The sequence below is a fragment of the Mucilaginibacter kameinonensis genome (genome assembly GCF_003675385.1).
GTDB classification, from domain to species: Bacteria; Bacteroidota; Bacteroidia; order Sphingobacteriales; family Sphingobacteriaceae; genus Mucilaginibacter; species Mucilaginibacter kameinonensis.
Genome location: NZ_RCWZ01000001.1, coordinates 1,324,850 through 1,382,520, shown reverse-complemented (window position 1 = coordinate 1,382,520; position 57,671 = coordinate 1,324,850). Strand labels below are relative to the sequence as shown.

General features: G+C 42.6%; 51 protein-coding genes (2 of these 51 running past the window's edge). 28 read left to right on the top strand and 23 right to left on the bottom strand.

The genetic code is table 11. The annotated features are described in order from the left end of the window. The 8 genes from purN to rodA all read left to right on the top strand — a co-directional run. Window positions 1-333, top strand: the 3' portion of a protein-coding gene (gene purN, locus EAH55_RS06290) for a phosphoribosylglycinamide formyltransferase (protein WP_112575850.1). The gene continues 246 nt to the left of window position 1, outside the view; the window shows 333 of its 579 coding nt (coding positions 247-579); its start codon lies beyond the left edge, outside the window; it ends in the stop codon at window positions 331-333. An 85-nt stretch (window positions 334-418) separates the two neighbouring features. Next, window positions 419-784 (top strand): four helix bundle protein, encoded by a 366-nt coding sequence (locus EAH55_RS06285; RefSeq protein WP_121808868.1) that lies wholly within the window; start codon window positions 419-421, stop codon window positions 782-784. Window positions 785-934: 150 nt separating this feature from the next. Next, entirely contained in the window at window positions 935-2,461 is a 1,527-nt protein-coding gene (gene purH, locus EAH55_RS06280) for a bifunctional phosphoribosylaminoimidazolecarboxamide formyltransferase/IMP cyclohydrolase (protein ID WP_121808867.1), read from the top strand. Between the two features lie 273 nt (window positions 2,462-2,734). Next, window positions 2,735-3,757, top strand: a complete 1,023-nt coding sequence (locus EAH55_RS06275; protein ID WP_090528947.1) for a rod shape-determining protein — start codon at window positions 2,735-2,737, stop codon at window positions 3,755-3,757. 126 nt (window positions 3,758-3,883) lie between these two features. Next, window positions 3,884-4,717 (top strand): rod shape-determining protein MreC, encoded by an 834-nt coding sequence (gene mreC / locus EAH55_RS06270; protein ID WP_121808866.1) that lies wholly within the window; start codon window positions 3,884-3,886, stop codon window positions 4,715-4,717. Continuing rightward, window positions 4,710-5,228, top strand: a complete 519-nt coding sequence (locus EAH55_RS06265) for a rod shape-determining protein MreD (protein WP_112575846.1) — start codon at window positions 4,710-4,712, stop codon at window positions 5,226-5,228. Before mreC ends, EAH55_RS06265 begins: the two co-directional genes overlap by 8 nt. Then, entirely contained in the window at window positions 5,225-7,258 is a 2,034-nt protein-coding gene (gene mrdA / locus EAH55_RS06260; protein ID WP_121808865.1) for a penicillin-binding protein 2, read from the top strand. Before EAH55_RS06265 ends, mrdA begins: the two co-directional genes overlap by 4 nt. Further along, the gene (rodA, locus tag EAH55_RS06255) at window positions 7,255-8,520 is read left to right on the top strand and encodes a rod shape-determining protein RodA (RefSeq protein WP_112575844.1); all 1,266 of its coding nucleotides are present in this window, start codon (window positions 7,255-7,257) and stop codon (window positions 8,518-8,520) included. Before mrdA ends, rodA begins: the two co-directional genes overlap by 4 nt. 133 nt (window positions 8,521-8,653) lie before the next feature. Here rodA and EAH55_RS06250 read toward each other — a convergent pair whose 3' ends face one another. Further along, entirely contained in the window at window positions 8,654-9,718 is a 1,065-nt protein-coding gene (locus tag EAH55_RS06250; RefSeq protein WP_121808864.1) for a hypothetical protein, read from the bottom strand. A gap of 73 nt (window positions 9,719-9,791) precedes the next feature. Between EAH55_RS06250 and EAH55_RS06245 the strand changes: the two genes are divergently transcribed. Together EAH55_RS06245 and EAH55_RS06240 are read left to right on the top strand one after the other, a co-directional pair. After that, a complete protein-coding gene (locus EAH55_RS06245) occupies window positions 9,792-10,373 on the top strand; it encodes a thymidine kinase (RefSeq protein WP_112575842.1) in 582 nt (193 codons plus the stop codon). A gap of 127 nt (window positions 10,374-10,500) precedes the next feature. Further along, window positions 10,501-10,872, top strand: a complete 372-nt coding sequence (locus EAH55_RS06240; RefSeq protein WP_121808863.1) for a response regulator — start codon at window positions 10,501-10,503, stop codon at window positions 10,870-10,872. 143 nt (window positions 10,873-11,015) lie between these two features. Here the strand turns inward: EAH55_RS06240 and EAH55_RS06235 are convergent, their stop codons facing one another. After that, window positions 11,016-13,199: a TonB-dependent receptor family protein gene (locus tag EAH55_RS06235; RefSeq protein WP_121808862.1), complete on the bottom strand. Its 2,184-nt coding sequence runs from the start codon at window positions 13,197-13,199 to the stop codon at window positions 11,016-11,018. A 136-nt stretch (window positions 13,200-13,335) separates the two neighbouring features. Further along, window positions 13,336-13,830: a hypothetical protein gene (locus EAH55_RS06230; protein WP_121808861.1), complete on the bottom strand. Its 495-nt coding sequence runs from the start codon at window positions 13,828-13,830 to the stop codon at window positions 13,336-13,338. 715 nt (window positions 13,831-14,545) lie between these two features. Here EAH55_RS06230 and EAH55_RS06225 point away from each other — a divergent pair. Continuing rightward, window positions 14,546-15,073 (top strand): DUF892 family protein, encoded by a 528-nt coding sequence (locus tag EAH55_RS06225; protein WP_162996760.1) that lies wholly within the window; start codon window positions 14,546-14,548, stop codon window positions 15,071-15,073. On the opposite strand, the gene EAH55_RS06220 is transcribed toward EAH55_RS06225, so the two are convergent. After that, window positions 15,063-17,600, bottom strand: coding sequence for an NACHT domain-containing protein (locus EAH55_RS06220; protein ID WP_121808859.1), 2,538 nt, complete (start codon window positions 17,598-17,600; stop codon window positions 15,063-15,065). The genes EAH55_RS06225 and EAH55_RS06220 overlap by 11 nt on opposite strands. Window positions 17,601-18,006: 406 nt before the next feature. Here EAH55_RS06220 and EAH55_RS06215 point away from each other — a divergent pair, with 406 nt between their 5' ends. From EAH55_RS06215 to EAH55_RS06200, 4 genes are all read left to right on the top strand, one after another. After that, complete coding sequence (locus tag EAH55_RS06215) at window positions 18,007-18,930, top strand: DUF6607 family protein (protein ID WP_121808858.1); 924 nt, start codon at window positions 18,007-18,009, stop codon at window positions 18,928-18,930. 90 nt (window positions 18,931-19,020) lie between these two features. Then, a complete protein-coding gene (locus EAH55_RS06210; protein ID WP_114940068.1) occupies window positions 19,021-19,347 on the top strand; it encodes a DUF6686 family protein in 327 nt (108 codons plus the stop codon). Between the two features lie 107 nt (window positions 19,348-19,454). After that, window positions 19,455-20,306, top strand: a complete 852-nt coding sequence (locus tag EAH55_RS06205) for a helix-turn-helix domain-containing protein (protein WP_121808857.1) — start codon at window positions 19,455-19,457, stop codon at window positions 20,304-20,306. Window positions 20,307-20,383: 77 nt separating this feature from the next. Next, a complete protein-coding gene (locus EAH55_RS06200) occupies window positions 20,384-21,097 on the top strand; it encodes an SIP domain-containing protein (RefSeq protein ID WP_121808856.1) in 714 nt (237 codons plus the stop codon). Window positions 21,098-21,385: 288 nt separating this feature from the next. On the opposite strand, the gene EAH55_RS06195 is transcribed toward EAH55_RS06200, so the two are convergent. Beyond that, complete coding sequence (locus EAH55_RS06195; RefSeq protein ID WP_121808855.1) at window positions 21,386-21,862, bottom strand: T6SS immunity protein Tdi1 domain-containing protein; 477 nt, start codon at window positions 21,860-21,862, stop codon at window positions 21,386-21,388. Window positions 21,863-21,888: 26 nt separating this feature from the next. After that, window positions 21,889-23,460, bottom strand: coding sequence for a hypothetical protein (locus tag EAH55_RS06190; protein WP_121808854.1), 1,572 nt, complete (start codon window positions 23,458-23,460; stop codon window positions 21,889-21,891). Between the two features lie 466 nt (window positions 23,461-23,926). Here EAH55_RS06190 and EAH55_RS06185 point away from each other — a divergent pair, with 466 nt between their 5' ends. The 8 genes from EAH55_RS06185 to EAH55_RS06150 all read left to right on the top strand — a co-directional run bounded on the left by EAH55_RS06185 (window position 23,927) and on the right by EAH55_RS06150 (window position 31,745). Then, window positions 23,927-24,133, top strand: a complete 207-nt coding sequence (locus EAH55_RS06185) for a hypervirulence associated TUDOR domain-containing protein (RefSeq protein ID WP_121808853.1) — start codon at window positions 23,927-23,929, stop codon at window positions 24,131-24,133. Between the two features lie 339 nt (window positions 24,134-24,472). Beyond that, window positions 24,473-25,237, top strand: coding sequence for an ABC transporter ATP-binding protein (locus EAH55_RS06180; protein WP_112575829.1), 765 nt, complete (start codon window positions 24,473-24,475; stop codon window positions 25,235-25,237). Between the two features lie 146 nt (window positions 25,238-25,383). Further along, on the top strand, window positions 25,384-26,508 hold the full coding sequence (locus EAH55_RS06175) for an ABC transporter permease (RefSeq protein WP_121808852.1): 1,125 nt from the start codon (window positions 25,384-25,386) through the stop codon (window positions 26,506-26,508). 122 nt (window positions 26,509-26,630) lie between these two features. After that, on the top strand, window positions 26,631-27,368 hold the full coding sequence (locus tag EAH55_RS06170) for a DUF2490 domain-containing protein (RefSeq protein WP_121808851.1): 738 nt from the start codon (window positions 26,631-26,633) through the stop codon (window positions 27,366-27,368). Between the two features lie 363 nt (window positions 27,369-27,731). Continuing rightward, window positions 27,732-29,027, top strand: coding sequence for a phosphopyruvate hydratase (gene eno / locus EAH55_RS06165; protein ID WP_112575826.1), 1,296 nt, complete (start codon window positions 27,732-27,734; stop codon window positions 29,025-29,027). A 192-nt stretch (window positions 29,028-29,219) separates the two neighbouring features. After that, entirely contained in the window at window positions 29,220-29,756 is a 537-nt protein-coding gene (lspA, locus tag EAH55_RS06160; protein WP_121808850.1) for a signal peptidase II, read from the top strand. Window positions 29,757-29,911: 155 nt separating this feature from the next. After that, window positions 29,912-31,276 carry a DEAD/DEAH box helicase gene (locus EAH55_RS06155; RefSeq protein WP_121808849.1) on the top strand — a complete coding sequence of 455 codons (1,365 nt, stop codon included), beginning with the start codon at window positions 29,912-29,914 and terminating at the stop codon, window positions 31,274-31,276. Window positions 31,277-31,421: 145 nt separating this feature from the next. Beyond that, window positions 31,422-31,745, top strand: coding sequence for an FtsB family cell division protein (locus tag EAH55_RS06150; protein WP_223818086.1), 324 nt, complete (start codon window positions 31,422-31,424; stop codon window positions 31,743-31,745). An 80-nt stretch (window positions 31,746-31,825) separates the two neighbouring features. Here EAH55_RS06150 and EAH55_RS06145 read toward each other — a convergent pair whose 3' ends face one another. From EAH55_RS06145 to EAH55_RS06120, 5 genes are all read right to left on the bottom strand, one after another. Beyond that, window positions 31,826-32,248, bottom strand: a complete 423-nt coding sequence (locus tag EAH55_RS06145; protein WP_121808848.1) for an endonuclease domain-containing protein — start codon at window positions 32,246-32,248, stop codon at window positions 31,826-31,828. A gap of 312 nt (window positions 32,249-32,560) precedes the next feature. Continuing rightward, on the bottom strand, window positions 32,561-34,642 hold the full coding sequence (locus EAH55_RS06140) for a vWA domain-containing protein (protein WP_121808847.1): 2,082 nt from the start codon (window positions 34,640-34,642) through the stop codon (window positions 32,561-32,563). A 259-nt stretch (window positions 34,643-34,901) separates the two neighbouring features. Then, window positions 34,902-35,645, bottom strand: a complete 744-nt coding sequence (fabG, locus tag EAH55_RS06135; protein ID WP_121808846.1) for a 3-oxoacyl-[acyl-carrier-protein] reductase — start codon at window positions 35,643-35,645, stop codon at window positions 34,902-34,904. Between the two features lie 199 nt (window positions 35,646-35,844). Continuing rightward, the gene (locus EAH55_RS06130; protein WP_121808845.1) at window positions 35,845-36,372 is read right to left on the bottom strand and encodes a hypothetical protein; all 528 of its coding nucleotides are present in this window, start codon (window positions 36,370-36,372) and stop codon (window positions 35,845-35,847) included. 339 nt (window positions 36,373-36,711) lie between these two features. Then, window positions 36,712-39,069 carry a TonB-dependent receptor gene (locus EAH55_RS06120; RefSeq protein ID WP_162996759.1) on the bottom strand — a complete coding sequence of 786 codons (2,358 nt, stop codon included), beginning with the start codon at window positions 39,067-39,069 and terminating at the stop codon, window positions 36,712-36,714. Between the two features lie 539 nt (window positions 39,070-39,608). Here EAH55_RS06120 and sucD point away from each other — a divergent pair. Further along, entirely contained in the window at window positions 39,609-40,487 is an 879-nt protein-coding gene (gene sucD, locus EAH55_RS06115; protein ID WP_091218750.1) for a succinate--CoA ligase subunit alpha, read from the top strand. Between the two features lie 233 nt (window positions 40,488-40,720). Here the strand turns inward: sucD and EAH55_RS06110 are convergent, their stop codons facing one another. Beyond that, the gene (locus EAH55_RS06110) at window positions 40,721-41,902 is read right to left on the bottom strand and encodes an asparagine synthetase B (RefSeq protein WP_121809047.1); all 1,182 of its coding nucleotides are present in this window, start codon (window positions 41,900-41,902) and stop codon (window positions 40,721-40,723) included. Window positions 41,903-42,175: 273 nt separating this feature from the next. Between EAH55_RS06110 and EAH55_RS06105 the strand changes: the two genes are divergently transcribed. The 3 genes from EAH55_RS06105 to EAH55_RS06095 all read left to right on the top strand — a co-directional run bounded on the left by EAH55_RS06105 (window position 42,176) and on the right by EAH55_RS06095 (window position 44,105). Then, a complete protein-coding gene (locus EAH55_RS06105) occupies window positions 42,176-42,679 on the top strand; it encodes a hypothetical protein (protein WP_121808842.1) in 504 nt (167 codons plus the stop codon). A 401-nt stretch (window positions 42,680-43,080) separates the two neighbouring features. Continuing rightward, a complete protein-coding gene (locus EAH55_RS06100; RefSeq protein ID WP_112575798.1) occupies window positions 43,081-43,518 on the top strand; it encodes a peptidylprolyl isomerase in 438 nt (145 codons plus the stop codon). Between the two features lie 80 nt (window positions 43,519-43,598). Then, the gene (locus tag EAH55_RS06095) at window positions 43,599-44,105 is read left to right on the top strand and encodes a DUF5606 family protein (RefSeq protein ID WP_121808841.1); all 507 of its coding nucleotides are present in this window, start codon (window positions 43,599-43,601) and stop codon (window positions 44,103-44,105) included. 33 nt (window positions 44,106-44,138) lie between these two features. On the opposite strand, the gene EAH55_RS06090 is transcribed toward EAH55_RS06095, so the two are convergent. The 7 genes from EAH55_RS06090 to rlmH form a co-directional block, all read right to left on the bottom strand. Continuing rightward, the gene (locus EAH55_RS06090) at window positions 44,139-44,858 is read right to left on the bottom strand and encodes a hypothetical protein (RefSeq protein ID WP_121808840.1); all 720 of its coding nucleotides are present in this window, start codon (window positions 44,856-44,858) and stop codon (window positions 44,139-44,141) included. Window positions 44,859-44,946: 88 nt separating this feature from the next. Continuing rightward, window positions 44,947-45,210 (bottom strand): hypothetical protein, encoded by a 264-nt coding sequence (locus EAH55_RS06085; RefSeq protein ID WP_208644798.1) that lies wholly within the window; start codon window positions 45,208-45,210, stop codon window positions 44,947-44,949. Beyond that, window positions 45,203-45,610 (bottom strand): Dabb family protein, encoded by a 408-nt coding sequence (locus EAH55_RS06080; protein ID WP_121808839.1) that lies wholly within the window; start codon window positions 45,608-45,610, stop codon window positions 45,203-45,205. The genes EAH55_RS06085 and EAH55_RS06080 overlap by 8 nt, the downstream gene beginning before the upstream one ends. 89 nt (window positions 45,611-45,699) lie before the next feature. Then, window positions 45,700-46,131, bottom strand: a complete 432-nt coding sequence (locus tag EAH55_RS06075; RefSeq protein ID WP_121808838.1) for a DUF1801 domain-containing protein — start codon at window positions 46,129-46,131, stop codon at window positions 45,700-45,702. A 57-nt stretch (window positions 46,132-46,188) separates the two neighbouring features. Continuing rightward, window positions 46,189-46,470 (bottom strand): hypothetical protein, encoded by a 282-nt coding sequence (locus EAH55_RS06070; protein WP_121808837.1) that lies wholly within the window; start codon window positions 46,468-46,470, stop codon window positions 46,189-46,191. A gap of 224 nt (window positions 46,471-46,694) precedes the next feature. Then, window positions 46,695-47,639 carry a cation diffusion facilitator family transporter gene (locus tag EAH55_RS06065; RefSeq protein ID WP_121808836.1) on the bottom strand — a complete coding sequence of 315 codons (945 nt, stop codon included), beginning with the start codon at window positions 47,637-47,639 and terminating at the stop codon, window positions 46,695-46,697. A 165-nt stretch (window positions 47,640-47,804) separates the two neighbouring features. Continuing rightward, window positions 47,805-48,278 carry a 23S rRNA (pseudouridine(1915)-N(3))-methyltransferase RlmH gene (gene rlmH / locus EAH55_RS06060; RefSeq protein ID WP_110585913.1) on the bottom strand — a complete coding sequence of 158 codons (474 nt, stop codon included), beginning with the start codon at window positions 48,276-48,278 and terminating at the stop codon, window positions 47,805-47,807. 63 nt (window positions 48,279-48,341) lie between these two features. Between rlmH and EAH55_RS06055 the strand changes: the two genes are divergently transcribed. Continuing rightward, complete coding sequence (locus EAH55_RS06055) at window positions 48,342-50,150, top strand: MutS-related protein (RefSeq protein ID WP_121808835.1); 1,809 nt, start codon at window positions 48,342-48,344, stop codon at window positions 50,148-50,150. Between the two features lie 198 nt (window positions 50,151-50,348). Here EAH55_RS06055 and EAH55_RS06050 read toward each other — a convergent pair whose 3' ends face one another. The 4 genes from EAH55_RS06050 to EAH55_RS06035 all read right to left on the bottom strand — a co-directional run. Continuing rightward, window positions 50,349-52,895 carry an outer membrane beta-barrel family protein gene (locus tag EAH55_RS06050; protein ID WP_121808834.1) on the bottom strand — a complete coding sequence of 849 codons (2,547 nt, stop codon included), beginning with the start codon at window positions 52,893-52,895 and terminating at the stop codon, window positions 50,349-50,351. A 331-nt stretch (window positions 52,896-53,226) separates the two neighbouring features. Next, window positions 53,227-54,039 carry a DUF4249 family protein gene (locus EAH55_RS06045; protein WP_121808833.1) on the bottom strand — a complete coding sequence of 271 codons (813 nt, stop codon included), beginning with the start codon at window positions 54,037-54,039 and terminating at the stop codon, window positions 53,227-53,229. Continuing rightward, the gene (locus tag EAH55_RS06040) at window positions 54,030-56,834 is read right to left on the bottom strand and encodes a TonB-dependent receptor (RefSeq protein WP_121808832.1); all 2,805 of its coding nucleotides are present in this window, start codon (window positions 56,832-56,834) and stop codon (window positions 54,030-54,032) included. The genes EAH55_RS06045 and EAH55_RS06040 overlap by 10 nt, the downstream gene beginning before the upstream one ends. 563 nt (window positions 56,835-57,397) lie before the next feature. Continuing rightward, window positions 57,398-57,671: the final stretch of a LytR/AlgR family response regulator transcription factor gene (locus EAH55_RS06035; RefSeq protein ID WP_121808831.1), read on the bottom strand. Its footprint extends 431 nt past the window's final position; only the last 274 of its 705 coding nucleotides appear in the window; its start codon lies off the right edge, out of view; it ends in the stop codon at window positions 57,398-57,400.

The window sequence follows — 57,671 nt, the reverse complement described above, 5'->3', positions numbered from 1 at the left end:
GCTGGTTTTTTATGGCTCGTACCACAATCGTTACTAAAAGCATTCCCAAATAAAATCATCAACCTGCACCCTGCCCTACTTCCCAAATACGGCGGCAAAGGCATGTATGGCGATAATGTTCACCGCAAAGTTTTAGAAGATAAAGAAGAAGAAAGTGGTATCACCATCCACTTCGTAAACGAAAACTTTGACGAAGGAGAGATCATTCATCAATCAAAATTTAAGATAGAACCCGGCGACACCCTTGAAATAGTAAAATTTAAAGGACAGCAGCTTGAACACAACCATTTCCCTAAAGTTGTAGAAGCGCTATTGAAAAAAATGAAGAGCTGATTGTTTAGTGATTAGAGATTTGAGGTCAGAGATTAGGTTTTTATTCAGTTGATTACAGGCCTTCTTTTATACATTTAACACATAGATGGGAGCTTTTACTGATTTAGAGGTTTGGAAAAAGGCCCGTTTGCTACGAAATAATATTACAGAATTAGTTAAAGCGTTCCCCACCGAGGAAAAATATCGCTTAACTGATCAAATTATCCGCTCATCTCGTTCTATCGGTAACAATATAGCCGAAGGCCATGGCAGATTTCATTATTTAGATGCCTCAAAATTTTTAGTAAATGCACGTGGCTCTGCCGCCGAAACCATCGATCATTTAATCATCGCCTTTGATAATAACCTGATAGGTCAGCAAACAATGGATAATCTCAGGCAAGATTGCGAGGAATGTATGCGAATGATCAATGGCTATATTTCTTATCTAAAGAAGCAAGTAGAGAATTAAGACTACTTAAATTCGCACTTTTTAAGTAGTGTATTTCCAAAACTCTAACCTCCAATAGCTTCCAAAAACATTGATTAAAAAAAACTAATCTCTAACCTCAAATCTCTAATCACTAATCACTACCTTTGCGGCTCAAAAAACAGCGTGTACATGAGCCAGTCAGTTCAAATAAAAAATGCTTTAATTTCTGTTTATTACAAAGACAATTTAGAGCCCATCATTCATGAATTAAACCGCCTTGGTGTAAATATCTATTCAACCGGTGGTACCGAAACTTTTATCCGCGATTTAGGTGTAAACGTGATCCCGGTTGAGGACCTTACTTCATATCCTTCAATCCTGGGTGGTCGTGTTAAAACCCTGCACCCTAAGGTTTTCGGTGGTATTTTAACCCGCAGAGATTTTGATGGCGATAAACAGCAAATAGCACAATACGAAATTCCTGAAATTGATTTGGTGATTGTTGATCTGTACCCGTTTGAAGAAACCGTAGCATCAGGTGCCAGCGCCGAAGATATTATCGAAAAGATCGATATCGGTGGTATCTCATTGATTCGTGCAGCCGCGAAAAACTTTAAAGATGTAGTGATCGTAGCTTCAAAAGATGACTACGCCGGCCTGGAAAATATCCTGAAAACGCAGGATGGCGCTACCACAATTGACCAGCGCCGTTCATTTGCTCAAAAAGCATTCAACATATCGTCAAACTACGATACGCATATTTTCAACTATTTTAACGAAGCCGAGCCGCTTCCGGTATTTAAACAAAGTATCCAAACAAGCCAGGTTTTACGTTACGGTGAAAACCCTCACCAAAAAGGCACTTTTTACGGTAACCTTGATGCCATGTTCAACAAACTGAACGGTAAAGAGCTTTCATACAACAACCTGGTTGACGTTGACGCTGCCGTTGCTATCATTGACGAGTTTACCGAGCCTACTGTAGCCATCCTTAAGCATACTAACGCCTGCGGCGTAGCTTCACGTTCATCTATCAAACAAGCATGGGTTGATGCTTTGGCCTGCGATCCAGTATCTGCTTTTGGTGGTGTGATCATTGCCAATGCCGAGATCGACGCGGAAACCGCTACCGAGATCGACAAATTATTTTACGAGGTACTGATCGCACCGGCTTTCTCTGACGAGGCTGTACAGATCCTTTCAGGTAAAAAGAACCGGATCCTATTAGTTCGCCAGCCGGTTGAGCTTCCTGTTAAACACTTCAAAACTTTATTGAATGGTGTAATTGAGCAGGATAAAGACGCGGTTATTGAAGGCCCGGCCCAAATGACCACCGTTACCGAAAAAGCACCAACCGAAGCTGAGCTGAAAGACTTGTACTTCGCTAACAAAATTGTAAAGCATACCAAGTCAAACACCATTGTGTTTGCTAAAAATAACCAGCTAATGGCAAGCGGCGTGGGTCAAACCTCAAGGGTTGACGCGCTTAAACAAGCCGTGATCAAAGCACAAAGCTTTGGCTTCGACCTGAACGGCGCGGTAATGGCATCTGATGCTTTCTTCCCGTTCCCGGATTGTGCCGAATTAGCTGCCGAAGCAGGTATCACTGCCATTTTACAACCAGGCGGATCAATTAATGACAAGCTTTCGGTTGCGATGTGTAATGAAAAAGGCCTGGCTATGGTTACTACCGGTGTCCGTCACTTTAAACACTAAAATTAATGGTTGATTGGGTTGATTAGGTGAGTAGTTTATTAGGTTAAAAACGTTTGATTTAAGAGTAGGGATTGATTTGGTGAAAAGGAAAAATGTTTTTAACCTGTTTTAACTTAATTTACCTGTAAATCCAGTCAACCATTTAATAAATAAGCTCTATCAACCCAACCCCAACACAATAAATGTGATTTTTTAACGCTTAAGTTTGCAAAATGCTAAACTATTTAAGCGTATTTTTATAAACTTTGCATAACATACTGAAAGAAATACCAGATGGGTTTATTTAACTTTTTTACACAAGAAATTGCTATCGATTTAGGTACAGCAAATACCCTCATTATACATAACGATAAAGTTGTTGTTGACGAACCCTCAATCGTGGCGTTCGACAGAACAACCAACAAAGTGATTGCCATCGGCAGGCAGGCCATGCAGATGGAAGGTAAAACGCACGATAATATCCGTACCGTACGCCCGCTTAAAGACGGTGTAATTGCCGACTTTAACGCTGCCGAGCACATGATTCGCGGGATGATCAAAATGATTAACCAGGGCAAGGGATGGTTTTTCCCATCACTGCGTATGGTGATCTGTATCCCCTCAGGTATTACCGAGGTAGAGAAACGTGCCGTGCGCGACTCGGCCGAGATTGCCGGCGCCAAAGAGGTTTATCTTATCCACGAGCCAATGGCTGCGGCTGTAGGTATCGGCATCGACGTGGAAGAGCCTATGGGTAACATGATCATCGATATTGGTGGTGGTACTACCGAGATTGCCGTTATTGCTTTATCGGGTATCGTGTGCGACCAGTCGATCCGTGTTGCAGGTGATAATTTTGATTCGGACATTGTTCAATATATCCGTCGTCAGCATAACATCATGATTGGTGACCGTACTGCCGAAAAAATTAAAATTGAGGTTGGAGCCGCCCTTCCTGAATTGAGCGAGCCGCCGGGCGACTTCGCCGTACAGGGCCGCGACCTGATGACTGGTGTGCCAAAACAGATCATGGTATCATACACCGAGATTGCGCATTGTTTAGATAAATCAATCTCAAAGATTGAGGAAGCGATATTAAAAGCATTGGAGATCACTCCACCCGAGCTTTCGGCCGATATTTACCAAACCGGAATTTACTTAACCGGTGGTGGCGCGTTATTGCGTGGCCTGGATAAACGTGTGGCTGCCAAAACCAAACTTCCGGTTCACGTTGCCGAAGATCCTCTTCGCGCCGTAGTACGCGGAACCGGCACTGCCCTTAAAAACATTGGCAATTTTAAATTTTTAATGCAGTAACTGAGTTAGTGATTAGAGGTTAGGGATTAGAGATTAGTTTTTATTACAATACTTATCTCCGATTCCTAATTTCTAATTTTGCTATAGACAACTAATCTCTGATCTCCAATTAACTAATCTCCAACAATGCGTAACCTTTGGATATTTATAACTAAGTATAACGCGTTTTTTTTATTCCTGATTTTTGAGATTAGCTCGCTGCTTATTTATATCAAATACAACTCGTTTCAGAAAGCATCTTTTATTAATTCAACCAGCCAGGTAACCGGTACGCTGTACGGCCAGGTTGATGCATTAAAAGGATACCTGTCGTTAAAAGAAACCAATGATAGCCTTGCCCGCGAAAACGCAAAACTTCGCGGCCAGCTTAAAGCTTCCTTTTATGTTGATAGTGTTGATAAGCGTAAGGTTAATGACACCGTTTACAAGCAACAGTATAGCTATATTGTTGCCAAGGTTATCAACAACTCGTTCAACAAGCGGAGCAACTACATTACTATCGACAGGGGCAGCAGGGATGGGATACAAAAAGATATGGGTGTAATAACCGGTGCGGGCGTAGTGGGCCAGGTTATCCAGGTAACGGATCATTTGGCTATCATTCAATCAGTTTTGCATAAAAACACACGGTTTAGCGCTATGCTTGCCGGCACTAAAGATATAGGCTCATTTGTATGGGGAAATGACCTTGACCCACACAAAGGTTTACTGATTGATATCCAAAATAACGCGCAACCTAAAGTAGGCGACTCGGTTGTAACATCCGGCTATTCGCTTTTCCCTACAGGTATACCGTTTGGTAAAATTACTAACCTGCATGCAAAAGGCGGTGGTTTACTTATTAACGTTGAGGTAGCCTTAGCTGTCGATTTTACAAAGCTTCAATACGTTTACGTGGTAAATAACAAGTTTGCCGGTGAACAAACGGGACTGGAGGCCGTACAAAACAAAAATGAGTAGGACTATCCTTATTAACCTCCTTAGGTTTATCGTATTGGTTTTTATACAGGTTTTCCTGTTAAAAAACATTACGTTCTATAATCTCGCGACTCCGTATTTCTATATACTATTCATTTTGTTGCTTCCCTTTGAAGTACCTAATGTACTGCTGTTTGTGCTATCATTTGTTTTAGGCCTCACTATTGATGCTTTTTACGATACGCCGGGGCTGCACGCTTCGGCCTGTGTAGTACTCGCTTTAGTGCGCGTGCTGTTCATCAGCATAACAGTACAAAAGGATGGTTTTGATAACGAACCTGAACCTACATTGAGTATCATGGGCTTCAGGTGGTTTTTTACCTACGCTTTGATACTCACTTTATTCCACCACTTTTTCCTGCTTAATTTAGAGGTTTTTAGTTTTTCTGAAATACAATACACACTAAGCCGTGTTGTTTTAAGTTCATTGTTTACAGTATTTTTAATACTAATTTCGGGCCTGCTATTTTTCAGAAGGAAAGAACGTAAATGAATAAGTTTTTTGAACGCCGCTACGTTGTTACCGGTATCTTTATAGCTATTATTTTAGCCCTTTTAGGGAGGCTTTATTATATCCAGATAGTTGATGACCGCTATACCATATACGCCAACAGCAATGTAAGGCGCACCACTATCCTTTATCCGGCACGCGGCCCCATACTTGATCGTAACGGCAAGATCCTGGTACAAAACGAACCTATTTACGATGTAATGGTTAACCCCAAAGAGGTTAAACCTTTTGATACCCTTCTGCTTTGCAAAATGATCGGTATCGATAAAGAAGGCTTTGATAAGCGCTTTACCAAAGCGCAAAGGCAGTCACCCACCAAAGCATCAATATTCGAAAAACAATTATCTGTAGAGTTATATGCTGCCCTGCAGGAAAAGCTATTTGAGTTTCCGGGCTTTTCTATTGTGCCCCGTACTATACGTACTTATCCTGATTCTGTAGCGGCCCAGTTTTTGGGCTTCATCGGCGAGGTTACCGACAGGGACATCAAACGCTCTAATGGGTACTATCGCCTCGGTGATTATATTGGCGTTACCGGTGTTGAAAAAGCTTATGAAAATGTTCTTCGCGGTCAGCGCGGTGTACAGATCCAAATGGTTGACTCACATGGTGTATTTAAGGGTTCATTTGCCAATGGCGCACTTGATACCGTGCCCCGTTCGGGCGAGCGCCTTACCTCGTCTCTGGATATCGACCTGCAACGCCTTGGCGAAAAGCTGATGCAGAATAAGCTGGGCAGTATTGTAGCTATTGAACCTTCATCGGGCGAGATATTATGCTATGTAAGTAGCCCTACTTATGATCCCAACCTGATGGTTGGTCGTGAGCGTGGTAATAACCTCGCTAAAATGTATAATAACCCGTATAAGCCGTTTTTCATCAGGCCCATACAGGCGCAATATCCTCCGGGATCGTCATTTAAACCATTAAGCGCGCTTATCGCTTTACAGGAAGGTATCATCAGTCCGAGCGAAACTTTTTACTGTACCGGTAATTACAGGGTGGGAAACCGTATTGTACACTGTAACCACGGCGAAGCACACGGAACGGTAAATATGGCTAAAGCGGTAGCCGAGTCATGTAACGGCTATTTCACGATGGTATTTCAGCGCATTGTTGACCGGTACGGCGTAAAAAATACAACGGCCAATTTTACCGCATGGCGAAATAATGTAATGAAATTTGGCCTTGGCGCCAGGCTTGATCTGGATATGCCGGCAGAAAGCCGTGGCAACGTACCAACGCCGTTGCACTATGATAACACTTACCATAAAGGCGCCTGGCGTTCAAGCACCATTGCCGCTTTAGCTATAGGCCAGGGCGAGTTATTAGCTACCCCCTTACAGTTAGCTAACCTGGAGTGTACCATCGCCAACCGTGGTTTCTTTTATAAACCGCATCTCGTTAAAGCTATCGGCACCCAAAACGTGATCAAGAAAGAGTACATACAAAAAAACTACGTTGGCATTGATTCGGGATATTTTGAACCGGTAATTAATGGGATGGAGGCCGTAGTTGAAAGTGGTACAGCCCGCAGGTCTAAAATTCCGGATATTATCATGTGCGGCAAAACCGGTACGGCACAAAACCCCCATGGCGAAGATCACTCGGTATTTGTTGCCTTTGCTCCGCGCGATAATCCTAAAATAGCGATAGCCGTTGTAGTCGAGAACTCGGGCGAAGGAGCGCATTGGGCTGCCCCTATTGCCAGCTTTATAGTTGAAAAATATTTAAAAGGCAAAATTACCCCACGCGAATCAGGGTTTACGGTTGACTACTTTGCAAATGCCAACCGCCTGCCTGATCTTAGCCTTTATGCCCAGGATTTGCAAAAAGAACGCAGGCGCGACAGTATCAGGGCAGCAAAAGTTGATTCGATAAAAAGGTTTAAAGCTGACTCCATTAAAAAATTCAAAGCCGATTCGATAAAAAAGGAACGACAAGAAGCAGCTTATAACAATAAGCCGGCAAACTGGATTAAATCATTAACAGGCGGAAGGAGCAAGTCATGAGTACTCAGCAACGTAGTTTCTTCTTTAACGTAGATTGGCTTACAGTTTTCCTGTACCTGATATTGTGTACAATTGGCTGGTTTAATATCCACGCTGCGGTTTATGATCCCAATCACCAAAGTATTGTTGACGTTTCAACTAATTACGGGAAGCAATTCATCTTTATTTGTGTATCTGCAGTTGTAGGTATCGTTATCCTGCTGCTCGAAAGCCGGTTTATTGCGGCGCTTGCCCCCGCGTTTTACGTGGTCATAGTCTTACTGCTGATCCTTGTGCTCATTATAGGGCGAAACGTAGGTGGTAACCAGGCCTGGATAAACCTGGGCGGCGGTTTCAGGTTGCAACCCTCGGAGTTTGCCAAGTTTGCCACTTGTTTGCTGCTGGCGCGATATTTAAGCGGCACAAACATCCGCGTTACCGAACCCAAATCGTTTTTAATGGCCGCAGCCATTATCGGGTTCCCGATGCTGTTAATTATGCTGCAGCCAGATACCGGCTCAACACTGGTATTTTGCTCACTGATATTCGTACTATATCGCGAAGGCTTATCGCCTTATTTCCTGATCATAGCGGGTTTGTTTATTACGTTGTTTGTTACATCATTGCTATACAATCCGCTTTATATTATCCTGATACTGGTTGCAATAACCGCGTTCATCATCTTTTTATTTAAACGGAACAGGCAATTGATCAAAACCATGTTGATTGGCCTGGCCATTTGCATCGCTTTTATATTCAGCGTAAAGTTTATCTATACCCACGTTTTAAAGAAACACCAAACCGAGCGTATCAACATTTTACTGGGTATCACTACCGATTTAAGGGGAAAGGGCTACAACGTAAACCAATCAAAAATTGCAATTGGTTCCGGTAAGCTTTGGGGTAAAGGCTATTTGCACGGCACCCAAACGCAGTACTCATTTGTACCCGAACAAAGTACCGACTTTATATTTTGTACCGTTGGCGAAGAGTGGGGATTTGCAGGGTCATTAACCGTGATAAGCCTGTTTATGTTCCTGATACTACGCGTTATTCTGATAGCAGAGCGGCAACGATCTCCCTTTACACGTGTTTACGGTTACGGCGTAGCTTCAGTATTGTTTTTCCACGTAGTTATCAATATCGGCATGACCATCGGTGTAGTGCCGGTAATTGGCATTCCGCTACCGTTTATCAGCTATGGTGGATCTTCATTGATAAGCTTTACCATGCTCCTGTTCACGCTCATTAAGCTTGACTCAAACAGGAAATCGAACGTTTAGCTTTTTGTCCGCAAGTCGGGAAAGTCCGTAAGTCAGAAAGAGGGAATGCCTGCAACCAAACAACTGCGGCTATGAACTATGAACCATCAACTATGAACCATCAACTATGAACCATCAACTATGAACTCAATTGCTACGCAGTTGGGTACCTTCTTCTCAGCAAGGCATAAAACTTATCGGCTGTTGAAGCTTTACTTTCCCAGTTGTTTTTAACCACGTAGTTGGTTTTCAGGAAGCGTTCGGCCTCTTCAAAAGTATTGAAGCGGTTTACAATCTCGATAGCTTCGCTGTAGGCCAGGCTGTAACCGTTAAACAGATCTTTTATATAAAGCAGCTTATCATTCAGGTTAATGGCCGATTTCAGGTCCGTAACAGGCAATTCAGTTGTGGTGCTTGTCGCCGCGGCGTTGGCTTTCTCGGCTTTTTGGGCCATGATCCTTTGATTAAAGGTTAACACCTGCTGACTGTTATCGGGTGCCGTAGCAGTAACAGGTTCGGCGGCGGGCGTCACAGGCTCAACTACGGGCAAAGGTTTTGGTTGTTCGGCAATGGGCGCAATTTCAACAGGCTTTTCAGGAAGCTGACTAATTAACTCTTCCTGTTCAAAGCGGTCGGCTTCATCATCCCAGGTATCAGCCTCGTTTAAATTAAGTTCGAAGCTGCTTCCTTCCGAAATCTCCTGCTGAAACGAGTAGCTGTCGGTATCCTTTTCCGCGGCTATATCTATCTGTGGTTCGGGAGCTTCTTTTGTTTCCGGTTCCGGTGTAATCACTTCTATTTTTACCGGGTTATTAAACGGCGCCGTGGCAATCGGTTCAACATTATTGGTAAGTTCAATTTTATCAATGGGAACAGGGATATGCTGCTGAACAACCGGCTCAAAAAAGCGCTGCTCATACAATGCATCCTGTTTTGCAGGTGGTGTTACAGGGGCTGGGGACGGAGGAGCTACCGGGGTTATGGGTTTAGACTGCTCTGCTACCGGCTGAGATTTTTCTGCTGATGGTACAGGAGCTGCCGCGCGCTCGTTAATACGGCGCAAAATTTCGGCATGGTCTTTTAAAAAATGGGCGTTGGCTACAAAAAGCTCTAATTCAAGTTCGTTTAGTTCGCTGGGATCAGCAGAAAGGTAGTCGTATTGATCATTAAGCTCTTTTAAAATCCCACCTATCTTTTTAAATACATCCATTTGCTTCATGGCCTCAATGTTAGGAAAATGCTTATCAAAAGTAGGATTAAATTCTGATATTTGCCGACTATTAAAGTCATAAATGGTATATCACGAAGAGGTTTTTAGGCGTAAAAGCGAGTTAGGCGGCAGTATTGAGGTTATCTGCGGATCAATGTTTTCGGGCAAAACCGAAGAGCTGATCAGGAGGTTGAACCGTGCCCGCATAGCCAAGCTTAAGGTCGAGATCTTTAGCCCTAAAGCCGATACCCGTTACGACGAAGAGGCCATTGTTTCGCACAATGCCAGCAAAATTACCTCTACCCCAGTTGATAGCGCATCTGCTATTTTACTACTGGCCAGCGATGCCCACGTGATAGGCGTTGATGAAGCGCAGTTTTTCGACGATGAACTTCCCGAAGTATGTACCATACTGGCCAATCGTGGTGTACGTGTGATTGTGGCCGGTCTTGATATGGATTTTAAAGGCCGTCCGTTTGGCTCTATGCCAACCATCATGGCTATTGCCGAATCGGTAACCAAGCTACAGGCCGTTTGCGTTAGGTGCGGTAACCCTGCCCAATACTCGTACCGTTTGGTGCACGATAATTCAAAAATATTATTGGGCGAAAAAGAAAGCTACGAACCACGTTGCCGCGCCTGTTATAATACAGTTGCCGGTTAACATTTCATTAAATAATATATTTTTTATTTAATACTACAACTAAAACAAATTCAGGGTATTTGTTTGTTATATAATTAAACAAAACTGGTTCAAATACCGGTATTTTAATTAAATAGCAATCAAACTTATGGCCAAAAAGGTTTTAGTTATAGAGGACGATAAAGATATCCGCGATACTGTAGTATATGTATTGGAGGAAGAAGGTTACGAAGTAATACACTCTGATAATGCCCGTATCCTGCGGACCCTCGCCTCTATCAACCCCGACCTGATACTGCTTGATAACTGGCTCACCGACTGGACCAGCGATGCCAATGGCCAACAACTAAGCAAAGGAATTAAAGAAGATCCTGCCACCAGCCATATCCCTGTGGTCATCATTTCGGCAGTGAGTAATATTAAGGAAATCGCCAAAGCCGGGAATGCCGATGGCTACCTTGCCAAACCCTTCGACCTTACAGCACTTTCAGAGATCGTAAAAAAACACATCACAAAGTAAGCAACCCTTATCAGTATAAATAAAACGGCCCTTCATGAATTTGAAGGGCCGTTTTGTTAAGACCTCACCTAAATCCTCTCCAAAGGAGAGGACTTGAATAACCATATTAAGCCCCTCTCCTTTGGAGAGGGGTTGGGGAGAGGTCAAATCTTCACACCAAAACCAATATTGAATGTGCGTCCATCGGCAGGTAAAATGCCAGGGCCGGGGTACATGTTAATACGGCGGGTAAAGTACTTAGCGTTAAAAATATTGTTCACGTTAGCTGTAAGGTGATAGTTTTTCAGGAAACTATAATTGAAAGCCCAGTCAAACAAATGGTACGACGGCACAATACCGGTAGCACCGGTTGCGTTGAATGTAGTGTTATTGGCATCGCTAAAACTTTTGCCTACATAGCTGTATTGCAGGGTGCTGCTTACATGGCCACTTAAAAAGGTTAAACCTGCACGGTCAATCCAATCAGGAGTACCTTCAAGATGGTTACCAACCAGGCTTACGTTTTTACCATTTTGGCTGATAGAGCCACTGGTGTAACGGCCGTGGGTATAGGACAATGAGTTAAACAAACGAAGATCGCTGCCCGCCGATTGATCAAACGAGCGGATTAGTGAAACCTCTGTAAATGCCTCGACGCCTTTAGCTACGCCATTACCAATATTGGTCATGTAAAGATGCGTTACATTATTGGCATCGGTTTGCGTTAAGGTACCTGCCCTTTTGCCATAGTAAACATAAAACGCGTCTACGTCAAAACTAAATACAGCGCTGATATGGCCGCGGTATCCCAGATCGGCATCGTAACCTTTGCTGTCTTTAATATTAGGATCGATAATGGTCAGCTGATCTGCCGGGGTAACGGCTGCATAAATATACGGGCGGTAAGCCTGCGAAATGTTACCATAAAACTGACTTCCGTTATTCAACTGATATTGTAGCCCCGTTCCAAACAGCGGGAAGTTACGTTTATCCTTATAGCTAACCGGTACGGTGCGGTTTACAATAACCCCTGTGTTTGTGGTATTGATCTGTTCAAACCGAACGCCAGGTGTAACTGTAAATGCCTTGGTAACCTGGAACATATTTTCGGCAAAAGCAGCGTAATTTAAAGTATGCAGCCGTAAGTCTATGCCGTAGTCCTTAACCAGGCTCAGATCAAAATCAGAACCGACAGTACCTGTTCCTTTTTGTTTACGCTTGGTGGTTTCCTCAAAATACCTCACCCCTGCCGTAAATGAACTTTTAAGATCGCCCAACTTGTAGTTATGCAGTAAACGGGCCTCTGTAGTAAAACCCGCGTAATAGTCACGATCAACCTGGCGCGGGTTAAATGTTTTTAGGCTCGTATTAACGGTGTCCGGAATGTTGGCGGTATTAATAAACTGCACGCTGTTACGCTGGCCAAACAATACATGCGAGGTAACTTCCAGCCGGGTATCTTTATCAAACTGGTAATTGAACAGTAATGCAGGAATGTTAATTTCCGGGTTAAAAAAGTTACGGGCACGGGTTGACTGGCGATTATTGGCATCAAACTGCGCGTCGGTTAAGCCCCCTGCTATCTGCTGCCTGTAATCTGACCGTGAAAACTGGAAAGCGATGCTTCCTTTATCGTTAAACTGGTATTTGATGTTGGCATAGTAAGCGCGCGAATTAAAAGCGGCATCAGGTCGCCAGCCATCACCGGTGCGTGCACTGTAAAAAGCATAATAGCTCACTTTGCCCACCTTGCCGCCAATGGCATTGTAGGAGTTAAAAAACCGGTTTGAGCCGGCCGATTGCTCGCTTTCAAAGCCAAACACTTTGGTGCTGTCGCCTTCCTTAAGTTTAAAGTTAACCATACCACCAAATTGACTGCCAAATTGTAAAGCGGCCGAACCACGGACGATCTGAATTTCACTCACAGCCTGAAACGGCACATTGTAATGATTTTCGGGATAGCCAAACATATCCGAGTTGGTGTTATAGCCATTTTGCCTGATATTGGTTTCTATCGACCTGTGGGTGTCAGTACCACGGGTACCTATATTGAGCTGTAAGCCTGCACCATCCATTTCCCAAACGTTAACACCCGGCACTTTCGCAAAAGTCATTCGGGCATTGTTATTGGCTAAATTGGCTTTTCCGGCATCAAGAAAAACATCAAAAGTTCTTTTTCCGGCAAAAATATTGGTGCCGGATACGTTAGGTAAATGTTTGGGCCTGCTTTCTTTAATGATAACACTATCCAGTTGCAGGGTATCTTTAACACTTTTATTTTGTGCATGAGCAAGGCCTGCGCAACCTATGAATAGCGCGGCTAATGAAATTTTATAAAGGGTATTCATTTATTCAAATTGAAAAATATTAGGGGTATACTGTCCGGGTACAACAATGAGGGCTACGCATACGCATAGCAAATTGTATGGAATATCGGGCCATTCATTAAGGTTGAACAGAACAGATTAATTATCAGCTATAAATTTAGGCAAGTGCCATTTCCGGGGGCTGGCCGCCAACTGATACAAAGGCATCGGGAATGCTGATATAAACAAATGTGCCGGGGGCCTGAACAGGTTCGGCAGGTTTTATAAAAGAATACGAAATTTCGGGACAATTATATTTTGCATCACTGCCAAGTTTCTTTTCTGACGATTCGTGATTACGCTTGCTGATAGGTGTAGTATCAAGCTTTTTAGCGCAGATCACATTCTCATTCAACAACTTTGTTGTTTCATAATTAGGAATACACTGTACATAAACTGTATCACGGGTAACCCTAAGTTTTACGTAATTGTATGCAACACCATCTAACTGGAGCTGGCCGGCAATGTTTACATAATCTTCCCAGTCGTGTATAAAAGGCAAATTCTGTTTGATCTTAATTTCAATCAGGTCGCGTTTATTGTATTTGCCTTTAGCGATTTGCCTGGCTATTATGCCGTTTGATTTATTGGCAAAATATTGATTGAGTGCCATATACCCAACTAAGTTGAGCATATGAGTAATTAGCATTACTATGGCGAAGGTCTTTTTCAATCAATAATCGTTCTAAACAATAGCAATGCTACACAAAATTTTATCGATAAAATAATTTATATGTTAAAAATATTAAACCCGGATAATTAATTTTGGATAAATTCTGGATAAATAGATTATTGAGGGAACTAAACTGTGTCAATATAACATTCTCGCTCATTTTCACCACACTTTGTACACAATCGTGTATACAAGGATATGTTGATGAGACATGTATGCTATAGTTTTATAACTGTAGCGAAAATGACTTTCAAAAACGCATAAAAATTTACAAAAGAAGGTAACTTATATATTACAATTACAATTTTTACGTAGATGTAACAAAATCGGTATGCGTTTTGAATTGCGTATTGTAGATTTATTTAATAATGCCCAGATGATAAAATGAGATAAACAACTGGTTATTTCAGGAGTCACATTATAGAATGAATATTGTATAAACTTGTTATTTAACCATAACAAGAAATAACTTTAGCACAATTAGCAATTGCTCAAATTACCCTAAAAGCCGGATGACCGGTCAGTTATTTCCTATCAATATCCATTCCTCTGTTTTATCGGTCATACAACCCTATAAACAAAACCTGCAACGCGGCAGTGGCATTATTATTTAACTATGACTGATAGACAATTAATGAATAAAAAAACACCCCGTATGGTACCCCCTTACCCAGCACAATGGGCGTCTGATAAATTAACAGTTTTTTTTACAGAACACCTGAACAGGATTTATTGTGCCAAAGCACACCTGGCCGAACGACTTTTGGAAATTGCAGATACCGATAGCTTTAAGGATCTTGATACTCCGATAAAAGAAACCCTCGGCGAAACCGAAAAACAAATTGCGCGTATAGATGGCGTTTACGCGCAGCTTCAAAAACGTTATTCATTTGAAAATTGCAGTGGTCTCATCTCTTTGCTCGAAGATGAATTTACAGCTATACACCAGCATAACGACGATGAAGTATTGCGCGACATGTGCATTCTTTCGTACCTGGAATATGTTTCAGGTGTCGAAAAAAACTCAATGCAGGTATTGCAATTAACAGCCGTTGAAAAAAACAACGAGCCAATGATCCGTTTTTTGGATGTGCACTTAAACAACTCAAAAACCAGGCATAAGCTGTATGATTTTTTATTGGCAAAATATGATAATAACCAGCAGGCGGCTATCAGCTTGTAAAGCTGTTTTGCTTTAAAAATATATCGGCGCGTAAACCACTTTCGCTCATTGTTTTTAAGAACATATAGTTGATATGTTTATAAACCCGTTCGGGCGGATGTTTGATAAGGTGCTGGTTTCTTAGCAAAAAAGCAAACATATATACCCTTGATAGCTTATACTCCATTTCGTTAATAATGAGGTTTACCCATTCTTCCAGCGTATCATCGGTTAATGAAAGTTGCCTGTAATTAAAATCAACTATAATTTTAAGGCAATTGAACGATGTGATCATAAGCGGGGTAAAAGCACCATCGGCATGTCTGTAAACATCGTCCAGTTCAAAATACAGCTCCATGGCTTTTTTTGTCTGCCCAAGAGCAAGGTATTCTTCCGTTTTTATTCGTTTCAAAAAAAAGCAATACACACACATGGTATTGCTAACAGGCCGGTAATATTTTTCAAGCATTGCAATAAAACGCAATGTTTTTAAGGGCTTATTGCAAATCCTCAAAGTATGTGTTGCTAACAAAAGCACCAGATCATTTGAGCCCGATTGTTCCAGGTGTAATGGCGGCTGAAAATAAAATCTCGTAAGCTCCTTAAAAAACTCCTTGTTAACAATGCCATATTTAAGAAACTGATATATGGTATTGATACATTTTAAAGGGTTAACCGAAAACTCATAATAGCTCACGGCGCCAAAGCCGCTCATGATCTTTAGGTACTCCTCCAGTTTATTCATTTCAAGCCCTATTACACTTATGGTAGCAAGGCCGGTATAAACCAGGATTTTCTTTTTATCCGAAAGCTCAAACTTAAGCAGCGTGTGTAGGGTTTTGGCATAATCGTTATGAATAAACTCCAGGCCAAATAAATAGTCAAACAGCTCATCGCTGCAATCCTGCTTAAAATATTGTACAAGATTTTCGGTATTTTTTAAAGTACTTAACTCTTTTTCCAATAAATCGCCCAGGAAAATGATCAGGTCTGATTTTTCACTGGTAGTAAGGCGGGTTTGGGATAACAGTTGAAAGCTTTCCTGCTGCCCGCTTTTAATGGCATAAATGACGCTCCATTTTAGTATGGATAACTTACGTTCGCCCGTGAAATATTTATTAATAATATTTATCAGGTCGATATTAAAAAGGTTATCATTATTATGCAGGAGATACCTGCTTATCGAAAACTCAAAAAAATGATCGTTGCTAAACTCTATAGAAGCACGGTACTCAAAATCGCTGCTGGTATTTAGCTCACGGATAAAACCAATACTTAACAATTCAAGATAGGCATGGTTGTATTGCTTTATAACATTGATAAGCCCAAGTTTACTGGCCTCAAATACACCATTTTCAAAATCCATCTGCTCAACTATAGCCTGGATCAGGTAAATTTTATCGGCCGAATACTGGCCCATGTAAACCTTGTTTAAAACAAAATTTGATATAAGCTCATATACGCTTACATGATCAACATCATTGAGCGAAAAGTTTTTCTTGTGCTGTTTATAGTAAAACTGAAAATATAGCGGGTGATTAAAATTCTCGACTACATTTATCGCGATGAAGTTCTTTATAGTTGGATTAATTTTAAGACAAAGCTCCTTTATTTCCTGGATGCTGAACAACGGCACGTTTGACGGCTGATTGTGCGAACTGAAAAAACCTTCAAACCAGGGGCTCTGCCCCATTTCAATCAAATGCTTATAGTTCATCCATGTTGATGATCGCATGGTTAAAACCAGCTTAAACCATTCATGCGATTGGTAAAAGGAAAAAATATCAACCAACTGGTTTATAACCAGTTGAAACTGATCGTTCTTAAACATGTGCTCATCAACCCCGTCAACAATCAGGAAAAATCGTCCCTCCTTGCGTTGCTTTACATCAAGCAGCGCCACAATATCTTCTTCGGTTGAATAGCCAAGCAGGCCCAGCATCCAATCGTTCAAATCGCGACCGCTTAAAAAAACATTCATTAAAGCGCTGCTGCTAAAAAACAGTATAATGTCGTTACCTATTTGGTGAACCTTTTCATCAACCCAGTGACAAAGCGCTACAGTTTTACCATACCCGGCAGGAGCCGCAATCACGGTTGCAGTATAATTTCCTTGCAAAAAAGCGGCAAAATGGTCATCAATAAATTGCCTCCTGATAGTTTGCGGATAAGGGATCCCTGTTTTATTTTTAATTGCTTGCAGGGTAAACGAAGTTATTTTACCCGCGTTGGCTTTTAACAAGTCCCAATCAACAGTAGTACCACTTTGTTTTATGGATTCGGCTTCCTGCTTTCTGCAAAAATCATCCCAACCCTCATAATCGCAATAGCGCGATAAGGTGTTGAGTGTAAACATAGAAGGGTTGAATTTACTATACGCAAAACCATAGATGCGCTTTAACGTTGTTTCGCTAACCCGCTGTTTGGTTTTTTCGAGAATTAAAGCTTCCAGCATCTTACAATCGGCCGGAGCTATATTTGACAACCCCGCAATAGCAAGAACAGAATTTTTTAAGTTCTCTGAATAATGTTTTGAAAAACTCGTCATAATTGGCGTTTCAACTCAGCAAAACTTATTATCGTTAAGGGGGTACACCAATAATACGCTGAATAATATTTATTGTTTTATATACTTTACCTATACAGGCTTGCTTATAATTAACAAAATAATTATGCTTAAATATAGTTATTGGCAGGCCAAACTACCAAGATGAATGAAATGAATAAAATATTAAGGGTTGATGTTGAATAGAAAACCCTTGCAAACGTCTGCCTTACAATCGTTTTAATATGTTGGCATTAGGGTATATAGTTTTATAGTAAGTGCGCTCACAGCAAATTGTTTTAATTAAATTGATTGAATAAGCAAGATGCTTTTTTTATTTTTATTTGGATTTATTCTAAATAAGACATTCCTTTGTTGCTGTTAATACATCACAGCAATCTGTTAGTTCATGAAAAAAGTCCTTTACCTGTTAATATTGCTAAGTGCGGTTCAGATCAGTGTTAAAGCACAATCAAAATTAGACCAGGACCGCGCGGCCATCCGTTCACTTGGTGGTTTTTATAAAGTTACTTTTGATTATGCCGAAACCTTTTCTCCTGATACCGCTTATCGCAATCATCCGCAATACCACTCATGGGGCTTCGAATGGGCTGCCGTTGAAGAAGATTCTCCCAAAAAAATAGTTATACAGCATTTATTGGTGGTTGGTGATTCTACAGTAATAAAGCACTGGCGCGAAGACTGGGTGTATGAAGAGCCAACCCTGCTTAACTTCGATCAAAGCAACACCTGGAAAAAAGGCACGCTAAAGCCTGCCGAAGCAAAAGGCCGCTGGGTACAAAAGGTTTTCCAGGTTGATGATAGTCCGCGGTATGAAAGCATAGGCACCTGGATACATACTGATGGAAAACATTCCTGGCAAAGCGAATGCGATTCGCCCCTGCCCCGCCGTGAATTTACCAAGCGCAGCAATTATAATGTATTAAGGCGCGGCAACCGCATCTACTTAACTCTAAACGGATGGATGTTTGAGCAGGATAACCAAAAAATAATCCGCTCGGCCGGTAACGATAAACTTCTTGTGCGCGAAAAAGGCTATGAAGAATTTACCAAAACAGATGAAGCCAGATTTGCCTTTGCAAAAGGCTGGTGGCAAAAACAACAACCATACTGGACAGCGGTACGCCAGGTATGGGACGAGTTTTATGCGCAAAACACCACTGTTAAACTAAAAGGAAAAGTAGAGGGCAAACTGCTTTACGAACGCCTGTTTGACCTTGCCGATCAATCGGTAAAAGAGAAATGGGATGCGCAAAAAAGTAAAACAGAAGCCCGCAAGCTTATCAACAACTATTTGGTTACTAATGCTTAAAATATAAAGTCCTGTTCTGCATTTAAGTAGTTTTCATCAAACACTTAACCGGCAGAGCAGGCACCAATTCAAATTAAATTACCGGAATTTATGTGCGATGCTAAAATACTCAGTCAAAAGGGAACATCGGTAGTAAGCCGTTGCTCCGAATGCCAATGCATATTTATATGGCACCATAACCTGATCCTTAGCTTTAACCCGGAGCAATTCATTCAGTTTAAAAACTTTACTATCGATCTTGAATTCAGCGACCATTCCTTCCCTTTTCCTGATGGACAAGAGCGAGTAGTAATGCGTACGCCGGTTAATGATATACAGCTTACTTTTACCGTTGATGAATGGGAAGATTTTCATGCCTCAATGGATGAAGCCATTTATATGCAGGAAATTTACGCGATGGTAGAAGGCGGCAAGTAAGCGCTGCAATTACAGCAATCTAAAATTAAGATCATTAGCCATAACATAAATGTATCCTCTGGCTAAAGATTACGTTAACATAATTAATACAACAGCTACCCGGCAAAATGAAAGATATACCTGTACACCAGTTGCATGAACGAACAAACTCGGGGTTTGAGATCAAGCACTTTGAAAGTGGCGAAGAAGATTTGAAAAAGCCGCCAATGGGTGCACATCGTGATGATCATTACCTGTTTTTCCTGGTTGAAAACGGCGCAGCGTCATTAATGATTGATTTTAACGAGATCCATTTTTGCGAAAACACCCTTTACTATATTTTGCCGGGGCAAGTACATCACAGGATAAATAACGAAATTGCCAGCGGCTGGTATGTAGCTATCGACACTCAACACATTCCATCCGACTTCCGTAATATTTTCGAGAACCAGCTTTTTCTGCAGCAGCCTTATCAACTTAATGATAATGAATTGAAGCAATACCTGCAGATCCTTTGTCTGTTGCGCGAAAAAAATGCCGAGGATAGCGACAACGCTTTCTTTTTGCCGGTTTTACAATCGCTCATACAATCCTTTACCGGTATGGCGGCTGCTACTTTTAGTAACGTGTATACGCCCGAAAAGCAACTATCCCGTCCCGCGCAAATTTCGCATCAGTTTAAAAAGCTTTTGCTTAGAAACGTTCGTACTGTTAAAGGCCCATCGGCTTATGCAGGCATGCTCAACGTTTCGGAATCATACCTTAACGAGGTTTTAAAGAAAACTACCGGTTTCCCGGTAAGTTACTGGATAACCCAGGAAGTAATGCTGGAAGCTAAAAGGCTTTTGTATTACAGCGGGCTCAACGTAAAGGAAATTGCGCATACACTGGGTTATGATGATCATACCTATTTTTCAAGGCTGTTTAAAAAATCGGCATGTATCACACCGCTTGAGTTTAGAGATAAACACCGCAAATAATCCAACCTTTACCCCGAAATTACTATTTCATCAGGCCTATTTTCCATGTTTCTTTGTATTATCAAAATACAATACACATGGAAACATCCACTCTACATAAATTAAAAAGAAGGGCAGGCAGCCTGTTTGAGAACCAGCTTTTACAAAGCGGACGGGTGCTTGAAGTAAGGCACTGGGAACCGTCGACCATGATTGAGATCGACCTGCATTTGCCCCTGGCCGATATGCAAAACTGGCACGAGGTACCTTATATAAAAGTAAAAGTTGGCGACTTTACTTACCGCGATTATACCCCCGCCGGCTGGGATGTCGAAACCAGTACCTGCACCCTTTATATTGATGCGGCTCATAATGGCCCCGGCAGTAAATGGGCTAAGCAATTACAATGCGGCGATACCATTCATTATTTCAAAATCCGCTCAACGAGGCATGCGCCCGCAAGCACCCCAGCTATAATAGGCCTTGGCGACGAAAGTAGCATGGGGCACCTGCTGGCCTTACAGCAAATGGTATTACCCGCAACCCGCTTTTCGGGAGCTATAGTTATGGCCGACGAAAATCACAGGGGCCTGTTCGGTGAATATTTCAAATCGCCGTTAAAACCTATTGAACGCAATGATGTGTACGGGCATCACAGCCTTATTCAATGGGTAATGGAACAGCAATACAACCTTGAACATTCGGTATTTTATCTTGCCGGTAACCATACCATGCTAGGCGAGCTGCGTAAACTACTAAAGCTACAGGGATATCCTTCAAGCCAGATCAGGGCACAGGGATTTTGGTCATAAAATACAGTTTGATAGTGTCGATCATGCATTCACCGACATTTTGTGCCGTTTCACCTAAAATATCTGTTTAATAAAAAGCCGGGGGCACATATTTGCGGCAAATAACATTATCATGAAAACATTTTACAATCCGCTTATAGCTGTTATAGTCATCTTGCAGGAGCACAGCACTATGGTTACCCAGGCATTGGTTAACCTGGTTAATTGATATATCAGCTACCTATGAAAACACAAAGCCGCTTTATTAACTGTAAAGCGGCTTTTGTGTTTTTTAATATATTTATAACATCATTCGGTTACTTTAAGTTTAACCTTTGTGCCAGCAGGTAAATCCTTAATTTGTTCGCCAATAATGCCGGCTAATTCGAAATGAGTTTTAATATCAACGGGGTTAATATTGTCAATTGTGTATTCACCTCCTAAAACTGGCATTTTCTTGTAACTGTAAACCTGGTACGGATCCAAATAAACACCCTCTTGTTCAAGTTCCTTTAATAATTGAGGCATAAACCAGTTTTCTATTAATTCGTTATCTTTTAATAATCTATAGAATTCAGGTTTGCTATCTGCAACTTTTGTCAAGTTACACATATCTGTCGCAAGCCAATAAACGGCACCATCCTTAGCCCAAAAGAAAAGATCACCAAATTTAGAGATTAACAGTAATTGGGTTAAGTCTTTAACTAACCAATCCCAACAACTTAAAATATCTTTTATATCAAGTTGTTTCAAGTTAATTGTAAGACCATCAAGATAAAACTCCATATTACAAATGTACGATAGCTATTTTATTACGGCTGCAGCCAAACCAATTTAACGCCTTTATTTCCGTGTTGGTTCTCAAGCTTTAGTGTTACGTAGACATTGTTTTTCCGATCATAATCAGATACGGAGAATAATGCGAGATCATGATCACGCTTACCTGCGGGATTGCCAAACACGTAATCACGTTTTAAAATAGGGTCGGCGCCTTTAAGCGGGTAGTAAAAGCCATCGCAATTGCTAACTCCTTTAACAGTCACCAGGCTACCTTTTTCCAGGGCATCGTTATTTCTTTCGGTATCATTAAACAAAACAAAACTTTTAGGCCCTGCACTCAAAAATGCAAATGGTTTAAATTGATTTCCATCTCCCAATACCTGTAATGTCCCCTCACGCTCCCACTGATAAAAAGGATTTAGATACCAATTTGGCAACTCTTGATCCTTGCGTATAAGGTAGTCATTGATAAACTCACCCGTTTTGCTGTAATTTACTATGGCCAAATCGCCCAAAGTTGTTTTAGCATACCTGCCTTGTAACAGCGTCTTCATTTCTTCAGATACAATACTAAATGTGCCGTCATCATTTAAATACAGGTTTTGCGGCAAGCCACTGAATCCTTTCTTTGAATACTGATTGAGCCGGTCGGAAGGCGAAACTACATTAACCCTGTTTATTTTTTTTGCATAAGGGTCAACAAAAGCCATAATGGGGATATAACCGTTGTCTCTGCTTTTCTCTTTTACCAGTGTTAACAAGATTAATGATTTCATGACCGGGTTATAGCGAACAATTCCCTGGTAAACTATAAGATCTTTTGAAAAATCGAGCTCAGTAAAGCTTACAGATTTTTCTCCCTTATCTAAATTTGCCAAAATAAGCGACCTATCTTTAGCTGTAGCCCCCCGGGTATTGTAACCATAAATTAACAGGCTCACTTTCTCGGTGCCAATAACAGCCATGTCCACACAGCGCAGGTATTTATATTTTTCTTCCGGAGATGAATAAAAAGCCCGGTTAATCTCTTTGTTATCACTGCCGTAAGCAATAATCTCAATCCGTTTACTTTGTTCGGATTCAAACCGGTTAAATATTACAACAGCATAATTGTCGCTGTTGGGGTCTTTCTGTACATAAAAGTCAGGAGCCGTCAAACCACCATATATAACATCAGATTCGCCGAAAAAAACACCTCTTTTACTTACCTCTGCTATTTTTTTGTCGTCCTTTACATTGCCGGTTTTACCATCAATGACAATACGGTACAACATAGGTGTACGGGAATCAATTACATTGATCATCATAACAACATCACCTGCCAGTTCAAAAACCGCAATAACGCCTGCATTAATACTGCCGAATGATGCATCAACATGAGTTATGGCTGTTTCCTGATGTACTGCATTATATATCCGGATGTTCATTCCTTTTTTATGATCAATAAGAATAAACATGGTATTGCCATTTTTGAGCTGAAGTATTTTGGCTCTCCCGGCTTCTGGCTCTTCGAAGGCCGGGCTTTCGGCAAGAAATTTAAATTGTGCTTTTACAATGATGCCGCACAATAGCATTAACACGACCAACAAGGCAGTCTTTTTCATTTAGTGATAATTAATTAGGTGATAATTGTGTACTTATTTAGAATAAAAGTAACAAAATCATTGATCTATAAAATGGGCATCAGGCAAAATATTTCAACCCAATTGCCAACATAGCCCTTTTTCATTCTGGGAAGTTTTACCGACAGCAGCAATTTTTTACCGGCATTTCTCCGATGTTTTACCCCTGTTTACCGATAAGCGCGCTTGCTTCGCCTAATAAACCTAACGGCAGGGTGCCTTTTGTGCGCAATTTTGGGTCACTAAACAACAACAAATAAATGCCATGAAAACTCTACTTGCAATTCAATTGATCCATTTAGTTATGAAAGCCGCGGAACATGCCGTAGCTATCGCCCACTCAATCGGTCATTTAATAAAATAATGTCCCGGCACCCCGAGGGAGCGTTATTTCATCTTTATTAAATCAATAACAAAACCTATACGTTAATCAGAAAAGGTAAAGCGTATGAAAAAGGGAGATGAAGTAACCTGGAAATGGGGAAAATCAGAGGCTGAAGGCCATATCGTCAAGAAGCACGACAAGCCGGTAAGCAAAAATATAAAAGGCGCGAAAGTTAAACGCAACGCCAGCAAAGAGGAGCCCGCTTATGAAATAGAACAGAAAAACGGCAGCAGAGTGCTGAAATCTGAAAGTGAATTAAAGGCCACTTAATTCCCCAAAGGGGAATATTTACGGAGAGTATTTTTTAGCCCGAATGATAAGCATCCGGGCTTTTTCATTTTCTTTACTAAGGGGCTGTCTGAATAATTAAAAATAAGTATCTCTCCATCGTCATTGCGAGGAACGAAGCAATCCCAAACTATACAGGGTGAACTTAAATAGCCTCTCTATAAGCCGGGGATTGCTTCGTTCCTCGCAATGACGTGTTGTAGAGCGTACAATTGGCTTACAGCAATGACGCCCCTTTAAAACTCAGCCTTTCACCGTAAAAATTATGTGGTTCACCGAAAAACTCATGGTTATTTCATGAATCTGATGCATTTTTACCCTATGACAAAACAACCTATCATCACTGTAAACAACCTGGTAAAAAACTATGGCGATTTTGCAGCCGTTAAAGGCATTAGTTTTGAAGTTTATGAAGGCGAGATCTTCGGCCTGCTTGGTCCCAACGGCGCAGGTAAAACCACTACCCTCGAAATTATTGAAACCCTTCGTGATAAAACATCTGGCAGTATAGTAGTTGATGGTTTCGACATCGAAACCGATGCCGATAGTATCAAAAAGCGTATAGGCGTACAGTTACAAGCCGCCGGTTATTATCCCAATCTTAATCTTTCGGAACTCATCGTACTATTTTCGGGCTTATATGGCATCGATAAAACCCCGATGGAGATGCTGGAAAAAGTAGCGCTTACCGATAAAGCCAAAGCAAAATATAAAGATCTGTCAGGCGGACAAAAACAGCGTTTTTCTATCGCCACCACGCTGATCAATAACCCGAGGATCATATTTTTAGATGAGCCCACAACCGGCCTCGATCCGCAGGCCCGCCGCAACCTTTGGGATTTGATCCGCGAGATCCGCGACCAGGGAACTACCGTGGTGATCACTACCCACTATATGGATGAAGCCGAAGTATTGTGCGACCGTGTTGCCTTTGTTGACGGCGGTCACATCATCGGCATTGACACACCCGATCACTTTATCGACGAGCTGGTAGCTTCAGGCTTCGAGCGCAAAAAACAAGTAAAGCTCGCCAACCTGGAGGATGTATTTATTAACCTTACCGGGAAGGAATGGCGGGAAGGGTAATTCCAGTTGGCAGTTCTGAGTTTGCAGTTAGCAGGCCAAAATGCTCAATGACCTAATGACGCCCCAGGCAAAATGATATAGTGACGCCGACAGGCAAAAATGACTAAATGACCTAATGACGCCGGCAGGCAAAATGATATAAATTAATGAACAAACAGTACAGCAATACAAAAGCAACCCTGGCTATTGCCCGGGCAAGTTTCCGGTCGATATTACGCAGCCCTTCGGCGGTGGTGTTTACACTGGCTTTCCCGTTAATATTTATCATTGTTTTTGCCAATATTGGCGGCGGTGGCATGTCGATAGACGTAGGCTTAACTAAAGGTAGCGATACTTCAGCGAACAACCCGGTTTATATGGCGCTGAAAAAAAACAAGATCATGCACCTCATCACCGATCAGTCGGCCGATGAGATGAGCAAAAACCTGGCAAAGGGTAATATCGATGCCATTCTTGACCTGAAACCCTTTGCCCCACCTGCAGCTATGACCGTTCATGTGCAATACAGCCAGGCATCGGGTGATAAAGGCAGTGTATTGAAATCGGCGCTGAATAACATTTTTTACCGTATTCAATCAGAAGAATTGAAGCGGATTCAATCATACACAACAGTTAAAGTTCCCAACCTGATCGATTTAAAAGAAGAAACTATCAGCGGTCGCCCGTATAAATATATCGACTTTATTTTACCGGGGCAGTTGGGCTTTTCATTATTAAGCAGCGGCGTTTTTGGTACGGCTTTCGTGTTCCTGAGCTTACGTTTAACTTTGGTTATCAAGCGTTTTTTTGCTACACCGGTTAAGCGCTACAGCATTGTTTTGGGCGAGGCTATTGCAAGGCTTGCTTTTTCATTATTAGGCTCATTGTTTATCATATTAGTCGGACATTACATGTTTGGTTTTACACTAATCCATGGTGTTACCACTGTACTTAATATGCTGGTGCTTTCGGCCATTGGATTGATCATTTTCATGGGATTTGGCTTTACGGTATCAGGCATTGCCAAAAACGAAAGCTCAGTCCCCCCACTTTCTAATATCATTACGCTGCCCCAGTTTTTACTTTCGGGCACATTTTTTTCTATTACTGCTTTCCCCTCCTGGCTGCAATACATTAGTAAAGTATTGCCACTTACCCATTTAAATGATGCCATGCGTAAAGTAGCTTTCGAGGGCGCGGGCTTAGGTGATGTTACCCACCAATTGTTGATATTGTTGGCATGGTTTGTTGGCATTTACGCGGTAGCCGTGAAAACATTTAAATGGGAATAGTATTTTAAAGTTATCAAGGCTAAGAATGAGCTTAAAAAACTTAACATTAATTTAATATTAACACCGTCAATATTAACATTGAGATAACATTTAGGAAATACTTTTGTAAAAAAGATTCCTAAATGACAGCGAGATATCCCATTTTAATAACTATTGTATTTTTTTTATTAACCATACATTCAGTTAATGTTAAGGCCCAGGACTCCAAAGTTGGCACCTGGGGAATAGCTACTGTAGTACTTCCTGGTGACAGTACGCATAAATGGGGTGGTTATACCGAGTTTCAAACCCGCACAAACAATGTGTTCAGCCAGTTTCAATACTATGAGGTTAAAGCTGGCGTGAGCTATGATATTGATAAAAACTTCACTGCGCTTTTAGGCACAGGCCGCTACACTACTTTTGATTACATGGATGTCGGCAAAGGCCCGACCATTACCGAAACCCGCTTTTGGGAACAGATCACCAGTAACCAGTTCCTGTACCGTTTAAAACTGGAGCACCGCTACCGGGTAGAGCAACGCTGGGTTAACGGCGATTACCGTAATCGTTTCCGCTACAGGCTTAACGTATTTGTACCTCTGAATAACACTAAAATTGTTGCTAAAACCTGGTTTGTATCGGTTTTTGACGAGGTATTCCTGAATAATAAAGTCCCTAATTTTGAACGCAACAGGATTTCGGCGGCCCTTGGTTACCAGTTTGATAAATCGTGGATCCTGCAAGCCGGTTGGATCAACCAGTACAATTATTCAACAGCCGCTAAAAGCGATAAGGATAATATTATGCTGATACTCATGTACCGCATTCAGCGCAAAAATGCTGTGCAGCGCGAACATGTACCTACTACGAGTGATTAATTGTCTGAACTCGAATTAAACGAATTATTTGAATTTATTGAATCATTCATCAGTCAAATCGGCAAATTCAACAAATTCGAGTTCAGACAACCAATTATATGTGTTGTCGTGGGGACACGACGACGGGATAGAAAAGCACATCAATTTTAACACTACCCGATCTAAAATCCCTTAATCCAGTTCAAAAACCTTGTGTTTTTATGAAAAATTCACTCATTCTATATTAAATTCATGTTAAATCGCACCTTAACGGGGCTATAATCGTTACAAATACAAAATTTCAATTGCGTTTTCCTTATTTACACATTAACTTAGCCGCCGTTATTAATAGTATTCATTCAAACCACACTCTGACAATTCACTATGAGCATAATAATTGATGTCCATGCCCGCCAGATTTTAGATTCTCGCGGTAATCCTACTATTGAGGTAGAAGTTTTAACCGAGAATGGCGCATTCGGTCGCGCTGCTGTACCATCAGGTGCATCAACCGGCGTTCACGAAGCTGTTGAACTTCGCGACAACGACAAGTCAAAATACATGGGTAAAGGTGTTTTAAAAGCAGTTGCCAATGTAAACGACATTTTAGCTCCTGAATTAAAAGGTATCGATGTGTTTGAACAAAATGCTATCGACGCGTTAATGATTGAGATTGACGGTACCGAAAACAAAGGTAAAATTGGTGCTAACGCTATATTAGGTGTTTCATTAGCTGTTGCTAAAGCTGCTGCACAGGAAAGCCGTCAGCCTTTATACCGCTACATTGGTGGTGTAAACGCTAACACTTTGCCAATCCCGATGATGAACATCGTAAACGGCGGTTCTCATTCTGACGCTCCTATCGCATTCCAGGAGTTTATGATCATGCCGGTTGGCGCTCCTTCATTCTCTGAAGCTTTACGTTGGGGTACCGAAGTATTCCACAACCTGAAAAAAATTCTTCACGATCGTGGTTTATCAACTGCAGTTGGTGACGAAGGTGGTTTTGCTCCAACTTTTGAAGGTACTGAAGATGGTGTTGAAACCATTTTGAAAGCTATTGAAAAAGCAGGTTACAAAGCAGGCGAAGATATCTTTATCGCGTTTGACTGTGCTGCTTCTGAGTTTTACAAAGACGGTAAATACGATTATACTAAATTTGAAGGCGAAAAAGGTGCTATCCGTACCAGCGCTGAGCAAGCTGATTACCTTGCCGAATTAGTTGAAAAATATCCTGTTATCTCTATCGAAGACGGTATGGCTGAGGACGATTGGGAAGGTTGGAAAATCTTAACCGACAAAATCGGTAAAAAAGTTCAGTTAGTAGGTGACGATTTATTTGTAACCAACACTAAACGTTTACAAAGAGGTGTTAGCGAAGGCATTGCTAACTCAATCCTGGTAAAAGTAAACCAAATTGGTTCATTAACCGAAACTATCAACGCGGTTACTTTAGCTCAAACCAACGGTTTCACCTCAGTAATGAGCCACCGTTCGGGCGAAACTGAAGACTCAACCATTGCTGACCTTGCTGTAGCATTAAACTGCGGTCAGATCAAAACCGGTTCGGCTTCACGTTCAGACAGGATCGCTAAATACAACCAGTTGTTACGTATCGAAGAAGAATTGGGCGCTAACGCTAAATTCATCGGTAAAGATTTCAAATACTTCAAAAAATAATCTTTTGATACTGAAAAGGCCATCTGTGTAAAGCAGGTGGCCTTTTTTATTGCCCCTTGGTATGTTGAAACCAGTTCAACATGACGATATTTTAGCCTCATCTCCAAGTATTTTTTTACCTTTGCGTCCGCAATCAAGGCCACATAATTAAACCGAAACAACTGCGTTATAATAACTTGTTAAAATAAACTAATGAACAGAAAAGGGATTTCGAGGATATTGGGTATAGTGCTGATATTGGTTTTAAGCATCGCGCTTGACAGGGTTACTAAAATCTACATAAGGGAACACATTCACATCAGCGATAACATTTTTGTTATCAAAAACTTTTTCACCATACTGCATGCCGAAAATAGCGGCGCTTTTTTAAGCCTCGGCGATTCGCTGCAAAACCCGTGGAAATTTATCCTGCTATCATTATTGCCACTATTGGCCCTTGCCTTCGGTGTTTTTTACGTGATGTTAAAACCATTAATAGGTAAATTAACCACCATTGGTATTGTTTTGGTTATTGCCGGCGGCGCAGGTAATTTATATGACAGGATGTTGTACGGCAGCGTAACCGACTTTATGCACATGAATTTCGGCATTTTCCAAACCGGCGTATTCAACGTTGCGGATGTATCTATCATGATAGGTATGGGCCTTATTTTGCTGGAGTCATGGCAAAAAGACCGTAAGGCTAAAAAGGAACAGAACGCTCCCGATACCGAAACATTGGCAGCTTAATCCGGTGTAACTCTTGCCCTTAAAATTTTCTTAACAATAAAAAGCGTATCTTTGCAGCTAATTACCCGTTCGCTTTACGGTTTTGAGTTCCTGCATACTCTTCAGATCCGCTTATGCTTTCGCGTTAGCACACTTATATTTACAAAAGATCAAGAATGTCATTCGAAAATTTAAATTTGATTGAGCCTATCCTCAAGGCTTTAAAAACTGAGGGATATACCACACCTACTCCAATACAGGCGCAAGCCATCCCTATTATATTAAAACGCCATGATTTGCTTGGCTGTGCCCAAACCGGCACCGGTAAAACCGCAGCGTTCGCTATCCCTACCCTACAGCTATTGCACCAGGACAGGATAGCCCACAAAGAGCAAAAAACCATTAAAGCTTTGGTTTTAACGCCTACCCGTGAGCTTGCCCTTCAAATTGGTGAAAGCTTTACCAATTACGGCAAACATACAGGCCTTAAAAACCTGGTAATATTTGGTGGTGTGTCGCAAAACCCACAGGTTGATGCCTTACGTCGTGGTGTTGATATTTTAGTAGCAACCCCGGGCCGATTGCTGGATTTAATGAACCAGCGTTTTATTAACCTGGAGCATGTTAAATTCTTGATATTGGACGAGGCCGACCGCATGCTGGATATGGGCTTTGTTAATGATGTTAAAAAGATCATTGCCAAGGTACCTGCTAAAAGGCAAACGCTATTCTTTTCGGCCACCATGCCAAAAGAGATCCAGAGCCTGGCAGATAGCATCCTGAATGATCCCGAAAAAGTGGAAGTTACCCCGGTTTCATCCACTGCCGATACCATACAGCAAAAGATTTATTATGTTGATAAGAGCGACAAAAAGTCGCTGTTAATCCACATACTGAAAGATAAAAATATTAAAACCGCTCTGGTATTTACGCGCACCAAACACGGGGCCGACAAAGTTGTAAAAGATTTAACCCGGGCAGGTATTACTGCCGAAGCTATCCACGGCAATAAATCACAAAATGCAAGGCAGCGCGCATTAACTAACTTTAAAAACCGCACAACGCGTGTATTGATAGCTACCGATATTGCAGCCCGTGGTATTGATATTGATGAGTTAACACACGTTATCAACTACGAATTGCCTAACATACCCGAAACTTACGTACACCGTATTGGTCGTACCGGTCGTGCCGGGGCAGATGGTATAGCGTTTTCATTTTGCGATGCCGAGGAGCTGGAGTTTTTGAAAGATATCCACAAGCTCATAGCCAAACAGATCCCGGTTGAGGAAGGTCACCCTTACCCGCTTAGTCCGGCGGCTATGGCAGCTAAAATAAACGAAGCACCAAAAAAAGGTGGTTCAGGCGGCCAACGAGGAGGTGGCGGTGGCCGTGGAGGTAACCGCAGATCAGGCGGTAGCGGCAACAACCGCTCAGCCGGAAATAACCGTTCGGGAGGTAACAAAAAATCAGGTGGCAACCGCTCAGAAGCATCTAAGCCCGGCGGCAAAAGCGGCATGAGCGGAGCCAGAAAAGGTTAAAAATGGTTGATTAGGTGAATGGTTGTTTTAGTTATAGACAAAACAACTCACCTAATCAACTCAATCAACCATTCTCCAAAAAAATCCCCCTGTTAATAAGTTAATAAGCATATTTGTAGCGGTCGAAAAAAATAAATAGCTTTAAATGAAAATCATACAGCCGGTATCAATGAAACGCCTTATAGATCTTTTCAAGAACAAGTTTTTTCTGGTTACCCTTGCTTTTGTAGTGTGGATGATATTTTTTGACCGGAATGATCTTTTCTCCCAATACCAGTATCACCAACAGGTTAAAAAACTAAGAGTTGAGCGCGATTTCTACAAAGCCCAAACCGATCAGGTAACTAAAGAGCTTAAAGAACTCACCACCAACCCACAGCAAATGGAAAAATTTGCCCGGGAAAAGTACCTTATGAAAAAAGCCAATGAGGATGTTTATGTGGTAGTACCGGAAACGAAAGAAAAGTAAGAGTTAGCAAAGGAGAAGCCTAAAAAGCTGGGGCATGCGCGATTCCCTCCCCTGGGAGGGTGTAGGGAGGGGTTTCTACATCAATCTAACAATGTCATATCAAACCCTTCGGGTAACTCAATTGAATCATCGTCCTTCAAAATAGTTATTATCATCCCTTCGATAGCTCTCAGTACATTAGACAAATCATCTTTCATATCCGCTTCAGTAAATCTCAAAAACCGTACACCGAAGCTTTCTAATTTCGCTTGCTTGGCATCGTCCTTGATCAATACTTCTTCATAATTATGATATCGGCCATCTACTTCAATTGCCAGCATTAGTTCCTTGCAATAAAAATCGACTATATAATTATCCATACATCGCTGCCGATCAAAGTCGAAGCCTAATAATTTATTCTCTTTTAATTCATTCCATAAAATCACCTCGCCAAAAGTCATTTCTTTACGAAGCTTTCTGGCGATAGCTTTTAATTTAGGATTGTATGGAATGATTTTGACCATTTTCTGTTTGTTATAACTATTTGAAAAGCTTTCAATTCCCTCCCTTGGGAGGGGTGCGGTGGAAATGTGTAGTGGCAGGGAGGGGTTTATACGCCATTTAAGCAGATAAGCCTGTCGGTGAAACCCCTCCCTACACCCTCCCAGGGGAGGGAATCGCACAAGGCCTGCACGCCTTAAGTTCCTCTATTGCCTATTATAGGCTATTACTCTCCCAAGCATGTGAATCGCACTTGGCCACGTTTTTGTCTATCGCTTTGCCTTCTCTTTTTCTTTCCTGCCTCTTGAATCTCAATGCCCTGACTCTATTACAGCCTAAACCTCTCCTTCCCGCTTCCTCAAAAACCATTCGGTTGATAACAGCAACAGGATTAATGCAAACAGCCACTTCATATCAATCAGGTCGCTGTAGTGCTTATCCTCATAAACTACCGTTTTAATGTTTTCGTTTTTGCGGATCAGATCGGCAAGCTGGTTGATTTGTGAGGGTTTGATCATTTGTCCGCCGCTTTGTTTGGCCAGGTTATTAAGCAGTGAATGATTAGCGGCGCTTTGGCGGGCTTCGAGGTTAAGTGTCTTTATCGTGAATTGCCCAGTGGCTTTAAAATCCTGTTTTCCGTTTTGGGTTGAGGCGCTGTAAGTGTACTCGCCTATAGGCAGCGCCCCAGCGTCCAGTTGATAGCTTTGACCGGTGCGGGTGAACAGAAAGCTGTAATTTTTCCCTGTCGCGCTTTTCAGTTCTATCTTTACATCAGGTGTGTTGATGAGTTCAAGCGCATCATTATACAATTCGGCGTTGAGGATCACGTTTTCACCCTCGTCAAATACATTACGTGCCGGGTAAACACGGAAACGCTGACGGTTGGCATTGGCTGTTAAGTATTGTACGGTTTGGCTCAGCAGTTCATCAGTGGCATTCCTGTTGCCATAGTTTTGAAATTCGGACAATTGCCAGCGCCAGATCCCTTCGCCGGTTAGCACAGCAATACGTCTTCCTCCTTCATCGCCAAAGGCAAGTAAAGGATATGTAGTGGCTACTGCGCCAATCTTTTGCTTCAATAATACCGAAGTTCCTGCCGCGGTTCCATAACTGCCAAATGGAGCTACCAATGGCGGGAAGGCAGCAATCTTTCTCCTCGCCGAATCTGACAGTGTAAAAGCTGTAAAATCATTGGCAGGCAAGGGAATCACCTCCTGGATTTCGGCCCTGCCCGCACTTATGTGTACGGTATTTTGTTCGCTGTTAACCGCCTGCAGGTTGCTTTGCGAGCCCACTATATACCAAACCGGCGTTTTACTTTTAGCTATAAAATTCTTTATCGGGGCATATTCACCGGCCGAAAGCTGGTATAGGATCACGAGGCTGTAATCGGCAGGTTTAATGGTAGCTGCATCGGCAAGGGAACTCGCCTTTACCTCAAAGTTTTTATTGGTTTCTATAGCCTGTTTAATCACCGTTAAATCCGGGTGCGGACCATCGTACAACAGCAAAACTTTTTGTCTGGCATCCAACACTTCCACATAAATGGTTTCGGTATTGTTTTGGGTCGAGAGTTCGTTTTTTATGGGCGCAATGCTGATATTAAACTTCCGGAGCCCCTTTTTTGCCGCATTCAGTTTTATCGGAACGATCTTTTTAAAATCGTTTCCGGTAACCGGGATGCTTTGCGTATAAACCTGTTTGCCATCTTCAGTAACCGTAAGGTTCATGCTTTCGCCCTTGCTTTGATAAGCTGTGGCGAGCACTTCTATCACAAAATCGTTCCCTAAAAAGGCAGTCTTGTTATAGTTTATGTTGCCGATGAGTAAGTCACGTTTGGCTGTGGTATCGCCGAGGGCTATGGTGTAGATGCTGGTTTTAATATTCCTGGCTTCGTATTGCGGATCGTTCCCCTGGTTATATAAACCATCCGTAGCCAATACCAATGCGCCGATATTTTGGTTTGTAAACCTGTCGTTAAGCTGATGCAGCGCTCCGGCGATATCGGTTTGTTTACCGTTAAAACTCTTTGAAATACCGGGATGCAGGTCTTTATCAAAATTAAACTCCTGCACATCATACTTATCGCCAAGCTCCTCTTTCAATTTAGCCAGATCATCAACAAAGACAGACGAGTTAAACTCGACAGGCTTAAACGTATTGACAGATGATGAATTGTCCTGGGCAACGAGTACTAAAGGTTTTTGCGGCTCATACTTAACCGTTTTTACTAAAGGCGAAATGAGCAGCACTGTTATGAAAAATACGGTAACCGCGCGGATAGCAGCCAGTATATAGCGTAAGTTTTTACCAAGTTCAACCGGTTTACGGTACATGAGCCAGGCGTACCCCAAACCAAGCAATAAGCCGGCAGGCAACCACCATCCCGAAACAGAACCCCATGTAAGTGAAAACATTTGTAGCTATAGTATCATTGTCAAAGGCGCGGGGCATCCGGCCCAATAAACATTAACTGCAAAATGCGAAATTATTGTGAAAAGAGGGGAATAAGTTTTTATTCGTCGGTTGAGATTGAGACGAACTTACCAGGATTTAAAAAACCATGTCATTGCGAGCGAAGCGTGGCAACCGCACGGAAGCAAAGCCGCCCTGTATAGCTACGAGATTGCTTCGTCGTTCCTCCTCGCAATGACATGTGGTAGAAATAAATATATCTTACAACATACCACCATCAACAGGGATAACCTGTCCGGTGATATAAGCGGCCATGTCTGAAGCAAGGAACACGCAGGTATTAGCTACGTCTTCAACTTCGCCGGCACGCTTAAGCGGAATACCAGCTGCCCAGCCTTCAACAACTTTGGGGTCCAGCACCTCGGTCATTTCGGTACGGATAAAGCCCGGGGCAACTACGTTAGTACGGATGTTACGTGAACCCAACTCTTTAGCTACCGATTTAGAGAAACCGATGATACCTGCTTTTGAAGCAGCATAGTTAGCCTGGCCGGCATTACCCTGCACACCAACAACCGAGCTCATGTTAATGAACACACCTTTACGGTTTTTCATCATGATTTTTGAGGCAGCTTTAGTAACGTTGAATATCGATTTCAGGTTTACGTCAAGCACTTCGTCCCAGTTTTCTTCGGTCATGCGCATTAACAAGCCATCTTTAGTGATACCGGCATTGTTAACCACAATATCAAGGGTTCCAAAATCAGCAACAATATCAGTGATCAATTTATCAGCTTCATCAAATTTGGAAGCGTCAGAGCGGTAACCTTTTATTTTAGTGCCGAAGCTTTGCAGCTCCTGCTCCAACGCCTGACCTTTTTCAACAGACGACAAGTAGGTGAAAGCTACGTTAGCGCCATGCTCGGCAAATTTTTCGGCAATCTTACGGCCTATTCCTTTTGACGCGCCGGTAACCAACGCGGTTTTTCCTTCTAATAATTTCATAATTAAAGTATATGATTTCAGGGCGGTGAAGTTAGCAGTTTTTTGTTTGTGTTCATAGTTGATAGTTGTTCATGGCTGTTCATGGTTGATGGTTCATAGATCATGGTTCTTAAATATGTGCTTTCGCTATGATCCATGAACTATCAACTATAAGCAGCTATGATCTATGAACCATGAACCATCAACCATGAACTAAAAACTATTTCAAATACTCTGCCGGGATAGGGTTATCCTTACGTTCGCCGTCATAAAACCAGGCCAGGATCCAGAAACGCGTGCCATCGTTAAACAGTTCAATACTGTTGATACCACGTTCAGTTACAGGCCCCTCGGCGGTATTTCGCGACTCATAGGTGCTCCATACATGGTAAATGCTGCCGAATTTTTCCACCCGGCGGGCAATCTCCCGTTCATCAAAACCATTTTTTGACAGAGACGGATCGGCCAGTTTGTGGTATTCCTTCAACGTCATATAACTAAACTGCTGTTTGCCCTGCTTATCAATATAACCTGCGCCAACATGGGCATTGGCAATATGCAGCAGACTGTCGCGCTCGTAACTTACCTTTTCACCTTTCTTAATAGTGACCACCCCATAGTAGGCTTTCATGATACCATCAAGTGTACTCACATTATCACCGTATTTGGTAATCACCTGCGAATGCGCAGGAAAAGTGATAGCAATGCTAACAACAGCGATGAGCAACGGCAGGATATTCTTTTTCATGAGGATCAAAGTTTATTAACGATCAGATTTTGACTGAATTAACAAAAAAAACCCGGGATGGCATAGGGTAAAATAACCAAATATTACACGATAGCTGGAAGAAGCGTTTTAAAAATCCCCTCTTGAGAGGGGGCGCGACAGAACGAGTGGTAGCAGGGGTGTGTTTCTACGGTAAGCTTATCAAAGCAGAAACACACCCCTCCCCCTCTCAAGAGGGGAATCGCACATCCCGATCTTTTAAAAAGCAAGCGTCCACGCTTACCCCTAAACCGGGAGCGTGGACGCTCAAAATAACAATCATTCAAACGTGGACGTTTGAACGTGCAGACGCAATAAAAATTAAAATGTAGTATTCAACGATACACCATAGGTACGTGGGTTACCTAAGTGAGTAGCGCCAAAATCATAGGCATAGTCAATGTATTTTTTATTGTCGATGTTACTCTCCCAGAAAAACAGACCGAACCTTTTGGTGCTTACACCTACCCTCGCATTAAACTTGCTGTAGCCTTTTTGTTCTATCTGGTTGGCAAGGTCAAAATACTGGTCGCCAAGGTAGCGCCATTCGCCACGGGCAATCAGTTTGGTTTTCAGCGGGCCACCCAGGTCATAACCATACTGCAATGCCAGCATACTGGTAATGTTAGGGGTATAAATTTGCTTATTGCCTTTCAGGTTCACTTCTTCGCCGTTGTTGCCTACTACCAGTGTAGTATAACGGGCGTGGGTGTAACCGAAGTTGTAATCAAATTCAAGTCCTTTAATTGGAGTGGCGTTAATTTCGGCCTCGATACCTTTGCTTCTTAATTTACCCGCGTTTTTGGTGATGGTAATAGCATCGGGCAATATCAGTGTTGGCACCTGTGCATCGGTAATACGGGTATAAAACGCGGTAACGTTTACACGCAGACGGTTATCTAAAAAGTCGTTTTTTGAACCCACTTCAAAATTATTGCTGTATTCAGGTTTGAAAGAATAAAGCGGTGGTGATGAAGGATCAGAACCTAACTCCGTAATGCCACCGGCGCGGAAGCCACGGCTGTAAGTAGCAAACAGATTATTATGAGCCGATACATGGTAAGCCAAACTCACCTTTGGCGTAAAGGCTTTATAATGCGCAGTTGACGATGTATCTGAACGGGTAACAACCGACTCGCCGCCATTTGGCAGGAATTCGCCCATTACGCTTTCTTTTTTGTGTTCATAATCATAACGCAAACCAGCAGTAATATCAAACTGCTCACTTACGGCATAAGTAGCCTGACCGTAAACAGCTAAACCATAATTACGGTCGGTATTGGTGTTGATGCTGGTAAAATCCGTCATTGGCGAACCAACAGCTCCGGCATCATCACCAAAGTAGGTGCCCTGCCTGTTTGGCGCGTAGTGATAAAAGCCATAAGTACCGGCAGCCCATTTCAATTTTGAAGTCGAAGAAGCCGGAGAAGTAAAGCGAAACTCCTGGATGGTAGTTTTTACCTTATTCCATTTACCACCGTAGTTATTTACGATAGATACCGCGTCGATAGGAGAAAAGTCGCCATCAATAGGTGTGGTATAGTAACGGTTGTTTACCTGGTAAGACGTTTGCGAAGTAAAGTTAAAATCATTGCCGCTGTAGTTAGCCGTTAATGATGATTGGAAAGTATTATCAACCATTTTGGTTGTGGCGTTCTGGTTAACTTCAAACGGGTGGCTCAAAGCCTCGTCGGGCGAACCGGCCAAAGTGAACGCGCCATTATTGCGGTTGTTATAGTTTTTAACATTCAGCGTGAAAGCAAGCTTTGAGGTAGCCAAAAACTTCAGGTAATAGTTGCCCAAAAAGTAATGCTGCTTATCAAAATGTGTATTATTAAACGTGTTGGTATAAAAACCGTTAAAACCAGAATAAATTCCGGCCACGCCTAAATACAATTTATCTTTCACCAGCGGTGCCTTGATACCTAAAGTATAACGTTGCTGATTGTAATTACCAACATCAACGCCTGCAAAACCACTGAATGTATTTGATGGCTGTTTTGTGATCACATTGATTACACCACCTGTAGCGTTACGCCCGTACAAAGTTCCCTGCGGTCCACGCAAAACCTCTATCCTATCTACATCCAATAACTGAGGGATATAGGTGTCCAGCCCATACTGGTTTACACCATCAACATAAGTTGCCACAGCCGGGTCGTATGATGTGGTAACAATACCACGGATACCCGTTACTGTACGGCCATCGCCGGGAGCCCCTGAGTTTAAGTTAGGCACAATAGCGGTAAGGTCTTTCAAATCCCAAAGTCTGTAATCCTGTATTTGTTTAGCCGATAGCGTTGAAATACTGAACGGTACACGCTGAGCCTGTTCTTCTGTTTTTTGTGCCGATACCGTAACCTCATCCAACTGGTTGCTGGCATCATTCAACTGAATTGTTATCGGGCGACTGGTGCCGATCATATTTACAGGTACATTTTTAGCCGCGTAACCAATAGCGCTGATATGCAGGGTATATTTCCCGGTAGTAATATTTTTTAAAATAAACTTCCCGTTCCTGTCGGCGCTGGTTTGGTAGTTGGTATTGAGCAGGTACACCGACGCACCCGCAATGGGTTGGTTTTTGTTATCGGTAACGGTGCCTGAATAATCGCCTGTGGTTTGGCTCCGGGCCGAAAAGGCAATAATAAGTAGTAATAAAGTAAATAATTTACGCATAAAATAGGTATAGTTAAATGTGTACAGATCACACATTGTAATCGATTGTCAATAATAGCAAATGACAAACAATTAACACCTATCCCGCGTAAATATTACGTGATTTATATAAAAAAATATATTCTATCATTTAAGGTTGCTCCTATACACTCCAAGACAAGGTAAAAGAAATGTTTCGTCAACATAAGCTTCGGGTGAAAGTGGGCAGAACAATGGTGGCCTGTGCCTAAAAAAGGGAGTAGCAAGCTTTTGCAGAAGCGTTGGAAACATGCGAGAGGTGTCTTTTGAGCAACATCATTAAATGTGGGCGTTGCCGTCAGCTGACGGGAACGCCCATATTTATGATGTTGGCAATTTAGAGTAGGCCGTTTGCAGTTTTTATCTACAGATACATTGAATTTTAAAACATCCAAGGGCCGACGAATCATAGTTCCAGTCCCCCCAAAGTCACTTTTGTGTTAACATATAAATTTAGATTACAATAAGGTTTGACATTCGGGCAAAAACTTTAGCTTTGCCGTACTAAAACGAAAAAACCAATGAGTGTACTCGTAAATAAAGATTCAAAAGTTATTGTACAAGGTTTCACCGGTAAAGAGGGTTCATACCATGCCGAGCAAATGATTGCTTACGGAACTCAGTTAGTTGGTGGTGTTACACCAGGTAAAGGTGGCCAAAGCCATTTAGACAGGCCGGTATTTAACACAGTTAAAGATGCTGTAGTTGCAACCGGTGCTGATGTATCCATCATTTTTGTACCTCCTGCTTTTGGCGCTGATGCCATTATGGAAGCTGCCGAAGCCGGCATTAAGGTTATTGTTTGTATTACCGAAGGTATCCCTACAAAGGATATGATTGCGGTTAAAGAATATTTATCAGATAAGGATGCTCGCCTGATTGGCCCTAACTGCCCGGGTATCATCACTGCTGATGAAAGCAAAATTGGTATCATGCCAGGCTTTATCTTCAAAAAAGGTAACGTTGGTGTGGTTTCAAAATCAGGTACTTTAACTTACGAAGCGGTTGACCAGGTGGTTAAAGCCGGTTTGGGTATCACTACAGCTATCGGTATCGGTGGCGACCCTATCATTGGTACACCAACCAAAGAAGCTGTTGAATTATTAATGAACGACCCTGATACTCATGGTATCATCATGATTGGCGAAATTGGCGGTAACATGGAAGCTGATGCTGCCCGCTGGATCAAAGCAAACGGTACTAAACCGGTTGTTGGTTTCATCGCGGGTCAAACAGCGCCTCCGGGCCGCCGTATGGGCCACGCAGGTGCTATCGTAGGTGGTGCTGATGATACTGCTGCTGCTAAAATGAAGATCATGGCCGAGTGCGGTATCCGCGTAGTTGAGTCGCCAGCTGAAATTGGTGCTGCCATGGCTGAAGAATTGGCTAAGTTAGCTTAAGACTTAAAGCCGAAAGCGAAAAGCTTTTTAATATTTGAAAATCCCGGTCATTGTCTGGCCGGGATTTTTTGTTTGAGGCCGTTATAGTATACAAACGAGCGCGAGTGTAAAAAGCTATGTCATTGCGAGGAGGAACGACGAAGCAATCGCATGCTATACAGAGCGGCTATGCTTCCGTGCGATTGCCACGCTTTCGCTCGCAATGACATATTTTTAGGAATGAGCTTAAAAAATCACGTTTTCTGTTTTTTCTTCTTTGCAGCCGGGAAAAGCACATTGTTTAAGATCAGCCTGTAGCCCGGCGAATTGGGATGGAGCTTCAAATCTGTCGGTGGGTCGTTTACGGCGTGCTGGTAATCTTCAGGGTCGTGACCGCCGTAAAATGTCCATTGGCCTTTGCCGTATTCGCCGTGGATGTAGCGGGCTTCGTTGGCAGTTTTCATTTCGCCCATGATGGTAACGCCGGGCTTAAGCATGCTTTTGTTGTAGGCCGTGGTTAAGCCCATAAAGCCTTTAATTACTTTGTCGTGATCTTGTGTAAGCATGCTGGGCACCACATCCCACTTGGCCGAAAAATCAAACAATGTAAAGAAATCACGTGTACGGTCGACCTGGCGGGTGGTGGTAACATCAATATTGCTGAATGAATGCGAAATGGGGTTCATATCCAGCGTGAAATTCTGAAAAGCGAAAGTCTGACTAAAATCGAGTTTAGATTGTGCGTCCTGATCGGCGGCATCACCGTCAAACATACGTTCGCAGATATCGGTATTTGCGGCAGACAGGGCGATATCAAAAGTATCGGTACCTGAGCACATGGCAAACAGGAAACCGCCGCCTGCGCAAAAGTCGCGGATATTTTGCGCTACAGCCAGTTTCATTTTTGATACTTTGCTGAAGCCCAGTTTATGGGCCATGGCCTCCTGGATCTTGATATCGTCGGTGTACCATTGCGCGTAACGGAAGGCCCCGTAAAACTTACTGTACTGGCCGGTAAAATCTTCATGGTGCAGGTGCAGCCAGTCGTACTTGGGCAGTTCGCCGTGGATCACTTCTTCGTCGTAAACCAGGTCGTACGGAATTTCGGCGTATTTCAAAACCAGGGTAACGGCATCATCCCAGGGCAGTTTGTTTTTAGGCGAATAGACCGCCATTCGCGGTGCTTTCTCCAGTTTAACCAGGTCCATATTTACCGATGGATCGCTTACCTCGGTTATAATTTCATTGGCTTTGGCATCGGCAATAACTTCATAGCTTACCCCGCGGATCTTACACTCTTCCTCAACCTTCGGCCCGTATTTCATCATGAAGCTTCCGCCACGGTAATTGAGCAGCCAATCAACTTCCTCGCCGTTTTTGAGTACCCAAAAGGCTATTCCGTATGATTTGAGGTGGTCTTTTTGCTCATCATCCATCGGGATCAATATAGATGCGGCTTTTGCAGTAAAAGGTAAAAGGTAAAAGGCGAAAGGTAAAAGGAATTTCAGCTTTACAAGTAAAAGACGTAATGTAAGAGCTAAAAAGTTATTGCCTGATGATTTATTCACAATCCTTGTTGATTTATTATTGCCGGGTTATCAAATGTAACGAATAAACGGCTAATGTATTTTAACCATTTTTAACACATCAGGACTTCGGGCATCGGCTATGTTGTTTTAGTTTTATAGCGGCATTAACCCTGGCCTTAAATGAGTTTATCTGTTATTATCAGAAATTTTTTCCTTGCAGTTGTCGTGTCGATCTCCTGCTTATCTGTACATGCCCAAAGCGGCAATCCTGGAATGCGCCTTAACCGCGATGTGTTAATTAAAAAGCTTACACAGGCAGATAGCAGTCTTGTTTTTAAACGCGATACGGATATTAGTTTGCTACCTAATTATGTTGCTATTGATGCCAACGGGAGCCAGGCACAATTAATTGGCAAGCCCGATGAGCTGATGATAGCTAAGTGGACTTACGTTTTTACTGCTGATGAAAAAGTAAACCTCGTCGAGCTGCAGAAACTGGCCTGGTTTGCCAATACATTTGGCGATCAGGAAGGGCTCGACTGGTTTTTTGCCCAATTGGCCGAATTAGGGAAGGATTATAAAAAGCCCATTTCGCAGATCAGGATGTTTGATTCAAAACGGAAGGGAGAGATCACGTATTCGCCCAAAGAAAAGATCTTTTCCATGACGTTTACGCCCTGGTAAGTTACGAGGCATCACCCATGCATGCGCCGTAGGCGCTACCTATTCGCCCAAAGAGAAAACCTTTTGCATGATGTTTACGCCCTGATAAGTTATGGAGTATCACCTGTAATGCGCCGTAGGCGCTACCTGTTTGTAGGACATTATATTTAAGAATCATTTGCGCCGTTAGGTGCTACCCAATATGCGCGTTATAAAGGGGGGGAGCACCTAACGGTGCACAAACTACTAATAATTTATTTGCTACAAACAGGTATCCCCTACGGGGAATTAGCTACTGGCCACAGGTACATGCAATAGCCTTAATTTCATTAACCTTTCGCCTTTAACCTTTCAGTTTTAACCTTTTTCTTTAATCCTCAATTTTATTACCTTTGCCAACTGTTTTCTAAAAAAACAAAAAAATGAGCAAAGCAATAATCAAAACCGAAAAAGGCGACATGACCGTAGAATTTTACGATCAGGATGCCCCTAATACCGTTGCTAACTTTAAAAAATTAGCAAAATCAAACTTTTATGATAACGTGATCTTCCACCGTGTTATCCCTAATTTTGTGATTCAGGGTGGCGACCCAACCGGTACCGGTGCAGGTGGTCCTGGCTACAAAATTGATTGCGAGCTTACCGGCAACAACCAATACCATGACCGTGGTGTGCTTTCAATGGCTCATGCCGGCCGCAACACAGGCGGTTCGCAGTTTTTCATTTGCCACAGCCGTGATAACACTGCTCACCTTGACCGTAACCACACCGTTTTTGGTAAAGTAATTGAAAACGTTGAGGTAGTTGACGCTATTCGCCAGGGAGATAAGATTTTAACCATCGAAGTTATAGAGGACTAAGTGAATAGTTGACAGGGCGGATGATTTAGCTGTTATTAAGGTAAATCATCCGCTTCGTCAATCCGACTAACAAAAAATATATGAATTTACAGGGAATTGTATCAGTATCAGGAAAACCAGGTTTATGGAAAGCTTTGGCGCAAAACAAAACCGGTTATGTGCTGGAAAGTTTAGACGCGCAAAAAACAAAGCTGATAGCCAACCTTTCTACAGCTAAATTAGCTGCTTTAAGCGAGATCACTATTTTTGGCGTTGAAGATGATATCAGGTTAACTGATGTACTTGAGCGCATGAAATCAGCATCAAACGTACCTGATGTTAAAGCCGATGGCAAAGCATTGCGTACCTTCTTTTACGAAGTAGCACCAGATCATGATGAAGAGAAAGTTTACTCATCTGATATTAAAAAGGTAATAGCCTGGTTCCAGATATTAAAACCGCTTCCAATTTTTGAAGAGGCCGATCCAATCCAGGCGCCAGCCCCGGTTGCAGAAGAGCCGGTTGCCGAAACAGTAACTACTGAACCGGAAGCCGAACCAGCTGCTCCAAAAGCAAAAGCTAAAAAAGCCACAAAAAAAGCCGAATAATCGGCTTTTTTTATTTACAAAGATTTTCTTCTTTTACTCTGTATCGGTATAAGCATCTCCTCCAATAAATATCATAGTATTGGTGGGGTGCGCGGGTGAACCTGTAGCCCCAAAGGCGAATGATTTTTTGATCACCTTGCTACCGTAATTGAGTTCGATTGTATTACCGTAAACTTTATAGGTACCGCCTTTAAATCCTGTTTTTTTCCAGGCAGTAGCACCCGGCGTCATAACGCCGCCATTTGATCCTTCGGCAAAATGGGTATCGTCAATAAAGCTTATCTTTTTTATCACGAGTGCGTTGGTACCATTGCCATAATCGCCGCCGCTTACTTTTTCATAGCCCTTTTTTAGTTTAACGGCGCCTGTGTAGGCATATGCCGGGAACCAGTTGCCTGCACCTAATTTGTAATCGTGGCTTTTACCCTCGTTGTTGATGAGAAGGAATGTTGCACCGTTTTTTTTCCAGGTTCCCCAAGCCTTTGGGCGACTGCTTTTGGATGCTGCTACATCCAGCGTTTCAAGAGGTTCATCGCCTATATCAAAATATTCGCCGTTTTTAAATAATACAACAGGTTCAAAGCCTATGGCGGCAGGATAACCGCTTACCGCCCTGAAGTACCATCCTTCAACGACAGGGGCAGCGGTGGTTGATTTGTGATTGGCGCCTCCGTTTTTTGGATTAACGGCGGCGCTTAAATGTAATGTGAAGCTTGAAATAGCGATGCAAATTGCCAGGTGTTTAACTTTCATGTCATTTAATGTTTTGGTTAACTGTATTAGTTAACTCCAACATTAATGATTGGTTTGCAGTAACTTGATTAAGCTTTTGTTAGAAACGTTACCCGTGATAATTTGGATTCGGAATGAACTTGCCTTCAATAATGCCTTCTGAATTCACTTTCCATGCTCCTTTTATAGCCTGAGGTGGTACTTCAATTTCGTTTTCAAAAGCCGCATCTATCTCGTAAACCCAACCGTTAGGATGATGCAAGGCTTCTTGTACAGCTTTAGCGTGCGGCGTTTCCTCGTAAGATGCGGATTGCAAATTATCTTTTTTGTCTGTGATAGATTTACCACCGAAGAATTTGTTAAGGTTAAACATCCATCGCATCATAAACAATTACCTTTTCCCAAAGGTGACTGCAGTTTTTGATAAACTCCAGGTGGATAGGGTGGGTTTGATAAGTCGCCTGCCCGGCCAGGTCGCTGAAAAACATCAGTTCGGATACCGCCCATGAATTATCAACCACATCGCGTTTTTCGGTACTGGCCACAATGCCAACACGTAGCTTGCGTACGGTTTCAATTTTAGCAAGGGTTTTTACACCTGCCACCAGTTTATCACGGTCTTCAACCGATCCTGGGTTTTTAAGCCAGAAAAATACGTGGTGAACTATTGGCCACTCTTCTCTTTGCTCTTTCAGTGATATTGCCGACGCGGTAACTGTTCCGACTGCCAGTGCCGCTGTTGTGGTTATAAATTTTCTTCTGGTTGATTTCATAAGAGGTTAAATAATCGCCTTTAAGGTAGCAAGAATTATTAAATAAACGTTTGTAAGTTGTTTTTGGATAGTGTCTTATATTCTGAAATTTAGCTTCCGCTCGTTACCCCAACACCGTAAAGTATCGCAGCTTCAAGTACACTAAGGTTAATATCTTTCAGCGCTTTAAACTTAATACAATATCCGGTTACGCTGGCGTTGCCTATTTCTTTTCCATAGGTTTGGGCTAAGTAGGTCTTGTCCTTAATGCCGAGGACATAAACGGAGATACCGGTTGTGTTTGCGCTGATGCCAGTTTGGTAAAACTCTTTGGTTGTACCGTCGGCATATTTTATGTTGTATGATCCGTACCCGATATTGGGGTTACTAACAACTTTATTTTCGCTGTCCCTGCCGTCTAAAAACCATAATTTGCAGCCTGGCAGTAGCTCTAATATGCGCATGTGTAAAGTTTGCATGTCAGTATGTTTTGGTTCGGGCTGACCGGCGATATACGCTTTGATTTGTTCTTGAACGTTCATGCTAAATTTCGTTTAGTTCATCGTTTGCATTTTAAACCGGGGTATTACTTATCTTAATCAAAACACGTCCAAAACATAAAGCAGCCCAATAATAGGTATTACATTTAAAAATATCATAAGACCGATATTTTGATCTTCCTTTTCTCTTTTTGCATAACGTGGAAGATATATAAGGAAAGCGATATAGTAGAAGAACGGAAGAAGAAAAATTGTAAAGAGCAGTTTCCCGGCCGGGCCTATAAGCTGGCCCCATCCCAATATAACCGGCCAGGCTACCATTCCTGCTATTTCAAGAATGGTGATAAAAGAAAGTACTTTTAAAGTTTTGGCTTTGCTCATCTTCAGGCGATAGTTTTACCATAAAAATAAGAAAATCAGGGATTTTAAGAAAAAAGTTTCCATGTCATTTAGAACGAACGGTAGGGCAACGCGGTAGGAGTGAGGAGAAATCTTATGCGGCTTGATAATTGGCAGAGCGTATAAGATTTCTCTTTCGCTCCATCGCACAATCCGCCGCTGCGCTCTATCGAAATGACATTACTTTTAATTCGAAGCGAAAAATATTACAAGCACTCCGGCTGCTTGCACTCCTCTTCGGAAAATTCGGGCTCAAAGGTGCTGTGGCTGATATCCAGATGTTCCAACCGGTGACGAAGATCGTGCTTGATATTATCAAAATCGGCCATCGACTCGGGTTTAATCACGAGGTGGGCTGTAAGCGCGTTTTCGGTAGTGCTGAGTGCCCAAACGTGCATGTGGTGTACATCAACTACGCCTTTAGCTTTTTTAAGCTCAGTTTTGATCTTATCCAGATCCATTTCGGCAGGCACACCGTCCATCTCTAAACGCAGACTGGCGATAAGCAGGCTCCAGGTTCCGCGTAATATCACAATACCTATTATAAGGCTCACTACGCTATCAATCCAGTACAGTTTGGTAAAGTATATGATAAGGCCCGATATCACCACTCCTAAAGACACAATGGCATCAACAGCCATGTGCAAATAAGCACCTTTAATGTTGAGATCGGTATCTTTATCTTTTACAAACAACCATGCTGTAAAGGCATTAATGGCAATGCCAATGAAGGCAACCCAGGCCATTGTTCCGCCTGATACCACTTCGGGGTTCATGAAACGGATAATGGCTTCATAAATAATAAAGCCAACGGCAACAAATAATATCACAGCGTTGAAGAAGGATACAATAATGGTTGAGCGCTTATAACCGTACGTGTATTTACTGTTAGCGCTTACTTTGGTAAGTTTAAAAGCAAGCAGGGCCAGCGCAAGCGAAGCTACATCGCTCAGGTTATGGCCGGCATCGGTTAACAGGGATAGCGAATGGGTAATAAAGCCTGTAATAGCCTCAACCACCACAAACACCGAGTTGAGCACAATACCCCAAATAAAAGCCGAATTTAAATGATCGAGCTTAGGGGCGTGATCATGGTGATGGTGCCCATGCCCGTGCGAATGTGAGTGTGAATGATCGTGACCTGCTGACATTTAGCAAAGGTAGATAAAATGTGCAGATGTGCAGATTTTAGATGTGCAGATTCATTTGTTGTTCATGTTCTGAACCTTGATTAACTTGATTTTAGGATTTCATGAATTTGGTTATGAGTATAAATTATCAGGGTAATCCTTAAATCCCTAAAATCATGGTTCTGATCACTCATGATGATAAGGCTCACCCTTCATAATAGTATATGCCCTGTACAATTGCTCCACAAAAAACAGGCGTACCATCTGGTGCGAAAACGTCATGCGCGAAAGGGAGATCTTGTCGTTAGCCCGCTGATAAACGGAATTATCGAACCCATAGGGGCCGCCTATAATGAATATCAAATTGGCCGATGTGGTAACTTCCTTTTTGTTGATATAAGCTGCAAACTGGGTTGAGGTAAACTCTGAACCTTTTTCATCCATCAGGATCACAAAATCAAGCGGAGTGATTTTTTTGAGGATCAGCTCGGCTTCTTTGGCTTTTTGCTGTTCGGGACTGAGGGCTTTGGTATTCTTAAGCTCGGGGATTTCGGCAAGCTCCAGTTTGGTATAATGTTTTAGCCGTTTTACATATTTATCTATGCCTTCTTTAAGGTAGGCATCCTCAGTTTTGCCAACGGTAAGGAACGTGATCTTCATATCTGCAACAAATAAACGTTTATTTAAAATATATGTGTTTATTTTGGTTGAATTTATCTGCAAATGGAACAAACAATTATCACAGATTATACCCAAAGGGCAAACCTCGCCGCGGCCGAAGCCGCTAACTATAAAAGTCTTGCCAATAGCTACTCACTGATGCGGTTGGGTATATTCGCTATGGTGGCTTTAACAATTGCCGTCGCTATCCACTATGACAATTTCAGCATCATAGCCGTAGCCTTTGTGTTACTGGTTTTTGCTTTTGCCTGGCTGGTATCGCGCCAAAGCGCTTTTGAAAAGCAAAAACAGTATTATGATAACCTGCAGCAGGTAAATGAAAATGAGATTGGCAGTATCCAGTCACACAGCAATATTTACAACGATGGTGCCCGTTACGCCAACGATAAACATTTTTACACTTCCGATCTGGACATCTATGGTAACGCGTCGTTATTTCAGCTAATCAATCGCACAGCAACTACACCGGGGAATAATAAATTGGCAGGCTGGCTTAATGCCCCGGCAAACAAGCAAACCGTACTGCAACGGCAGGAAGCTGTTAAAGAAATAGCTGCTAAAAATAGCTGGAAACTCGACCTGCAAACACGTCTTGTTTTCGCCATAAAGCAGGATATTAATCAGCTTAAAAACCTGTTTAAATATTTGCATATTCCCCTGGACATGCCCGGGGAAAAGTGGCTTGCCGCTTATACCAAAATAGCGCCTTACCTTTTTACTGGTTTGCTGATAGTAGCTTATTTCTATTCGCCGGCGAAGCTTGTGGCAACGGTAGTTGGTCTGTTTAATATGGGCGTGGTATTTTCAAAAGCAGCCTATATTCGCAAGGCCGATTTGATTGCCGGTAAAATAGGCGACACATTATCCAACTATGCCGATGTATTTAAGTGTATTGAAGATCAGCAATGGCAGGCAGGTTATAGCGACACTTTGGCCAAACAACTAAAAACTGATAAAACATCGGCCAGAATAAAAGAACTGGGCCAACTAATCAATAAGCTTAATTATCACCTCAATCTTATAGTTGGCTTTGTTCTCAACCTGTTTTTTTTGTGGGATATCCGTCAGATCATTGCTATTGAAAACTGGAAACGTCAAAACCAGGACAGTCTTGAAGCCGCTTTTGATGTTATTGCCGAATTTGAATCGCTGCTGAGCCTTGCCGGCTTGGCTGTTAACTACCCGGAGTGGAGTTTTCCTGTAATTGACGACCGGACTGGTTATACCCTCACGGCCCAGGCCATAGCCCACCCGCTTATTGATGCTGCTAAGCGTATTGAAAATGACTACGAGCTGGATAATACTTTTAAGGTGGATATCATCACTGGATCAAACATGGCCGGTAAAAGCACTTTCTTACGTACGGTAGGTATCAATACCGTGCTGGCCTTAAGCGGAGCGCCGGTATGCGCTAAAAGTATGCAGGTATCGGTGATCACCATGATCAGTTACATGCGGATCAAAGATTCGCTTAATGAAAGTACCTCAACCTTTAAAGCCGAACTCGACCGCCTGCAGATGCTGTTAGGTGCTGTTGAAAGCGAGCCTAAAGTATTTTTCCTGATTGATGAAATGCTGCGGGGCACCAACTCGGTTGATAAGTACCTTGGTTCGAAAGCAGTTATAGAGCAATTGATCCGTAAAAACGCGGTAGGTATGGTTGCCACTCACGACTTGCAGATAGCCCACCTCGAAACTAAATACCCCGACTATGTTCGTAACTTTTATTTCGATATCCAGGTAGTGAACGGCGAAATGCTGTTTGATTACAAGATCAAACACGGCGAATGCAAAACTTTTAACGCCTCGTTATTGCTTAAGCAAATAGGGATTGAGGTGGATGCGGAGTAGTCAGAAGCGGAATTTTGTCTGAACTCGAATCAAGCGAATTTTAGGGATTTATCGAATTTTAAAATTCTGTCAATTCAGTGAATTCAACAAATTCGAGTTCAGACAAAGCTCCCATTCAGAAAAAAAGCCGGAAGCATTCACGCTTCCGGCTTTTCTATTTTCTTGTCTCCTGACTCTAAAAGTCTTGACTCTTGAAGCTTACCTGCCGCCTGGGCCACCTTGACCACCGGCCTGATCGCCTTGTTTTTGGTCGTCGTTGTTAACGCCTTTTTTCTGCTGATTAGGATTGCTGAAACTTAACTTACCAAAGCTGTAGCTAAACGTGATACCGAATGAACGGAATGGGAATGCTGTTGAGCTGGTTTGTGTAAAGCCAGGGCTGTTGATGTTTTGATCAAAGTGTTTATCCCTTGCAAATGGCTGTACGGTGTTGAAGCCGATAGCCAGTTTTTTATCCAAAAACTGTTTTTTTACACCGAACGCATAGATCCCGAACGATGGGTTAGTACCCTGAATGGTCCTGCGTGATGAATTGGTGAAACCAAACAACTCGGCAAGGAAGTTATGCGGGAACTGGTATGATGCACTGCCGAAAGCAGAGTATTGCAAATAGGTACCTGTTGCCGATGAATTTGAAATAAACACGCCTTGCGGACTTGGGCTATAAGTAAACGCGTTAATGCTTGCACGGATAGTTAACGGTTTAACAGGGTTTATTGAACCAAAGAAGCTTGCGCCAATTGAATTATTGATACCAATGTTTGAATACGTGGTACGTGTTGCAATAACCGGTTTACCGTTAATGGTATCGGTAATTGGTTGTGCTATACCTTCAATAAGACCGCTGGTATGTTTGTAATAAACCGAGAAGTTAAGTACCGATGATTTGATGAATGTATTGTAGTTCAATTCAACAGTTTGTGAAATCTCAGGTTGCAGGTTAGGGTTACCTACAGTTTGGTTTTGTACGTTGCTCCGGTTAATGAAGGGGTTCAAAAACTGTAAGCTTGGACGCTGGATACGTTTGCTGTATGATAACTTAATGGTGTTTGAACCAAACTGTTTTTGCAATGTTAAGCTTGGGATATAAGTTGTATAGCTTGCAGTAAATGGCTGCAGCGTTTGGAAACCAGAGCTGCCTTCTTCCTGGAAAGGATTTTGCGGGTCGCCTTTGATCCTGGTGTTTTCAATACGGCCACCAACTAAAATAGAATAGCTTTTAGGCAAAGTAAATGTTAATACAGAATAGCCCGCGTATACATTCTGATTATAATCGTACAGGTTTGAGTTTAATGCGTCCCTAACCGGGTTATTGCCATCGGCATCGGTATTAAATATATCGTAGTTACTATTGATACGGCGTTGGATAGTTTTAGCACCGGCTTCAATTTTTAACACTTTATTTACCGGCAAAGTATAATCTGCCTGACCGGTGTACTCATTGTTTTTACCATTGTTATCACCAACCTGGCTTGGGTTTACCGCTGTAAATAAGCTGGTATAATCTGTTGTGATATCACTATGGCTCCACTGACCTGAAACTACCAACTCGTGGCCTTCTTTCTTGAATTTGTGGGTATAATCGATATTCCAGTCAAAGCCGCCAAAATGGTTGTGTGAGGTAGTTCTGCCGATATAATCTAACGAGCTGCCATTCAGTGTACGATTGTAATCACCACCGCCATTGGTGTTAAAACCACCATCGTTTAACCTGAAGGTACTGTTGATGCTGTTAAAAGCGTTAAACTCATAACCCGCAGTAACCGAACCTATAGCGCCATGCCTTTTAATTTTGCTTGATGTATTGTTGTGGTTATGCAGCTCAACAGCCGGATCGCTGCCGCTTGCAGGTGTGCTGATCACCTGGTCGAAAGTGGTCAACGAGGTTTGCGGCCACGTTAAGTTACCACCGGCGTTGATACCTAAGCTGAAACGGTTTTTGTTGTAGTTAACATTAACGTTGCCGTTATTTTGACGGGTACCTACACCACCGCTTACCGAACCGCTAAAGCCGGATACATTTTTTTGTTTGGTGATGATATTGATGATACCGCCCGAACCTTCAGCATCGTATTTTGCAGACGGAGAAGTTACAACCTCGATGCTTTTGATCTGATCGGCAGGAATAGTTTTCAACACATCAGATAAGCTTGCCGATGTAGCGCCGGAAGGCTTACCGTTTATTAATACTTTAATGTTCTGGTCGCCGCGGATAGATACGTTACCGTTAATGTCAACGTTTACCAACGGCACTTTCTGTAACACGTCGGTAGCGTTACCGCCCGCTGCTGTAAGGTCTTTTTCGGCGTTGTAAACTATTTTGTCAATTTTATTTTCAATCAGGGCTGCCTGACCAACTACCGCAACTTCTTTCAGCGCGTGAGCTCCCGGCGAAATAAAGATCTGGCCCAGTTTATTATCTGGTTTTGAGGCGGTAGTAGTAACCGGCTCGATAAATTTAGTTGGATAACCAATAAATGAAACTGCCAGTTTGTAGGTGCCTGCCTTTACATTATCCAGTTTAAAGTTTCCTTTTTCATCAGTTAAAACACCGGTTATCGGCGATTTCCCGCCCACACGGTATAAGCCCACCGTGGCATAATCCAATGGTTTTTTGGTAAGTGAGTCAATCACCGTACCAGATATCCTGCCCGTTACCGAAGGGCCTCCACCTCCAACTCCAAACTGAGCCTGGGCCGATAACGCAAAGCAGAATAATGCAATAAGTATGTAAAAACGTTTCATTTAGTGTTATTTTGGTAATTGGAGGCGAAAATACCTTAAATGTTACACGCTGAATTTTTATTTTTTTACAAATAGTGCATTTGTAATGTATAAGTTACACTAACATGATATAAACCGTAGATTTTACAATATGCGTTTAAACTGGTGTTTACAATAGGCTGACAAAGGGGGGGGGGGAAATGGAGGGAGAATTAACGATGTCATTGAGGATATAAGAAGGAAATACCAAAAAACGTCATTGCGAGGCACGAAGCAATCGCGAACTCTACAGGGCGGACCTGCTGCTCGGGGATTGCTTCGTTCCTCGCAATGACGGGGGGATAACATAGAGTTATTCCGTAGTTACCCTCAAATTTAAGGTATCGGCCTGCATGGCTGTAAAAATGCCCAGGCCGTTGACAACATTTGTTGGGGTGTTTACCAGGTTTTGCGAGCTGCCACGGGTGTTACTGGTTAGCACATTAATGTATTCGTCATTTACCCTAAGCAATATCACTTTATAATGGCCGTAGTATTTGAAAGTGGTTTGCGTGATATTATAAATCGAAGCGCGTTCGGTGTTGATCTCAAAGCTTGGGGTTCTGTTGCTCCGTACCGCTATGATTTCGAAGGGATTGCTATCGATGTTCTTGAAAAGCAGTATATGTTGTAACGAATCGGGGTTTGTCCAGGTAACCGTTGCCCGCACTTTATCATTATAAGCCTGGTCAAGTGCGTTAGGTTCGTGGAATACGCTGTCGGTTAGTTTAAAACCGGCGGGCTTGCCCGGCATAATTGTCGATGCGCTTACATTAATGTTATTGTAGGTAAACTGCATGGTGTACGTTTTGTTAGCGGCTATAAAAGTAGTATCGCTGTAAGTGTAAGTACCATTGGCGCCCTCGGTAAGTTTAACTGTTTGCGCGCCATTGCTTACGTTTATGGTTAAGCCGGTAATGGCCGATCCGTAAGTAGCCGTGTCGGTAAGGTCTTTTTGCTGATACACTTTTAATGATAAGGGCTGACCGGCAACCAGGTAGGCTTCAACAACCGGTTTGTTCACCGCGTTCACGTCAGATGAATTTTTTTTGCAGGCCGATGCCATCATGAGGCTGGCGGCTACTATTGCAAGATATGTATATCGAATGTATGTTTTTATTTCCATCTTAAGCTTAATGTAACGTTAGGGGTAAAGCCGAGGTAGTTAACATCGGTGGTGATAACCTGGTTGTTTTGCATCTGGTATTCGCGGTACCAGGTATTTACGTGGTTGTAAACGTTGAAGAGCGACAGACCAATCGAACCGATTTTATGGCCGTCTATCTTCAACAGATCATACGATACCGACATATCTAACCGGTGATAGGCCGGTAAGCGTTCGGCATTTTTATCGCTGATGTTGAGATAGGTGATGCTGTTGCCATCAACTGTTTTAATGCTATAGCTGGATAGGGGAGCGGTGTACGGGTGACCGGTACTGAACAGGAATGTTGCCGCGAAGTTCCAGCGCTCGTAGTGGTACATGTTGATAGATTTAAACTCGTGGCGAACATCCTGATCGGCATCATAGTAATAATTGCCAAAAGCCGAAAATTTGTTCTGGGCCTGAGCAAGGGTATAGCTGATCCAGCCGGTATAGCGCCCCATCTTTTTCTGCACCAAAAACTCAACGCCTTTTGCGCGGCCAGTTCCTTCATAAAAGTTTTCGGTAACAGTTTGCGTTTGATTTTGGTTGGCCTCCATCCTGAAACCACCACCTGCAGGTTGCGTTTGCCTTACGGTGTATTGGGTAAGGCCGCTGAGGGTTTTGTAATATCCTTCAACACTGAATAAAAGCTCATCAGTTTCGTAACTGGTGCCCAATATAAAATGCCTTGACATGCCAACCGGAATATTGCTATTGTTGGATAATACCCAGAAATTGCGGTTACCGGCCAAAATGTCCTCGCGGATCACCTGGTTTTCAAACTGGTAAAACTGCCCGGTTGCGCCTTTGATGGTAAGGCGGTCGTTAATACTATAACTTGCCGACAACCGTGGTTCAAAATAAGGCTTTGATGTAGGGCCGAAATAAGAAGTGCGTAAACCCGGCTGAATATGGAATTTACTGTTTGGGTCGATAGCCAACTCGGTGTAGAAACCGGCCAACACGGCGTTATTATGCTGGTTAATGAGTTTACTGGTATCGTTTTGAGTATACTCATAGTCTATCTTTTTGTAGGATACAAAACCACCGAAAAGCAATTTATATTTGTTGCTGGCTGTCCATTCCCACTCAGATTTATAGCCTACATCTTTCAGGTTGTTGGTTTCAAGGGTACCGTTGCTTAGGGTGTGCGAGATGCCGTTGGTGTCGATCTGAGCAAAGCCCGAAGTGCTGCGGTTCCTGTCGTTAAAGTAAGACGAATAGGTGATGTAGTTGTTAGAATATAGTTTTTTATTCCACTGCCTGAACCATTTGATGCTACTGCCCAGGTTGCCGTACTTGGTATAATCGGTAATGTTAATGCCACTGCCGCCCGATGACAGGAACGACGGAAGGCCTAACTGCCTGCTGTTATCCGTTTTATCGGTACCGGTGTATAAACTCCATGATACCTTATCTTTTTGACTGATGCTGTAGGTGTACTTGGCGTCAAAATCATAAAAGTAAGAGCTTGGGGTGATCTGGTTGGCGAAACCTCCACCGCCAAAACCGCCCCGGCCACCACCACCACCCGGACCGCCGCCCTGGGTAGTTGATGTTTGGTTAAACTGGTTAAAGATCTTGTTATAAAATGGCCCCTGGTAGGAGCGCCTAACTGCTAACAGCAAGGTTGATTTATCTGACAGCGGAGTTTCGAGGTAGCCGCTGGCGCTGAGCAAACTCAAATCGGTACCTATGTTGGTTTCGTTCTTGTTGCCTTCCTTGCCGTTAAGTTCGGTAACGCTTGAAAGCCTGCCGCCATATTTGGCCGTAAAACCGCCTTTGTATAATTGCACATCTTTGATGGCGCTGGCGTTAAAGGCGCTGAAGAAACCATAAAGGTGATCTACCTGATAAATGGTAAAGCCATCCAGCACGACTAAATTCTGATCGGGGGTACCGCCACGCACATAAGCGCCCGATGATGACTCGTTGGTACCTGCTACACCGGGCATCAACTGGAATGCTCGTAACACGTCCTTATCGCCCATGGTTGGCAGCTTATCCAGGTTGGCCGGCGAAAGCTGCAACACACCAACCTGCCTGCTATCGGTATTCATAACGCCGCTTTTTTTGCCGGTAATAGTAACCTCGTTTAAGCTGTTAAGCGATGAGTAGAGGCCACAGATCAGTGGCGAATTCAGCTTTTCGCTGCTCAGCCTGAAATAATCTGTCTGGTAGCCAGTGTAGGATACCTCTACTACCGATGTATCCGAAGGTACCCTGAACATGGTGAAATAGCCATCGGCATTGGTCATCACGTTGAGATCGGTTCCCCGGATCTTGACCGTGGCCGAAGGCAGTGACTCGCCCGTTTGCTGATCGATCACCCTGCCGTTAATACTCACCAGGAAATGTTTGGGTTTAACTTTCGGGGCCTCAATTTCTTTAGCTTTTACCGCGTTGGAAGCCTGTAGGGAAAGCTTATTGAGTTTCTGCAATCTGGCCAGATCGTCTGTGTTTTGGAGTATGTAGATGGTGCCGCTTGATTCTATCCAATAATGCAAGTTATTTTCATCGCAAACCTTGGCTATTACTTCTTTCAGCGGTTCTTCAAAAAAGTGCTCTACTACGTCCATTTCATGCAAAGGCTCCCGCTCAAATACGATACGTACCTTATAATCCATAGCCAGTGTATCAAATAACTGATCAAGCGGGCATGAAAAAAAATGATTGACTACAATTTTTTTTAGTTTTTGCTGCGTTTGCTGACCATGAGCCACCATACCGCAAAACACGAACGAGGTTATTAACAATAGGGAAAATTTCTTCATGTAGGGGTATATTTTCTTTCGATGCCGAAAATGCACCTTGTTTTGAAGCACCTCAAATAAAATCGACCATGAGAGGCTTTGTGTCGACAAATTGGCCGGATGTGTGGCAGGGGTTTCTGAGCAGTAGCAGTGTTTAGTTGCAGTGTTTAGTTGCAGTGGCAGTTAGCTTCAGTGTTTAGTTGCAGTGGCAGTTTTTATTGTGCTTTCTGGACATGGGAAGAAGATGAGGTAGGAGATAGGAAAAAAATGTCATTGCGAGGAGGAATGACGAAGCAATCGCATGCTATACAGAGCGGCTTTGCTTCCGTGCGATTGCCACGCTTCGCTCGTATTATAGGTCTCTGATATATCCAAATTTTATATAAAAGAGTTGTCTTTAGGCAACCGTCGCTGTCCGAAGTCTCTGACTTCGGATAATTATGCCTGTAGTCTGTGACTACAGGCTGTTAGGGTGACAAGTATGATCTTAGCAAACCTGTAGTTGTAAACTACAGGCATACAAGTTCGAGGTCACAGACCTCAAACAGCAATCCTCAAACAGCACCATATGTTTTTTGTGGGGTTTACACCTTCCCTATCATGCGGTTGATCACATCTCGATAACCATCACTTAACGGTATCTCAGTATTAATAAGCTTAATACGGGCACGACGCATTTGGGATACGTGGTCCAGGTTTACGAGGTATGATTTATGTACACGGAAAAACTGATCGGGAGGTAGTTGCAGTTCAATAGCCTTGAGGCTGATGCGCGACAGCACCGGCTTTTGCTGATTGATGAGGTGTACTTTGATATAATCTTTAAGGCCTTCAATGTATTCAACCTGGTCAAAATTG

What these genes read in the sequence shown, in the direction of transcription:
- EAH55_RS06285 (WP_121808868.1), top strand. Translation starts at nt 419, where the DNA reads ATGGGAGCTTTTACTGATTTAGAGGTTTGGAAAAAGGCCCGTTTGCTA.
- purH (WP_121808867.1), top strand. Translation starts at nt 935, where the DNA reads ATGAGCCAGTCAGTTCAAATAAAAAATGCTTTAATTTCTGTTTATTAC.
- EAH55_RS06275 (WP_090528947.1), top strand. Translation starts at nt 2,735, where the DNA reads ATGGGTTTATTTAACTTTTTTACACAAGAAATTGCTATCGATTTAGGT.
- mreC (WP_121808866.1), top strand. Translation starts at nt 3,884, where the DNA reads ATGCGTAACCTTTGGATATTTATAACTAAGTATAACGCGTTTTTTTTA.
- EAH55_RS06265 (WP_112575846.1), top strand. Translation starts at nt 4,710, where the DNA reads ATGAGTAGGACTATCCTTATTAACCTCCTTAGGTTTATCGTATTGGTT.
- mrdA (WP_121808865.1), top strand. Translation starts at nt 5,225, where the DNA reads ATGAATAAGTTTTTTGAACGCCGCTACGTTGTTACCGGTATCTTTATA.
- rodA (WP_112575844.1), top strand. Translation starts at nt 7,255, where the DNA reads ATGAGTACTCAGCAACGTAGTTTCTTCTTTAACGTAGATTGGCTTACA.
- EAH55_RS06250 (WP_121808864.1), bottom strand. Translation starts at nt 9,718, where the DNA reads ATGAAGCAAATGGATGTATTTAAAAAGATAGGTGGGATTTTAAAAGAG.
- EAH55_RS06245 (WP_112575842.1), top strand. Translation starts at nt 9,792, where the DNA reads ATGGTATATCACGAAGAGGTTTTTAGGCGTAAAAGCGAGTTAGGCGGC.
- EAH55_RS06240 (WP_121808863.1), top strand. Translation starts at nt 10,501, where the DNA reads ATGGCCAAAAAGGTTTTAGTTATAGAGGACGATAAAGATATCCGCGAT.
- EAH55_RS06235 (WP_121808862.1), bottom strand. Translation starts at nt 13,199, where the DNA reads ATGAATACCCTTTATAAAATTTCATTAGCCGCGCTATTCATAGGTTGC.
- EAH55_RS06230 (WP_121808861.1), bottom strand. Translation starts at nt 13,830, where the DNA reads ATGGCACTCAATCAATATTTTGCCAATAAATCAAACGGCATAATAGCC.
- EAH55_RS06225 (WP_162996760.1), top strand. Translation starts at nt 14,546, where the DNA reads ATGGTACCCCCTTACCCAGCACAATGGGCGTCTGATAAATTAACAGTT.
- EAH55_RS06220 (WP_121808859.1), bottom strand. Translation starts at nt 17,600, where the DNA reads ATGACGAGTTTTTCAAAACATTATTCAGAGAACTTAAAAAATTCTGTT.
- EAH55_RS06215 (WP_121808858.1), top strand. Translation starts at nt 18,007, where the DNA reads ATGAAAAAAGTCCTTTACCTGTTAATATTGCTAAGTGCGGTTCAGATC.
- EAH55_RS06210 (WP_114940068.1), top strand. Translation starts at nt 19,021, where the DNA reads ATGTGCGATGCTAAAATACTCAGTCAAAAGGGAACATCGGTAGTAAGC.
- EAH55_RS06205 (WP_121808857.1), top strand. Translation starts at nt 19,455, where the DNA reads ATGAAAGATATACCTGTACACCAGTTGCATGAACGAACAAACTCGGGG.
- EAH55_RS06200 (WP_121808856.1), top strand. Translation starts at nt 20,384, where the DNA reads ATGGAAACATCCACTCTACATAAATTAAAAAGAAGGGCAGGCAGCCTG.
- EAH55_RS06195 (WP_121808855.1), bottom strand. Translation starts at nt 21,862, where the DNA reads ATGGAGTTTTATCTTGATGGTCTTACAATTAACTTGAAACAACTTGAT.
- EAH55_RS06190 (WP_121808854.1), bottom strand. Translation starts at nt 23,460, where the DNA reads ATGAAAAAGACTGCCTTGTTGGTCGTGTTAATGCTATTGTGCGGCATC.
- EAH55_RS06185 (WP_121808853.1), top strand. Translation starts at nt 23,927, where the DNA reads ATGAAAAAGGGAGATGAAGTAACCTGGAAATGGGGAAAATCAGAGGCT.
- EAH55_RS06180 (WP_112575829.1), top strand. Translation starts at nt 24,473, where the DNA reads ATGACAAAACAACCTATCATCACTGTAAACAACCTGGTAAAAAACTAT.
- EAH55_RS06175 (WP_121808852.1), top strand. Translation starts at nt 25,384, where the DNA reads ATGAACAAACAGTACAGCAATACAAAAGCAACCCTGGCTATTGCCCGG.
- EAH55_RS06170 (WP_121808851.1), top strand. Translation starts at nt 26,631, where the DNA reads ATGACAGCGAGATATCCCATTTTAATAACTATTGTATTTTTTTTATTA.
- eno (WP_112575826.1), top strand. Translation starts at nt 27,732, where the DNA reads ATGAGCATAATAATTGATGTCCATGCCCGCCAGATTTTAGATTCTCGC.
- lspA (WP_121808850.1), top strand. Translation starts at nt 29,220, where the DNA reads ATGAACAGAAAAGGGATTTCGAGGATATTGGGTATAGTGCTGATATTG.
- EAH55_RS06155 (WP_121808849.1), top strand. Translation starts at nt 29,912, where the DNA reads ATGTCATTCGAAAATTTAAATTTGATTGAGCCTATCCTCAAGGCTTTA.
- EAH55_RS06150 (WP_223818086.1), top strand. Translation starts at nt 31,422, where the DNA reads ATGAAAATCATACAGCCGGTATCAATGAAACGCCTTATAGATCTTTTC.
- EAH55_RS06145 (WP_121808848.1), bottom strand. Translation starts at nt 32,248, where the DNA reads ATGGTCAAAATCATTCCATACAATCCTAAATTAAAAGCTATCGCCAGA.
- EAH55_RS06140 (WP_121808847.1), bottom strand. Translation starts at nt 34,642, where the DNA reads ATGTTTTCACTTACATGGGGTTCTGTTTCGGGATGGTGGTTGCCTGCC.
- fabG (WP_121808846.1), bottom strand. Translation starts at nt 35,645, where the DNA reads ATGAAATTATTAGAAGGAAAAACCGCGTTGGTTACCGGCGCGTCAAAA.
- EAH55_RS06130 (WP_121808845.1), bottom strand. Translation starts at nt 36,372, where the DNA reads ATGAAAAAGAATATCCTGCCGTTGCTCATCGCTGTTGTTAGCATTGCT.
- EAH55_RS06120 (WP_162996759.1), bottom strand. Translation starts at nt 39,069, where the DNA reads ATGCGTAAATTATTTACTTTATTACTACTTATTATTGCCTTTTCGGCC.
- sucD (WP_091218750.1), top strand. Translation starts at nt 39,609, where the DNA reads ATGAGTGTACTCGTAAATAAAGATTCAAAAGTTATTGTACAAGGTTTC.
- EAH55_RS06110 (WP_121809047.1), bottom strand. Translation starts at nt 41,902, where the DNA reads ATGGATGATGAGCAAAAAGACCACCTCAAATCATACGGAATAGCCTTT.
- EAH55_RS06105 (WP_121808842.1), top strand. Translation starts at nt 42,176, where the DNA reads ATGAGTTTATCTGTTATTATCAGAAATTTTTTCCTTGCAGTTGTCGTG.
- EAH55_RS06100 (WP_112575798.1), top strand. Translation starts at nt 43,081, where the DNA reads ATGAGCAAAGCAATAATCAAAACCGAAAAAGGCGACATGACCGTAGAA.
- EAH55_RS06095 (WP_121808841.1), top strand. Translation starts at nt 43,599, where the DNA reads ATGAATTTACAGGGAATTGTATCAGTATCAGGAAAACCAGGTTTATGG.
- EAH55_RS06090 (WP_121808840.1), bottom strand. Translation starts at nt 44,858, where the DNA reads ATGAAAGTTAAACACCTGGCAATTTGCATCGCTATTTCAAGCTTCACA.
- EAH55_RS06085 (WP_208644798.1), bottom strand. Translation starts at nt 45,210, where the DNA reads ATGTTTAACCTTAACAAATTCTTCGGTGGTAAATCTATCACAGACAAA.
- EAH55_RS06080 (WP_121808839.1), bottom strand. Translation starts at nt 45,610, where the DNA reads ATGAAATCAACCAGAAGAAAATTTATAACCACAACAGCGGCACTGGCA.
- EAH55_RS06075 (WP_121808838.1), bottom strand. Translation starts at nt 46,131, where the DNA reads ATGAACGTTCAAGAACAAATCAAAGCGTATATCGCCGGTCAGCCCGAA.
- EAH55_RS06070 (WP_121808837.1), bottom strand. Translation starts at nt 46,470, where the DNA reads ATGAGCAAAGCCAAAACTTTAAAAGTACTTTCTTTTATCACCATTCTT.
- EAH55_RS06065 (WP_121808836.1), bottom strand. Translation starts at nt 47,639, where the DNA reads ATGTCAGCAGGTCACGATCATTCACACTCACATTCGCACGGGCATGGG.
- rlmH (WP_110585913.1), bottom strand. Translation starts at nt 48,278, where the DNA reads ATGAAGATCACGTTCCTTACCGTTGGCAAAACTGAGGATGCCTACCTT.
- EAH55_RS06055 (WP_121808835.1), top strand. Translation starts at nt 48,342, where the DNA reads ATGGAACAAACAATTATCACAGATTATACCCAAAGGGCAAACCTCGCC.
- EAH55_RS06050 (WP_121808834.1), bottom strand. Translation starts at nt 52,895, where the DNA reads ATGAAACGTTTTTACATACTTATTGCATTATTCTGCTTTGCGTTATCG.
- EAH55_RS06045 (WP_121808833.1), bottom strand. Translation starts at nt 54,039, where the DNA reads ATGGAAATAAAAACATACATTCGATATACATATCTTGCAATAGTAGCC.
- EAH55_RS06040 (WP_121808832.1), bottom strand. Translation starts at nt 56,834, where the DNA reads ATGAAGAAATTTTCCCTATTGTTAATAACCTCGTTCGTGTTTTGCGGT.